The organism is Mycobacterium shunyiense, assembly GCF_058270035.1.
Window position 1 is genome coordinate 57,672 of the sequence record NZ_JBZDPT010000031.1, and the last position, 57,671, is coordinate 115,342.

The following is a 57,671-nucleotide window of genomic DNA, read 5'->3' on the forward strand; positions in this document are numbered from 1 at the left end:
CCGTCGTCGACGCGGTGGGCATGGACGCCTCGATCAACGACGCCATCGACGCCGCTCGGGCCGGTGGCACGGTGTCCGTCGTCGGCGTGCACGATTTGCAGCCCTATCCGATGCCCGCACTGGGCTGCCTGCTGCGCAGCCTGACGATCCGGTTCACCACCGCGCCGGTCCAGCAGACCTGGCCGGAACTGATTCCGCTGCTGCAGGCCGGTCGTCTCGACGTCGACGGGATCTTTACCACCACGATGTCGCTGGACGAGGCCGCCGACGGTTACGCCAAAGCGTTCTCCCGCTCGGGCGAGGACTTGAAGGTGCAGCTCAAGCCGTAACCGACATTCAGTTGCACTGGTAGACAAGGCTTTTGACGCAAAGTCACGGCGCTTTGATCGATTTCACTGTCAATTCGCTGTGAACTTCATGAGCCTTCCCCCTCAGCGCAACCGGCCTTTTTTACAACACATCGTTGTTCTATGCAAATTTACGTGAGACGCTTCACAATCCGGAATTAACTCGCCGACAACGGAATAACAACTGCGGTGTCGACAGTTAAACGGACACGTGCGCCAATCGAACTCGTTAGTTGACTGTCCGAACGCGGCGCCGCAGCGCCAGGCACTGCCAACAGCCCGCACTGGGCGGCGCTGATGCGTCAAGGTCCGCTCGCCGGCCGGTACCCCGCGGTGGCCGCCATGGTCACCCTGGCGTTGATCCCCTACCTGGCGTTGTCTGCCGCGGTCGATCCGCTGGTACCGATCATCTCCGAGCAGCTGAACCTGTCGGCGCAGACCATGAGCCTCGGCTTCGGCCTGGGCAATGCCGCCTATGCGGTGGGCACGGTCCTCGCCGTGCAGTTCGCCCAGCACCTGCCCCAGCGCAGGATGCTGTTGGCCTATGCAGTCGTCCTGGTCCTGGGGTCGGTGATCGCCGCGTCGGCGGTCAACGGGGCGATGTTCATCGGCGGACACATCCTGCAAGGTCTGGCCACCAGCATGCTGCTGATCGCCGCGGCGCCGCCGCTGACCATCGGCTTCCCCAGGGACAAACTGCGGCACACCGCCGTGATCATGAACATGTGCGTGTTCGGGGCCGTCGCGCTCGGCCCGTTCATCGGTGGTGCGCAGGCAGAAGCCCTCGCGTGGCGGCCACTGTTCTGGATCATCGCCGCGATCGCCGTCGGAGCCCTTGTCATGGCGGCCCTGACCTTCGAGGACGCTCCACCTGCCGACCTCGACGCACCGCGTGACCTGCGGGCCATCGGGTTGGCGTCGGTCGGCTGCGCCGCCGCTTTCATCGGTGCCGCACAACTGACCAGCCATGAATTCACCGACCCGGTGGCGATCGTGCCGATGCTCGGCGGCCTGGCCCTGATCGTGCTGCTCATCGTGTATCAGTTCCGGTCCCGCCGGCCGTTGCTAACCGTGCGCACCATGCTGACCAGTGCGATTCCCGTGGCTGGCGTCGGAGTCGCGCTGTTCGCGGCGGCCGCGTCGGTGGCGGCGACCGCGCTGACAGCCCAGGTCTTCATGGAGACCTACAGCCCGGTACAGGTGGGGCTGCTGTACCTGCCGGAACTCGGCGGCGCGATCGTGATGGCGTTCGTGTTCGGTTCGGTCATCTCGAAACGGTCGATGCACTACCTTCCGCTCGTCGGCATGGGCCTGCTCGCCGCCGGGATCTTGCTGTTTCGGCTCGCCATCCCGGCCAATCAACCGCTGGCCCTGCTCGCCTCGGCGCTGACCGGGCTGGCGCTGGGCGCCACGGTGGCCCCCGCATTGTTCGTCGCCGGATTCTCGCTGCAGTCCAACAGCCTTCAGCGCGTGTTCGCGATCATCGAGTTGTTGCGGGCCGTGGCCGCCTTCATGGTGGCGCCGATCTTCGCCCATTTCGCGGCCCGAGCGGCCGGCGGTCTCACCGCGGGCGCCGGCGACGCCCTGTGGATCGGATTCGGACTGGCCGTCGGGGGCGCCGTCTTCGGAGTGGCCGTCTATGCGCTCAGTGGCGCCCGGCCCCAGACACCCGACCTCGACCAGTTCCTCGACGGTGAATCGCCGGCCTGGTACTCGCCGCCGCTGCTGGCGCGGCTCCGTCCCGGCCTGCCCACACCGGTTCCCGCACCAAGCCGTGACCGGCGGGTGACGGCATCCGAGGCGGGCGCGATGCCTGTTGCCGCCACCGGCCCGGTGCTGTTCGCCTATGACGGATCACAACGCGCCGCCGGCGCCATCGAACGCGCCGCGGCCGAACTGCCGGTCGGTCGCGACGCCGTGGTGGTCTGTGTCTGGCAGCCGGTGGATGTCGGATTCACGCCGGTCGAGACGACGCATTTCGACGCCGACCAGGCGACCGAGGTACGACGGGCCGCCGAGCAGACGGCCGCTCACGGCGCATCGCTGGCCACCAGGGCGGGTTTCTCCGCCCGCAGCGTGACGGTCGAAGCGGCGCCCATCTGGAAAGGCATCGTCGAGACGGCTCAGGAACACAACGCCAGCCTGATCGTGGTCGGCCCGCACCGCCGCAGCGGGCTGCTGGGCCACCTGGAAGGCAGCGTGGCCGGCGCCGTCGTCGCGCACTCCACCACTCCGGTCCTGGTCATCCCGGAGGACTGTCGACGTTCATCCCGCGCAGAGGGCGCGGCCCACTCGAACGTTCACGCCCTGGCCGCAGGATCAACGGCGGATCGCGAGTAGTTGCGCAGGTTGTCCCGCAGCGTGGACACGCCGCGTTGCATGGTCGTGAGTTCGTCCAGTGACAGCCCCGTCGCGGCCAGCAGGTCCATCTCCAGGGTCTGCGCACGGAGCGCGCGGCCGGCGTCGGTGAGGCTGACGCGCACCTGACGCTCGTCGTCGGGATCGCGTTGCCGCGTCACGTATCCCAGCGCTTCGAGGCGCTTGAGGATCGGAGTCAGCGTGTTCGACTCCAGGAACAGCTTCTCCCCGAGGCTGCCGACCGTCTGGTGATCCTGTTCCGAGAGCGCGACGAGCGCGATGTACTGCGTGTACGTGATGCCGTGCCGATCCAGGATCGGCTTGTAGGCCTTGCCGTACGCGAGGTTGGCCGAGTAGACGGCAAAGCACAGGAAATCGGAGAGTTGCGGAGCCTTGAGCGCCATGGTCAAAATTATATCGGATCCGATTTAGTCGGACGGGATGAAATACATGACCACCCCGCGTTCATCTCTAACGCGTCCAATTGGAGCCGATCATCCACCCGAAGGAGAACGCCGTGACCACCAGCCAGACCGACAACGTGCTGTACACCGCCCAGACCCACACCACCGGCGGGCGTCAGGGTGAGGCCTACAGCTCCGACGGCAACCTCGACATCCAGCTCACCCCGCCCGGAGGCAACGGCTCCGGCACCAACCCCGAGCAGTTGTTCGCGGCGGGCTGGTCGGCCTGCTTCCTGAGCGCCATGGGCCTGACCGCGGGTAAGCACAACGTGAAGCTGCCCGCCGAGACCGCCGTGGATGCCGAGGTAGACCTGCTCAACACCGACGGGGCATTCTCACTGCGGGCACGGCTGAACGTCACCATCCCGGGTGTCGATCGGGAGACCGCCCAGGCCATCGCCGACGACGCGCACCAGGTCTGCCCGTACTCGAAGGCCACCCGCGGCAACATCGACGTGACCATCAGCGTCGCCTGACGGAGCAGTGGATCGAATGGCCACTTGTCGCACGCCTTTCGCGTAATCGCGTGTCACAAGTGGCCACTCGGCAGGCATTCACAGGCGGTCAGTTACTCCTTCAAGTCCAGTACCGGCGTCGGCCGCTGGAAGCCACGGGTAACTCCGGCCAGCCACACGAATCCCACTGCCAGCCAAGTCAACCCGATCACCAACGTCAGCCCCGATAAGCTGGTCCACAGCCACACGGTCAGCAGGAAGCCGATCATCGGCAGCACGAGATTGCTGATCACCCTGGCACCGTCGCGCTCCTGCCGGTCGACGAAATAGTGCTTGATCACCGACAGGTTCACCACCGAAAACGCCACCAGTGCACCGAAACTGATCACCGAGGCCAGGGTGGTCAGGCTGATCACGGTGGCCAGCAGCGACACGACTGACACCGCCAGGATCGCGTACACCGGAGTGGCGAACCGCGGCGAGACGTGACCGAAGAACGAGCGCGGCAGGATCCCGTCGCGCCCCATGGCATACAGGATCCGGGCCACCGACGCCTGCGACGCGATCGCGGATCCGAGCGCACCGGCGACATACGCCGCGGTGAAGAAGGTCTGAAGGAACTGGCCGCCCGCTGTCAGCATCAGATCCAGCGATCCGGACTCGACATCGGTGAACTGGTTGGAGGGGAACACCAACTGCCCGAGATAGGACAGCACGACGAAGATCACCCCGGCCACCACGGTGGCGATCATGATCGCCTGCGGAACGGACCGCTTGGGATCCTTGGCTTCCTCCGACAGCGTGGACACCGCGTCGAACCCCAGGAACGACAGGCACAGGATGGCCGCGCCGGCCAGCACCGGACTGAATCCCGTTGCGCCGCCGTCACCGTGGAAGGGGGCCATCAGGTCCACCGCGCCCAGGCTGAACACCTTGGAACAGGCCAACACCAAGAAAGTCACGATGAAGATCGCCTGTATCGCGATGATGACGAGATTCGCCCGCGCCACCGACACGATGCCGACGATGTTGAGCACCGTCACCCCCGCGATGGACAGCACGACGAACACCCAACCGGGGATCGCCGGAACCGCGGCGTTGAGATAGATGCCGATCACCAGGTAGTTGATCATCGGCAGGAACAGGTAATCCAGCAGCAGTGACCAGCCGGCGAGGAATCCGATCGGCGCGCCGAACGACTTCTGGGTGTACGTATATGCCGATCCCGCAACTGGATAGGCGACGGCCATCCTGGCGTAGGAACGCGCGGTGAACACCATGGCGGCCAAAGTGACCAGGTATGCGACGGACAACCTGCCGCCGGTGGTCTGGGTGACGATGCCGTAGGTGGTGAACACCGTGAGCGGCACCATGTAGACCAGACCGAACAGCACCAACGACGGCAACCCGAGCGCGCGGCGCAACCGCCCCTCGGTGGCCTCAGCCAAATCGGCCATGACATTTCCTCTCATTCTGCGGCCGAATAGACCTGTGTGCCTTGGAGATAGGTGGCGCGCACTTGCACCTGTGACAGTTCCGACGGGGGGATATACCTCGGATCACGGTCCAGCCAGACCAGATCGGCACTCGCCCCTGGCGCGATGTGGCCCCAATCAGCTTCGGCAAAGGCCTGATACGCTACGGCTCCGGTATAGGAGGCCAGGGCGGGCTCGATCGGGAGCACCTCTTCGGGTGTCCACCCCCCGGCCGGCTCACCGTCGGAGGTGCACCGCGACACCGCGACAGCGATGCCGTCCAACGGCGCACCCGAGGAGACCGGCCAATCCGATCCGAACGCCAATGCCGCACCGGAATTCTCCAGCGTGCGCATCCGGTACTGCCGATCCGCACGCTGGGCTCCCAGTCGCGGGATCGTGAGCACCGTCATCAGGGCATCCATCTGCGCCCACAACGGCTGCATGTTCGGGATCACTCCGAGTTCGGAGAATCGCCCGAGGTCGGCGTCGTCCACGAGCTGAGCGTGCGCGATCACCGGGCGCCGGTCGCGTGGACCATTGTGCCGTGCAACGTATTCGATGGCGTCCAGTGCCTGGCGGACCGCGGCATCGCCGATGGCGTGGATATGGATCTGCAGGCCCAGCTCGTCGACTTTCCTGGCCGCCTCCGCCAGAGCATCGCCTTCCCACAACTGCATACCGTGGGAGTGCAGGCCCGAACAGTAGGGCTCGAGCAGGGCGCCGGTCTCGTTCTCCACCACCCCGTCGGCGAAGAATTTCACGGTCTGCGCGGTCAGCAGCGGCGAACCCATCGCCACAACCCGGTCTCTGGCCGCGGCGTATTGCGTTACCTGCGTGTCGAAGTGACGCGGATCGGCGTAGAACGCCAAGTTGAAGCGCATCCGCAGGGCGCCGTGTCGGGCCGCCGCGAGGTAGGCATCGAGTTCGGCCGGTTCGACCCAGGCATCCTGAACCCACGTCACGCCATGGGCCAGGTAGTAGTCGGCGGCCGTGCCCAGTGCGGCGATCCGCACCGCTTCGTCACGGGGCGGCATGACCGCGGTGATCAGGTCCGTGGCGCCCCATTCCCGCAGCGTGCCCAGCGGGGTGCCGTCCTCGCGACGCGGGATCTCCCCGAGGGCCGGCTCCGGGGTGTCGGCGGTGATGCCGGCCCGCTGCAGTGCGACCGAGTTGACCCACAGGGTGTGATAGTCCCAGGCGCGCAACACCACTGGCCGGTCCGGGACCGCGGCGTCGAGCCAGCGCGCGTCGAACAGTCCGCCGGGAGCGAGACTGCCGTCATACGATGCCCCGACGATCCACTCCTGATCGGGATTCGAATCTGCGAATTCTTTGACCGCCGCTACGATCTGGTCGATCGACTCACATGGCCGCACCGCGGGTCCTGCCGATTCCAGGCCGCCGAACAGCGGGTGGGCGTGACCGTCACCGAACGAAGGCATCAGGAATCCACCTTCGAGGTCCACCGTCCGGTCGGCCGTGGCCGCCAGTGCGTCGGCGCCGACTGCCCGCACCACACCGTCGGCGACGAGCAGTGCGTCGGTGGTGTGGCCGGGCGTCCAGATCACGCCGCCGTGGAACAGGGTGGAGCTCGCACCGAGCTCGGGCGGCGCATTGCGGGCGGTCATGCGACGGCCTCCCTCTGGATCGGGGATGGTTGTTGTTGGGTGATGCAATGGATTCCACCGCCACGCTCGAAGAGTGGGCGGGCGTCGACGGCCACGACCTCGCGGCCGGGATACTGCTCGGCCAGGATCGCCCGCGCCTCCGCGTCGTGCGGATCATCGAATGCGCAGGCGATCACGCCGCCGTTGACAACCAGGTGGTTGATGTAGCTGTAGTCGACGTAACCGTCGGCATCGGTGAGAGTGGCCGGCGCGGGCATCTCGACGATGTCGAACCTGTCTTCGACGGCCGATCGAATCCCTTTGCACACCATGCTGTCCGGATGTGATTCGTCGCGCTGGGTGTGCAGGAGCAGACGCCCCGGAGCGGTGAGGGCCGCGATGATGTCGACGTGACCGCGCGTGCCGTAGCGCTGGCTGTCTCGGGTCAGTCCGTACGGCAGCCACACCACGTCGGTCGCTCCGATGGTCCGCGCCAGTTCGGTCTCCACACCGGCCTTGGTGGCGCCGGGATTTCGGTGCGGGTCGAGTTGCACGGTCTCGGTGACCAGCACCGTGCCGTGCCCGTCGGTCTGGATACCTCCGCCCTCGTTGATGAGCGCGGACGGCACGACGGTGACGCCCGCGAGTTCGCCCACCGTCGCCCCGATCTTGGCGTCGCGGTCCCAACGTGCCCAGTCCTGGGCGCCCCAACCGTTGAACGTCCAGTCGACGGCAGCCACCGACCCGTCGTCGGCGTGCACGAACGTGGGCCCGATATCCCGCATCCAGGCATCGTTCAACGGCGCCTCGATGAGTTCGATGTCTTGAGACACATAGCGTTTCGCGACCGCGAGCTCGGCGGGGTCGACGAGCATCGTGACCGGTTCGAACTGCCCCACGGCATGAGCCACGGCGGCCCAGGTGGACCGGGCCTCATGGCGCGCCTGCTCGGTGTCGCCGAGCGAATAGCCATCCGAAGGAAAGGCCATCCACACCCGATCCTGCGGTGCGCCCTCGGCGGGCATCAGGTATGAGGTCACCAACCGTTCCTATTTCACGACCGGCGTGGCCGCATGGCCATCGCCGTACGGGTGGGCAGGGTCGACCGGAGCGGTCAGCCGGCCGTAGCTGTCAGGGCGCCGGGTGACCAGGAACGGGAACAGCTCCAGCCAGTCACGCCGCTGGTCCAGGTCGAGATCGGCGACCAGCACGGCCTCCTCGTCGCGCGGCGCCTGCACCAGCACGCGACCGTAGGGGTCCGAGATGAACGACGAGCCGTAGAACGAGACGGTGCCCTCGTCCCCGGTTCGGTTGGGCACCACCATGAACAAGCCGCTGCTGATGCCGTTGGCCACGATCACCTGCTGCCACAAGGGCTGGGTGTCGAACGCGGGGAAGACCGGCTCCGATCCGATCGCGGTCGGATAGACCACGATCTCGGCGCCACCGAGCGAATAGTTGCGGGCCACTTCGGGGAACCATTCGTCCCAGCAGGTGGGCAGGCCGACCCGTGCGCCCAGCCCCTCGGGGTCATACACCGGGTACGGATCGTCGTCCGCGGAAGCCGGGCCCGGTCGAAAGTAGGTGTCCTCGTAGTACCCCGCCGAGATCGGGATGTGCATCTTGCGGGTACGCCCGACCAGCTCGCCCGACGGCGACACCAGGATCGCGGTGTTGTAGCCCAGGCCGTCGGCCGCGGGAGCCTTCTCATACAGCGAGGCGTGCACGAAGATCCCGTTGGCCTGCGCCGCCTCGGCCGCGAGTGCAAAGGTCGGGCCGTCGGTCAGGTCCTCGGCCCCCTCCCCCGGGTTGGGCCCGGCCGGGGTGTCGGCCGGGTAGCGCAGCAGCGTGATCTCGGGCAGGAACACCGCGGTGGCGCCGGCACCGGCGGCGCGGTCGATGCCGTCGCGCAACACCTTGGTGAGTTCTGCGGCGTCAGGCCGCCAGCGGTGCTGCACCAACCCCACCCGCAGAGGCGGTCGCTGTGATGCGGTGCTGCGCGACAGCGAGTCGGGGGCGCTCGCAGTGAGCGTGATCATGGGACTCCTAAAACGAATGTGATTCGTTTATTGTGTGAGCCAGGACACCATTTGTAAAGAGTTAAGTTCGATCAGGGGGACAGAACATGGGGCGACCACCATCACCGATCCTGTCAATCGACCGGATCTCCAGTGCGGCAATGGATCTCGTCTGCACAACCGGCGGTTTCACCATGCCCGAACTGGCCCGCAGGCTCAAGGTCAGCCCGTCGTCGCTGTACAACCACGTCTCCGGGCGCGAGCAGATCGTCGAACTGCTCCGTGAACGGGCGATGTCAGAGGTGCACCTGCCCGACCTGCACGCCGAGCGGCCATGGATCGACATCCTGGCCGACATCATGCGCTCGTACCGCAGCAGCTTCGCCCGCTACCCGCAGTTGATTCCCTTGCTCACAGCCCACGCCGTCAACAGCAGCCAGGCACTGACCATGTACAACGCGATCGCCGTAACCCTGACCCGCGGAGGCTTCAATCCGACCGACACATTGCGGATCATCACGTTGGTCGACAACTACGTGCTGGGGTCCGCGCTGGACCTCACCGCACCCGACCGGCCGTGGGAGTCGAGCGCCGAGGTCGGCCCGGAACTGACCGCTGCGCTCGACACCGGTGCGCCCAGGCCCGCGCGCGCCGACGATGCGTTCGAGTTCGGTTTGGCGGTCCTGCTGCGCGGGCTCGTGCAGCAGTGAGTCGCCTACCCGCCGCAGCGGTTACGGAAATCGATCGCCGGTTGCCGGATCCCCGTCAGTTCGGCCCGGATCTGCGGCTTGTCCTGGAGATAGACCTTCACCGATTCGGCCATCTGCTCGTTCGACTGCCCCTTGAGGCTGGTGAAGAACGCGTTGACGTCGGGATGGGTGAACAGATACGCCGAGGTGGACGCGCGGACGCCGGCCATCACACCGGCCAGGTCAGCGGCGGTGCAGTTCGGCTCGTCTGCCGCGGCGACGGGCACACCAACGGCCAAGAGCGACAGGCTGATTGCAGCGGCGGCGATGACACGGGAGAACATCGTGGCTCCTAAGTGGACTCGGGTGAATGGGCTGAGGCTCATGGCCGCCCCGGACGCCAACCGCCACCGCCACCACCACCGTTGTCAGGGCGGCCGGGGTCGAGATTGATCTCCAGACCCCAGTCGCCGCAGTACCAGTCGTTGGCACACGGATACGGGTAGTATGGACCGGCCTTCGGCGGCGTCGGCCCACCGCCACGGACATTGCCCTGCGCGCACACCGTGGAACCTCCGGCGTCGACGCAGTCGGCAACGGCGGCCGGTGCAGCGGCAATGGAGATAGCGATCGGGATGGTCAAACCGGTCAATCCGAGCAATGCCGGATACCACGTGATCCGCATGGCCACTCCTCAGTCGGTCCGCGTTGTGCCGAGAATAGATCTCGGGGGACGCCCAATATGCGGGAACGACAATAGCTGGTCACCGAGCGCAGCGCAGCGCCACTCACGGCGGTCGTAACTGGTTGTATTCGTGAAGATCTCAAGGGTGCCCGCGAAGATGCGCGCTACCTAGCCTGACGCGCGTGAACGAAGACTGGCTGGCCGTGATCGTCGGCCTCATCCTCTTGACCCTCGTCCTCGTCGGTGCCATCCCCGGCGGCGTGATCCCATGACCAGCACCGAGGAACGCTCGCAGCAGCGATCGCCGAAGGCCGGCTACGCCGTCGCCGGTGTGCTCGTGGTCATCGCGTTGGGTGCGGTGACCAGATTCCTGGAAACCGAGGTGCCCCACTGGGCCGCCGGGACACCACTGGCCAAAGTCGCCAAATCAGTCGAATTCCCGGTCTACGCAATCGCTCTCGGGCTCATCGGCAACGCCATCCTGGCCAGGTTCACGCTCCGCGACGTCCTGTCTCAAGGGTTTCGCACCGAGTTCTTCATCAAGACCGGCCTGGTCCTGCTCGGGGCGTCGATCAACCTCAAGGTGCTCGCCACCGCCGCGGGACCGGCGATCATCCAGGCACTCCTTCTGATTTCGATCGTCTTCGGATTCACCTGGTGGCTGGGTGGGCGGCTGGGCCTGGACGACAAACTGCGCGCGCTACTGGCCTCGGCGGTCTCCATCTGCGGGGTGAGTGCGGCCATCGCCGCCGCCGGCGCCGTTCAGGCCCGAAAAGAGCAGCTGGCCTACGCCGCGTCGCTCGTCATCGTGTTCGCGCTACCGTCGATCTTCTTGCTGCCCTGGCTCGCCGACGTGTTCGGGCTGTCCGACGCCGTCGCCGGTGCCTGGATCGGCGGCAATATCGACACCACCGCGGCCGTCGCCGCGGCAGGCACGATCGCCGGTGAGCAGGCACTGCAGATCGCCACGATCGTCAAGACCACTCAGAACGCGCTGATCGGCATCGTCGCCATCGCTCTCACCGCGTACTTCGCCTTGAAGGTCGAACGCCGAACTGACACACCTGACCCAGCAGTGGCACGCCCGTCTCTGCGCGAATTCTGGGACCGCTTCCCGAAATTCGTGCTCGGCTTCATCGCCGCCTCGGTGATCGGCACGCTGTACCTGCAGTTCGCCGCCGACGGTAAATCGGCCATCGCAACGGTCAACGACCTGCGAACCTGGTTCCTGATCTTCGCGTTCGTGGCCATCGGGCTGGAGTTCTCGCTCCGCGGACTGAAGGAAGCCGGCTGGCGACCGATCGTGCTGTTCGCCGCGGCGACCGTCGTGAACATCGTGGTGGCGCTGGGTCTGGCCTCGATCCTGTTCGGCGGATTGTTCGGCACCTTCACCACGGGGTAGCTAAACGGTTACCCTGGCTAAGTGCCGACAACCTGGTCGCGGCGAGGGTTTTTCACGGTCACCGCTGGGATGGCCCTGGTCGCCGCATGCAGCACGCAAAAACCCGGCGAAGTTGCGAAAGACGGTTCGGTGACCGTCCGCCACCTCTTCGGAGACACCAACATCCCGGGTCCACCGCAACGCGTGGTCAGCGCGGGATTCACCGAACAGGACAACCTGCTGGCCCTCGGCGTCGTGCCGGTCGCAACGACCGAGTGGTTCGGTGGTGAGCCGTTCGCGGTGTGGCCCTGGGCGCAACCAAAACTCGGGGCCGCCCAGCCCACCGTGCTGGGCCTGAGCGACGGGATCCAGGTCGACGCGATCGCGGCGCTCAAACCGGACCTGATCGTGGCCACCAATGCCGGACTCGACGCCGACACCTTCGCCAAACTCTCCGAGATCGCCCCGACCATCGCACAGTCCGGACCGGACGCGTTCTTCGAACCCTGGCGCGACCAGGCCACCCTGATCGGCCAGGCCCTGTTCCAGAACGACGCGACGACGGGACTGGTCACCGGCGTGGACGACAAGTTCAAGGCAGTGGCCACCAACAATCCGCGCTTCGCCGGCAAGAAGGCGATGCTGCTCGCCGGCACGCTGTTCCGCGACAGTGTCCAGGCACAGACCGGGTGGCGGACCGAATTCCTCACCCAGATGGGCTTCGCCGTCCCCCCGACACCCGACCTCATCCCGCGCTCAGATTTCTCCTCGGTGCTCGACGCCGCCGATGTATTGATCTGGACCACCGAGAACGACGCAGAGCGCGACGCCCTGCTGGCCGACCCGGGCATCGCCGAGCTCAAAGCCACCACCCGCAAGCGGCACGTGTTCACTCCCAAAGAGCTGTCCGGCGCCATCGCGTTCGCCTCGCCGCTGTCCTACCCGCTGGTCGCCGACCAGCTGCCACCGCTGCTCAACCAGGCACTGACCTGACAAGATGACCGGGTGACAAGCACCCAGGAACACTCCGAACACCGCGGCACCGCCAGCATCGGCTCGGCCTACTATCCGGTGCTCGTCGCGGTTTTCACGGCCCTGGTGATCATCTCCAACGTCACCGCCACCAAAGGAGTCGCCTTCGGACCGATCATCGGCAACTGGTCGATCATCACCGACGGCGGCTTCATCGTCTTCCCGCTCACCTACGTGATCGGCGACGTGCTCTCCGAGGTGTACGGGTTCAAGGCCGCGCGCCGAGCGATCTTCCTGGGTTTCTCGATGAATGCCCTTGCCGCGCTCGCATTCTGGGCCACCATCTATCTGCCCGCTGCGGACTTCTACACCAACCAGGAGCACTTCGAGAACATCGTCCACGCCTACACCCAGTTGATCGTGGCGGGCCTGGCCGGGTTCATCGTCGGGCAGACCATCAACGCCTGGGTCGTCGTCGCCATCAAGGAACGCACCAAGGAAAAGCACCTGTGGGCGCGCCTGGTCGGATCCACCTTCGCCGGCCAGCTCGGCGACACCCTGGTTTTCTGCGGTATCGCGGCCAGCGCGATCGGCATCAGCACCTTCGGCGACTTCGTCACCTACGCCGCGCTGGGCTGGGTCTACAAGACCGCGGTCGAGGTGATCATGCTGCCGATCACCTACCGCGTGATCGCCACCATCAAGCGCCGCGAGCCGACTTATCGGGCCGCCGTGTGAGGCTTCGTTAAGGCACCTCTGGCAAGGTTCACAGAGCCGGAGCTTTCTTAGCTACTCGCGGGTAGCTTCAGGTCATGAGTGTGACATCAGAGGTGATGGACGCGACGGGACCGACCCTGAACCCGGGCACCGCTCGCGACTATGGCGATCAGGCTCTGCTGCTCGAGTTCGACAGCACGGCCGATGTTTTGGCGTGGACCGCCACTCTCACGGCGGCCCAACTACTCGGCGTGGTCGATATCGTGCCTGCGTCACGCACGATCTTGATCAAGCTGGCCGATCCGCGCTACCAGGCGCCCACCCGACAACGGCTGGGCAAGCTGCAGCTACAACCCGGTGCGGCCCCGGTCCGTCCGGTCGGCCAGGCCGACGTGACCATCGACGTGGTCTACGACGGCGCCGACCTGCGCGACGTGGCCACGCTGACCGGGCTGACCCCGGAACAGGTGATCGCGGCGCACACCGGCAGTCAGTGGCAGGTCGGATTCATGGGCTTCGCACCCGGATTCGCCTACCTCGTCGGCGGCGACGAACGACTACAGGTACCGCGCCGAGCCGAGCCCCGCACCAATGTCCCGCCCGGCGCGGTCGCGCTGGCCGGCGAGTTCAGCGGCATCTACCCACGGCAGTCACCCGGCGGCTGGCAGTTGATCGGACGCACCGACGCGGTGTTGTTCGACATTCATCGGGACCAACCCGCACTGCTCACCCCGGGTACGTGGGTGCAGTTCCGGGCCATCGGCTAGTCGGCGAGGAGGACATCATGACCACAACATTGGAAGTGCTGCGGACCGGCCCGCTGGCCCTCGTCGAGGACCTCGGCCGGGCCGGCATGGCCCACCTCGGTGTCACCCGCTCCGGGGCGGCCGACCGACGGTCTCACACGTTGGCCAACCGACTCGTCGCCAACCCCGGTGAGCACGCCACCATCGAGGTGATGTTCGGCGGGTTCTCGGCCCGGGTGCGCGGCGGGGACGTCTCGATCGCGGTGACGGGCGCCGACACGGACCCCGCGGTCAACGGTATTCCGTTCGGCACCAACAGCATTCACCACGTGCACGACGGCGAGGTGATCTCGCTGGGCGCCCCGCACTCGGGGCTGCGCAGCTACCTGGCGGTACGCGGCGGCATCGCCGTCGAACCGGTTCTGGGATCGCGGAGCTACGACGTGATGTCGGCGATCGGGCCGGCGCCGCTACGCCCCGGCGACATTCTGCCGGTCGGTGAGCACACCGCCGACCTGCCCGAGACCGACCAGGCGCCCGTCGCGGCCATCAGCGATGACGTGCTGGAACTCAACGTGGTGCCTGGCCCGCGTGACGACTGGTTCGTCGACCCCGACGTGCTGATCCGGACCAACTGGCTGGTCACCACCCGCAGCGACCGGGTCGGGATGCGCCTGGTCGGCATGCCGCTGGACTACCGCTGGCCCGACCGTCAACTGCCCAGCGAGGGAGCGACCCGCGGAGCTATCCAGATACCGCCCAACGGTTTTCCGGTGATTCTCGGGCCCGACCACCCCGTCACCGGCGGCTACCCGGTGATCGGTGTGGTGACCGACGAAGACATCGACAAACTGAGCCAGGCCAGGCCAGGCCAGACTGTCCGGTTGCACTGGGCGCACCCCCGGCGGCCGTTCCAGGGCTAGCTGTCTAAACGGTTCCCGTCGCCAATTTCTACGTCAGGGTTGCGATCCCGGCGATCAACGACCCAGGTGTAGGAAACGACGCCCAGGGGCTTGGCGCTCGGGAAGCCCGGCGCTCGGGGAGCCCGCGCCCCGGGGAGCTCGGCCGATGCGCTGGACGGCCCGCAAGCTAGAGACACCGGCGCGCGGCGCTGGTAGAACATGGGTGTGCCCACACAGGATGTCAGCTCGCCGTCCGTCCGAGGCGGGATCCTGCACACCGCGCGACTCGTCCACACCTCCGATCTCGACCACGAGACCCGTGAGGGCGCGCGGCGCATGGTCATCGAGGCCTTCGACGGCGATTTCAGTGACGCCGACTGGGAGCACTCGCTCGGCGGGATGCACGCGTTCATCTGCCATCACGGCGCCCTCATCGCCCACGCCGCCGTGGTCCAGCGCCGCCTGATCTACCGCGACACCGCGCTGCGCTGCGGCTACGTGGAAGCCGTGGCGGTACGCGAGGATTGGCGCGGCCAGGGCCTGGCCACCGCCGTCATGGACGCCGTCGAGCAGGTTTTGCGCGGCGCCTACCAACTCGGCGCACTCAGCTCATCGGAGTCCGCACGGGACATGTACCTCTCCCGCGGGTGGGTGCCCTGGCAGGGCACGACCTCGGTGCTGCAGCCGGCCGGTGTGACGCGCACACCCGAGGACGACCGGGGGCTGTTCGTCCTCCCGATCGATCTGCCGGCAGGCTTGGAACTCGACACCACAGCCGAGATCACCTGCGACTGGCGCGACGGGGACGTCTGGTAACCACCGGACGCACAGTCTCACACCCATGTGTGTGAGCGGGTGAGCGGAATTTCACGGCCGGGTCACCGCAGGGCGCATTCGGGCAATAAACGCTTCCTAGCGTTTCCGCCATGCCCACTCTGTTGAAGTCGAATCGCATCACGAACTGGGATCCCGAGGACACTGTGGCCTGGGAAGCCGGCAACAAGTACATCGCGCGACGGAATCTGATCTGGTCGGTTTTCGCCGAACACGTCGGCTTCTCCGTCTGGTCCATCTGGTCGGTCATGGTCCTGTTCATGCCCGAGGCGGTCTACGGCTTCTCGGCCGGGGACAAATTCCTGCTCGGCGCGACCGCCACCCTGGTGGGCGCGTGCCTGCGGATTCCGTACACCTTGGCCACCGCCACGTTCGGCGGCCGCAACTGGACGGTGTTCTCCGCTTTCGTGCTCCTGATCCCCACGGTGGGAACCATGTTGCTGCTGGCCCATCCAGGCCTGCCGCTCTGGCCCTACCTGATCTGTGCGGCCCTCGCCGGGTTCGGCGGCGGCAACTTCGCCTCGTCGATGACCAACATCAACGCCTTCTACCCGCAACGACTCAAGGGCTGGGCACTGGGCCTCAACGCCGGCGGCGGCAACATCGGTGTTCCCATGATCCAGCTGGTCGGCCTGCTGGTGATCGCCACCGCAGGTAACCGCTCCCCGTACTGGGTGTGCGCCATCTACCTCGTCGCATTGGCCGTTGCCGGCATCGGCGCGGCGTTGTGCATGGACAACCTCGAGCAGCACAAGATCGACCTCGGTGCGATGAAATCGATTCTGGCAGTACGCGATACCTGGGTGATCTCGCTGCTCTACATCGGCACCTTCGGATCCTTCATCGGGTTCTCCTTCGCCTTCGGCCAGGTCCTGCAGATCAACTTCGCCGCAGGTGGTCAAACGGCGGCGCAGGCGTCGCTGCATGCCGCACAGATCGCCTTCATCGGCCCGTTGCTCGGTTCGGTCTCGCGGGTGTACGGAGGCAAGTTGGCCGACCGGATCGGCGGCGGCCGGGTGACCCTGGCGGTGTTCGGCGGCATGATCTTGGCGGCCGGGCTGCTGGTCGCGATCAGCATGTTCGACGATCAGACCGCGGGTGCCGCCAACGGTCTGATGATGAGCGGCTACGTCATCGGATTTGTGGCCCTGTTCCTGCTCAGCGGCCTGGGTAACGGATCTGTCTACAAGATGATCCCGTCCATCTTCGAGGCCCGCAGCCACTCGCTGGACATGAGCGAGGAAGACCGGCAGCACTGGTCACGGTCGATGTCCGGCGCACTGATCGGCTTCGCCGGTGCGATCGGGGCCTTGGGTGGATTCGGCATCAACATGGCACTGCGTCAGTCCTACCTGTCCAGCGGATCGGCGACCGCGGCGTTCTGCCTCTTCCTGGCCTTCTACATCCTCGCCTCGGCGTGCACGTGGTTCCGCTACGTCCGCCGGCCTGCTGCGACGGGCGTCACAACGGTCGCCGAAGACCGACACGCCTCGGCAATGGCCGGGTAATCACTTGGAAACACGAGATACCTTCACTGGACACATGACCGAGCCCGACTGGGCACCGCTCACCGGCTTTCGCGTGGCGGTGACCTCCGCCCGACGTTCCGATGAGCTCAGCGCGCTGCTGACCAGGCGCGGCGCGACGGTTACCAGTGCGGCCGCCATCACGATGGTCCCGTTGCCCGACGATGAGGAACTACGCGCGCACACCGAGTCGCTCATCGCCGTGCCCCCGGACATCGTGGTGGCCACCACGGGTATCGGCTTCCGCGGCTGGTTCGCCGCCGCCGACGGGTGGGGCCTGGCCGGCGAACTGACCGACGCGCTGGGCAAGGCCCGCATCGTCTCCCGTGGCCCGAAAGCCACCGGGGCCTTGCGAGCCGCGGGCCTGCCCGAGGAATGGTCACCGGAATCGGAATCCTCCCGGGAAGTGTTGCGCTACCTCATCGAGCAGGGCGTGGCAGGGCAACGAATCGCCGTACAACTGCACGGAGCCACCGACGAATGGGACCCGTTCCCCGAGTTTCTCGACGAGATGCGGGCCGCGGGAGCCGATGTGGTGCCGATCCGGGTGTATCGCTGGCATCCCGCGCCACGGGACGGCGAATTCGACCAGATGGTCGCCGGAATCGCCGAACGACGTTTCGATGCAGTCAGTTTCACCTCGGCCATGGCCGTTGCCTCGGTCCTGATGCGGGCCACCGAGATGGACCTCGCCGACCGGGTGCTGGCCGCACTGCGCACCGACGTCCACGCCATGTGCGTCGGCCCGGTCACCGCGCGGCCACTAGTCCGCCTCGGTGTGCCGACCTCGGCACCGGAGCGAATGCGGTTGGGCGCCTTGGCCCGTCACATCACCGATGAACTGCCCCTGCTCCAGGCGCGGACCGTCCACGTCGCCGGACACTCGCTCGAGATCCGGGGCACGTGTGTCCTTGTCGACGGCGCGGTCAAGTCGCTGTCCCCGGCTTCGATGGCCACCATCCGGGCCCTGTCGCAACGGCCTGGGGCGGTGGTGTCGCGGTTCGATCTGCTCAGCGCACTGCCGGGCACCGGCACCGATACCCACGCCGTGGAGACCGCGGTGCTGCGGCTTCGTACTGCGTTGGGAGACAAGAACATCGTGTCGACAGTGGTCAAGCGGGGTTACCGGCTGGCCGTCGACGACGCCGAGATGGCCCGGATCCGATGAGCCTGGTCCTGGTGGCGCACGGCACCCGCAAGCCGGGCGGCGTGGCGATGGTCGGCGATCTCGCCGCGCGGGTATCCGACCTACTGGGCCGGCCTGTGCACGTGTCGTTTGTCGACGTGGTCGGACCGACCCCCAGTGAGGTTCTCGCGTCGCTGCCGACGGATGCCCCCGCAGTGGTGGTACCGGCATTCCTGGCTGCCGGATATCACGTCCGGGTCGACGTTCCCGCCCACGTGTCCGCCAGTGAGCACCCGGCCGTCACCGTCACCAAGCCGCTGGGCCCCTGCCCGGGAACGGTCCGGGTTCTCGCCGATCGGCTCATCGAATCCGGATGGCGGCCAGGCGATTCGGTAGTCCTGGCGGCCGCGGGGACCTCGGACAGAAATGCCCAATCTGACCTTCGCCGTACCGCTGCGCTGCTGTCAGCGATGACCGGCGATCGCGTAGAACTGGCCTTCGCCGCCACCGGCGCGCCGAGTGTTGCCGAAGCCGTCTCCGCGCAACGCGGCCGCGGCCATCGCCGCATAGCTGTGGCGTCCTACCTGCTCGCCGACGGGCTTTTCCAGGACCGGCTGCGTGAATCCGGCGCCGACCTCGTCAGTGAACCACTGGGCACCCACCCCGGCATGGTTCGACTGATCGCGAACCGCTTCCGGCGCGCCGGAGTACTGAGCCTGCCTGCCGCGGCGTAGCCGGATCGAGTGCGCGACGAGCGGCCCGGCCCAGCCCACGATCATCAGTGCGCCGCCGGCACCCGCGACTGACAAGGCCGCAGATCGTCGCGCACCGACCATCTCGGAACATTGCTCGACGTAATCGCTGGCCATGTATCCCGGCCCGGCGAGCGTGTGTTGATCCAGGTTCAGGCGGTCCTGCTGGGCGGCAACTTGGTAGTTCGGATGCGCTCCGTTACCGCACGGAATTGGTTCGCCGGCACGATCCACGGCATTCAAACCCAGAGGCACCAACGCTGCCCCGAGTGCGCCCAGCATCGCTGCCGCCCCCACCAGATTCAAAACCGAACGCGCAAACATCCCTTGTCAGCCCCTCTGACGCCGCTTCCTTGAGAGGGAGTCTAAACACACCCAGCGAACAATTCTAGTTAGCCAGCGAGAGGTACGCCACGCCATTGATGACATTCACCGATGGTGCAATTCTGGCAAATTTCCCAGGGAAACAGCCGTTGTACAGGTAGTTGACGCGGTAACAAATTTCCCGATCGTTTGCCGGCGGCTCACCGTGGCAGATCGGACCCGAGAACTCAGCTATCGTTATCGCGATCATCGGACAGCGTGACGGGAGTGCAGGTAAAGGTGCAGGTGACAACACCGGTGGGCGCTGCCCGCCACGGCGGCGTACTCGGCCGTGCGGCCCGGTAACCGGGTCCCGGCCGAACGTCTGCGTGAACACCTGCTGAACACTCTGGAACGCACGTCTCGGCCGATGACGACCTCACAGCTACGCGACGACATGCACGAGCATTTCCGTGCACCCGTCGTCATCGAGTCCGTGTACCGCAATCTGACGGTGCTCGAACGACGCGGCGCCGTCGAACGCCGCAAACTCCAGGGGCGGGACGCGCACTGGAGCAAAGCGCCCGATCAGGCCGCGAGCTGAACGAACCCTCCCGGGGTGACCCGCGTGCGGTAGACCGGGATCGCCACGGCGGTGTCGTCGAGGCAACGACCGTCATCGAGTGCGAAGGCCTGCTTCTTGATCGGCGACTGCACCGTTGCGCGTCCACCACGATCTCCCACGATCCCGCGCGAGAGCACCGCGGCTCCGGAGAACGGGTCGATGTTTCCCACCGCGTGCAACGTGCCGTCGTCGAGACGGAACAGTGCCGCCTGCGAGCCGTCGGGCAGCAGTACCGCGACGCCACGGCAGGGCATCAGATAGTCATAGCGGCAGGCCGTCGTCCACCCTGAAACCGAAGGGGTGTACACGTCGTTGCCATCGTCGAGCAGGGTCATTTCGCCTCCTGGATAATTGACGGCATACCGAGATTCGTTTTGCTCGTCGCGTCCACGAAATCCGTAGCGCCCGGCACCTTCCGGCCGGCCCGCTCGGTGAAGGTGATGGTCGGATCGTCCACATCGGGTGCATTGACGAACGACACGAAGCGCGAGAGCTTCTCCGGATCCTCGAGCACGCCCTTCCATTCGCAGGCGTAGCCGGCAACGTGACGTTCCATGGCCGCCTCGAATTCGGCCGCCAGGCCGAGGGAGTCCCCACACACGACCTCGCGCAGGTGGTCCAGGCCGCCATCAAGAGCTTCCAACCAGGGGGCCGTCCTTTGCAGCCGATCCGCGGTGCGGATGTAGAACATCAGGAAACGGTCGATGTAGCGGACCAGCGTCTCGTCATCGAGATCCCCGGCCAGCAGCTGGGCGTGCCGCGGTGACATGCCGCCATTGCCGCACACGTAGAGGTTCCAGCCCTGTTCGGTGGCGATGATGCCGACGTCCTTGCTCTGCGCCTCCGCGCACTCACGCGCACATCCCGAGACGGCCATCTTGATCTTGTGCGGCGCGCGCAGGCCCCGGTAACGCTTCTCGATCTCGACGGCCATGTTCACCGAATCCTGCTGCCCGTACCGGCACCAGGTGCTGCCCACGCAGCTCTTCACCGTGCGCAGCGACTTGCCGTAGGCGTGCCCGGACTCCATGCCCCCCTCGACCAGACGCGCCCAGATCTGCGGCAACTGCTCCACGCGGGCACCGAACATGTCGATCCGCTGGCCGCCGGTGATCTTGGTGTAGAGATCGAAATCCCTTGCGATCTCACCGATCAGGATCAGCTGCTCCGGGGTGATCTCCCCGCCGGGCGACCGCGGCACCACCGAGTAACTGCCGTTCTTCTGGATGTTGGCCAGGAAGTGGTCGTTCGAATCCTGCAGTGAGGCCTGCTCACCGGAGAGCACGTGGTCGGAACTGGTGGAGGCCAGGATCGACGCGACGGTGGGTTTGCAGATGTCGCAACCCTTTCCGGTACCGAACTTCTCGATCAGACCGGAGAAGGTACGGATCTCGGTGGCACCGATGATCTCGAAGAGTTCGGCCCGCGACTGGCTGAAGTGCTCGCACAGCGCCTTGGACTGCTCGACCCCCTCGGCCTCCAGCAGCTGCTTGAGGAGCGGGACGCAGGATCCACACGAGGTGCCGGCCAGCGTGCACTTCTTCAGGCTGGGCACATCGTCGCAGCCACCGCAGATGGCTTCCTTGAGATCGCCCTTGGTCACGTTGTTGCACGAGCAGATCTGGGCGATGTCGGGCAGCGCACCGACACCGAGAGCCGAAGCCCCGGAGGCGCCTTCAGCGGCCGGTGCGATCAACGACAGCGGGTCACCCGGCAGTTCGCTGGCCACCATCGGACGCAGCACCCCGTAGGCCGACGCGTCACCGACCAGGATGCCGCCGAGCAGCGTCTTGGCGTCGTCGGAGAGGACCAGCTTGGCGTAGGTCTGCTTCACCGGATCGTTGACGACGACATCCAGGCAGTTCGGCGTCCGACCCTGGGCATCACCGAAGCTGGCCACGTCCACGCCGAGCAGTTTGAGTTTGGTGGACATGTCGGCTTCGGGGAACTCGGCCGCGCCGCCGAGCAGCCGATCGGCGACCACCTCGGCGCTGGTGTAGCCGGGGCCCACCAAGCCGTAGCAGCGCCCCTCGATCGCGGCCACCTCACCGATCGCAAAGATGCTGGGATCACTGGTGACACAGGACAAATCAGTCATCACACCGCCGCGCTGCGCGATGTCGAGACCCGCTTGACGGGCCAGCTCGTCACGCGGACGCACCCCGGCCGCGAACACGATCACACTGGCATCGACACTGCTGCCGTCATTGAGCGACACCCGCACCGAATCGTCGATCCGAGATTTCTTCAGCGGCTTGTGCCGCTGCACCGGCTGAATGCTCTCGGTGCTGACGCCGGTGTGCACCTCGATACCGAGGCCCCTGATCATCCGGTTCAGCAGGGCACCGCCGGCCGGATCGAGCTGTGCCGCCATCAGATGCGGCGACATCTCCAGGACGTGGGTCGCCAACCCGAACGCGCGCAACGCATTCGCGGCCTCCAGGCCGAGCAGGCCGCCACCGATCACCACGCCGACCGGCGTCTTCGAATCGCGCGCGGCCAGTGCGCCGGCCCGGATGGCGTCGAGGTCATCCAGCGTGCGGTAGACGTGGCAGTGCGGCAGGTCGTGGCCGGGCACCGGCGGCACGAAGGCATACGAACCGGTGGCCAGCACCAGCGCGTCGTACCCGATGCTCTCACCCTCGGCGGTGCGGACGGTCTTGGCATCCCGGTCGATCTCGGCGACCGCGCAGCCCAACCGCAGGTCGACCCGGTCGTCGCCGGAGTAGGCATTACCGGGCAGCGCCAGCCGGGACCGGTCCCAGTGCTCGGTGTAACCGGTCAGGCCGACCCGGTCATAGGCGGCGTCAGCTTCCTCGGACAAGACGGTGACCCGCCAGGTTCCCGCGGCGTCACGGGACCGCAACGCCTCGACGAAGCGGTGTCCCACCATGCCGTGTCCGATGACCACGACGTTCTGTGTTGACGACATACGGCGAGGTTAGAAACCCGACGTTGCCGAAATGTCGCCCTGTGTGAATCGCCCGTCACGGTGTGCTCACGGTCCGCGCGCCGCAGATGTGAGATTGCCGGGCGGTGTGCCGGTCAGCCCGCTTGACGCTCCAGCGCCCGGCCGATGACCCGGGCCGCCTCGTCGAAACGCTGCGGATCGGGCCCGGAATAGTTGAGTCGCAGGTAAGGCCCGGACGGCTCGGCGGGAAACCACTCATTGCCTGCCGCGACCAGCACCGACTCGGCCTCGCACTCACGCACCAGGCGCGCCAGGTTGATCGCATCGGGCAGCCGCAGCCACAGGTGAAGCCCGCCGCGGGGCACCTGCTCCAACTGCGCCCCGGATGCGTGCTCGGCGAGCGCGGTGATCAACTGATCACGTCGGGCCCGTAATTGCCGACGCACGTCGCGCAGGTGGGTTCGCCAGGCCGGCTGGGTCACCACATCCAGCGCGGCGGCCTGCAACAGCCCACTGACATACATCGACTCCGCTCCACGATCGGCGAGAATCCGGTCGCGCGCAGGACCTCTGGCCACCATCGCGGCCACCCGGACCGACGGCGACACACTCTTGGTCAGCGACCTCAGATAGATGACGTGGCCCGCGTCGTCGGATGCCGCCACCGGCCGGGACGTGCTGTCGATACCGAAATCGTGTGCCCAGTCATCCTCGACCAGGAAGGCGCCGTGACTGCGGACCACCTCGAGCACCTGGCCGGCCAGGTCCGGATCCCATTGCCCACCGGTCGGATTGGCGAAGTTGGGCTGAGCGTAGAACACCCGGGCGCCACTTTGGGCGAACGCACGCGAAAGTTCCTCGGGGTCAGGGCCTCTCGGCCCGCTCGGTACCGGCACCAACCGCACACCGCTCTGAGCCGCCGCCAGGATGGCGCCCCAGTAACTGGGTGACTCGATCAACATCGGCTGCCCGAATCCGACCAGGGCGCGAAAGATGGAGCTCAGGCCACTCTGGCTCCCGGGCAACACGATCACCTCACGTGCCGTCGGCGCGGTCACGCCGGCCCCGAACGACTCGGCCAGTTCCTGGGCGAACCACGCTTGCAGATCGGGGCGGCCGGGCGCAGGCGCCGGGCTCAGCGCAGCGTCCCCGCGGGCAGCTCGGGCGAATGCGGTGCGGACCAACCGCTGAGGAAGCAATTCGTGAACGGGATAGCCGGAGTGCAACGCGATCAGGTCGGGCGCGACGCTCCGCAGCGGAGTCGACAGCGCCGGGATCCGCGCTTGCGGGGATCCCAGGGCGGCCGTCTGCCAGCCGTAGTCGGGAAGGCGCGCGCTGCGCACCGCGCGCACGAACGTTCCGACACCCGGCCGGCTCTCCACCAGGCCCTGACTCCGCAGCGTGCGCATGGCCTTGGCCACCGTCACCGGACTGGCAGCGTATTCCGCCACCAGAGCGCGGTTGGACGGTAGCTGCGCGCCCGGCGGCGCGGTGGCGACCCACTTTCGCAGACCGGACACGATGCGGTCAGTGCTATCGTTATCCATGTTGAAACAGAGTAGCGCTACTCCCCATAGTTCGTCAGCGCTATCCCACCCCGGGTTGTGGTGGGGATTGTTGGGCGTGACGGCCTTCTCGTTCACCATCGTGTTCACCAAGGTCGCCATCGGCGGACTGTCTCCCCTGTTCATCGGCGCCGGGCGCGCCGTCGTCGCCGCCGCCATCGCGGTCGCCGCCCTGGCCCTGACCCGACAGGCGCTGCCCACGGGCCGGCAATGGGCACGGTTGGCCGTGGTGGCCGCCGGGGTCGTGGCCGGGTTTCCGCTACTGACCTCTTATGCGCTGACGGTCGTCCCGGCCAGTCACGGCGCCATCGTGGTGGCGCTACTTCCGGCCGCCACCGCGGTGTGCGCGGTGCTGCGCGGCCACGAGCGTCCGCCGGGCACCTTCTGGGCGTTGGCCGCCGCCGGGGCGCTGGCGGCGGTGGTGTTCGCCATGGTGCACGGCGCCGGCCTCGGTCATCTGAGCTGGCCGGACCTCCTGCTGTTCGGCGCGGTGCTCGCCGCGGCGATCGGGTACGCCGAGGGCGGTTTGCTGGCCAGGGAACTGGGCGCGTGGCAGACCGTGTCGTGGGCCCTGGTGGTCGCGGCGCCGGTGATGCTGGCCTTGACGACGCTGGCCGTGATGCAGCAACCGCCGCATGCGACGCCGGTGCAGTGGACGGCATTCGGGTATCTCGCAGCCGTCAGCATGTACCTGGGCTTCTTCGCCTGGTACCGCGGCCTGGCCATCGGACCCATGACACAGGTGAGCCAGGTGCAGTTGATCCAACCGGTTCTCACCCTCGGCTGGGCCGCGCTGCTGCTGCACGAACGGCTGACCTGGTCGACAGTGCTCGGCGGCGCGGTGGTCATCGGATGTGCGGCGCTGGCCGTTCGCGTCCGCCTGCGGTGATTCTTCGGACCGACGCCGAAAGCCGGTGGAACCCTTGGGTTCCACCGGCTTTCGCATGGGTCAGATGTTTACCGGGAAATCCGAGCTGTAGACGTCACCGCGAATGCGTCCCGGTAACGGTGGCCCCTCGACGACCACCCACGCCTGCGTGGCATCCGCAGCCAATTGGCCGGCGACCGTCACGGTCGCCGTCCCACTCGCATCGGTGTGCAGCGTTGCACCCGCCACCCCGGGATCCCCGACGTTGCACGTAGCCACCGACGGCCGCGGCAGTTGGATGAGCCTGACCCGGTAGTCGGTGTCGGGCGTGGCCGACTGCAGCGACACCTCGGCACCTACGTGCGAGCCGTCGGCACCGATGCTGGCCCGGCCGGAGCCGGAACCCGAGCCCATCCCGCCGAGAAACAACGCCTTCGTGAAATCACATCCGCGGATGGAGTTCGACAACGGCACCGTCGTCGCCGCTCCGGCCGGTGCCGCACCGACCCCACTGAGCACCAGCCCACCGGCCGCAGCCAGTGTCACCACACTTCTCATGCGCCAACCCATCGCCGCATCCCACCTGCTCGACGTATCAGTGCGTCATTATTGGCACAGATCGCACACCGAGAAGCGGAAGTTCGCGCAAAAAGACGGGTCGGCCGCGAACGGCTAGCGCCAGCGCCTCAGCACGTCTTTGGCCCGCGCACTCAGCACGGCCTGCAGGAACGGCCCGAAGGTAATCCGCCCCACTCCGATGGCCGCCAACGCGGCGAAGTCGGCGGAATCCGCCGGAACTGTCACGCTGACCGGCAGCGGCACGGCAGAAACGAAGCGCCCCAGTCCTTCCGGGTCGGCCAGGCCGGCCGGGAACAGCGAATCGGCACCGGCGGCCGCCGCCTCGGACAGGCGAGCGATCCCCCGATCCACCCGATCGGCGGCATCCCCGTCCTTGCGCAGGAACAGGTCCGTGCGCGCATTGATCACCACGTGCACACCCGCGGCGTCGGCGGCCGCGCGCAACTGCCCGACCAACTCGGCGTGCTCGGCCGGACTGCGCAGTCGCTTGTCCTCCTTGTGCACGGTGTCCTCAAGGTTGAAGCCGACCGCTCCGACGTCGAGCAGGCCCTCGATCAGCCGCTCCGGCCGCTCGCCATAGCCGGATTCGATGTCCACCGACACCGGCACATCCACCGCCTCGGTGATCTGCCGTACCCGGGTCAGCACGTCGTCGAATGACATTCCCTCTCCGTCGGACTTGCCGATGGACTCGGCCAGCGGGTGGCTACCCACCGTGAGTGCCGAAAACCCCTCGCCGACTGCCAACCGGGCCGACCAGGCGTCCCAGACCGTGGGCAGCACAACGGGGTTGCCGGGCCGGTGCAGCGCCAGCAGCGCCGCAGCCCGGTCCTGCAACGTGGTCTCACTCATACGTCCTCCAGATGCTCAGATGTGCTGCTCAGATGTCATACGGCCGACCGCGAAGCCGCCGAAACCAACACTACGACCTGGGTTCCCGGAGCTCATCCGGTGCGCCGACCGACGACCCTCCGGACGTGATGCGCATCACGTCCCGATCGTGATGTGGCTAGCATTGGTTGTCGTACTGTGAGCCCCGACACCTTCAGCCCGAGGAGGTCACTTGTCCACCACCACTGAGTTCTCCGAACTGCACAACCTGATCGGCGACATGCGTCGTTGCGTCACCACGTTGGCGGCGAAGTACGGGGATTCCCCCGCCATGCGCCGCGTCGTGAACGACGCCGAGCGGATCCTCAACGACATCGAGCGGTTGGACATCGACGCCGAAGAGTTGGAGATGCGTCACGGCGTGACTCGCCAAAAACAAGGCCGCGAAAAGATCGGCATCCCCGACACCCAATACGGAAGCGAGTTCTGGCAGGACGTCGCCGACGAGGGTCTCGGCGGATACCGCTGAGCACGCGGGCGCCTGCGCCCGCCGGACAACTGAACTGAAGAAAGGGAACCGTGAGCGCACCCACTGCTGACCGTCGCGCGACCGGGGTCTTCTCGTCAACACGAGCGCAGATCCCCGAGCGCACCCTCCGGACCGATCGGTGGTGGCAGTCGCCCCTGGTCGTCGATCTCGGCTTCGCCGCCTTCGTCGTCTATGCGACTGTGCGCGCTTTCCTGCAGAGCAATTACTACGTACCGCAGTACAACTATCTGACGCCGTTCTACTCACCGTGCGTCAGCCAGGGCTGCACCCCGGAGGCCAGCCACTTCTGGCCACAGTTCCTGCCCGACGTGTGGTGGCTGCCGTACGCGGCCTTGTCACTGCCGTTCCTGCTGCTGTTCCGCCTGACCTGCTACTACTATCGCGGCGCGTACTACCGCTCGGTCTGGCAGTCGCCCACCGCATGCGCGGTCGCCGAGCCGCACGCGAAGTACACGGGCGAGAGCCGGCTGCCGCTGATCATCCAGAACACCCACCGGTACTTCTTCTACATCGCCGGCATCATCTCGCTGATCAACTCCTATGACGCGATCGTCGCGTTCCACTCGGACAAGACCGCCAGCGGCTTCGGCTTCGGCCTCGGCAACCTCATCCTGCTGGGCAACGTCATCATGCTGTGGGTCTACACCCTGTCCTGCCATTCGTGCCGCCACGTCGCGGGCGGACGCCTCAAGCATTTCTCCAAACACCCTGTGCGGTACTGGATGTGGACGCAGATCAGCAAGCTCAACGTCCGCCACAAGCAGTACGCGTGGATCACGCTCGGCACCCTGATGCTGACGGACTTCTACATCATGCTGGTAGCCAGTGGCACCATCTCTGACCTGAGATTCATTGGTTAGCAACCGTTTACACAAATTAGGGATAAAGACTGCATGACATCGGAATTGGAACGGCACTCCTACGACGTAGTCGTGATCGGTGCCGGTGGGGCTGGACTACGCGCCGTGATCGAGGCACGCGAACGCGGCCTGCGCGTGGCGGTGGTGACCAAGTCGTTGTTCGGCAAGGCCCACACCGTGATGGCCGAGGGCGGGTGCGCCGCGGCGATGCGCAACGTCAACACCAAGGATTCCTGGCAGGTCCACTTCGGTGACACCATGCGCGGCGGCAAGTTCCTCAACAACTGGCGGATGGCCGAGCTGCACGCGCAGGAAGCCCCCGACCGGGTGTGGGAGCTGGAAACCTATGGCGCGCTGTTCGACCGGACCAAGGACGGCAAGATCAGCCAGCGCAACTTCGGCGGACACACCTACCCAAGGCTGGCCCACGTCGGCGACCGCACCGGCCTGGAGATCATCCGCACGCTGCAGCAGAAGATCGTCTCGCTGCAGCAGGAGGACAAGGCCGAGCTCGGCGACTACGAAGCCCGGATCAAGGTCTTCCACGAGTGCTCGATCACCGAACTGATCAAAGACGGCGACCGGATCGCGGGCGCCTTCGGTTACTACCGCGAGACCGGAAACTTCGTGCTGTTCGAGGCTCCCGCGATCGTGCTGGCCACCGGCGGTATCGGCAAGTCGTTCAAGGTGTCGTCGAACTCCTGGGAGTACACCGGTGACGGCCACGCCCTGGCGCTGCGCGCCGGGTCCGGTCTGATCAACATGGAGTTCATCCAGTTCCACCCGACCGGCATGGTGTGGCCGCTGTCGGTGAAGGGCATCCTGGTCACCGAAGGTGTCCGCGGTGACGGCGGAGTGCTGAAGAACTCCGAGGGCAAGCGGTTCATGTTCGACTACATCCCCTCGGTGTTCAAGGGCCAGTACGCCGAGACCGAGGAAGAAGCCGACCAGTGGCTCAAGGACAACGATTCGGCGCGCCGCACCCCTGACCTGCTCCCCCGCGACGAGGTGGCCCGCGCCATCAACTCCGAGGTCAAGGCGGGCCGCGGTTCGCCGCATGGCGGTGTCTACCTCGACATCGCCTCGCGCATGCCCACCGAGGAGATCAAGCGCCGGTTGCCCTCGATGTACCACCAGTTCATGGAGCTGGCCGAAGTCGACATCACCAAGGACGAGATGGAAGTCGGCCCGACCTGTCACTACGTGATGGGCGGTATCGAGGTCGATCCGGACACCGGAGGCGCCGCCACCCTCGGGCTGTTCGCAGCAGGAGAGTGCTCGGGCGGTATGCACGGCTCGAATCGCCTTGGTGGCAACTCACTTTCGGATCTGCTGGTGTTCGGGCGGCGCGCCGGACTGGGTGCAGCCGACTATGTGCAGGCGCTGCCGGAGCGGCCCAAGGTGTCGGAGGCCGCACTCATCGAGGCCACCGAACTAGCGCTGGCGCCGTTCGAAACTCACACGAACCCGGAGAATCCGTACACGCTGCACGCCGAATTGCAGCAGTGCATGAACGACCTGGTCGGCATCATCCGCAAGGCCGACGAGATCGAGGAAGCGCTGACCAAGCTCGCCGAGCTGCGCACCCGCGTGCACAACGTCAGCGTCGAGGGCGGCCGCGTCTTCAATCCGGGCTGGCACCTGGCCATCGACATGCGCAACATGCTGCTCGTCAGCGAGTGCGTCGCCAAGGCCGCGCTGGCCCGCACCGAAAGCCGTGGCGGACACACCCGCGACGACCATCCGGAGATGGACGCCAACTGGCGCAACACTCTGCTGGTGTGCCGCGCGTCCGGCGATGACCAGGTGGTGCCGGACGTGACCGTGACGCCCGAGTCGCAGCTGCCCATGCGGGAGGACCTGCTGGCGACGTTCGAACTGTCCGAACTCGAAAAGTATTACACCGAGCAAGAACTGGCCGAACACCCCGATAGGAAGGGCTGAGCATGAGTGCGTATGACGCGAACCTGCGGGTGTGGCGCGGCGACGAAACCGGAGGCGAGCTGCACGACTACACCGTCGAGGTGAACGACGGTGAGGTGGTACTCGACATCATCCACCGGCTGCAGGCCACCCAGGCCGGCGATCTGGCGGTGCGGTGGAACTGCAAGGCCGGCAAGTGCGGATCGTGCTCGGCCGAGATCAACGGCCGCCCGAGGCTGATGTGCATGACCCGGATGTCGACCTTCGACCCGGACGAAACTGTCACTGTGACGCCGATGCGGACGTTCCCGGTGATGCGCGACCTGGTGACCGATGTGTCCTTCAACTACGAGAAGGCTCGCCAGATCCCGTCGTTCACCCCACCGAAGGACCTGCAGCCGGGCGAATACCGGATGCAGCAAGAGGACGTCGAGCGCAGCCAGGAATTCCGCAAGTGCATCGAGTGCTTCCTGTGCCAGAACGTGTGCCACGTCGTGCGTGATCACGAGGAGAACAAAGAGGCGTTCGCCGGCCCGCGGTTCCACATGCGGATCGCGGAGTTGGACATGCACCCACTCGACGTCATGGACCGCAAGGACATGGCTCAGGATGACTTCGGCCTCGGCTACTGCAACATCACCAAGTGCTGCACCGAGGTGTGCCCGGAGAACATCAAGATCACCGACAACGCGCTGATCCCGATGAAGGAACGGGTTGCCGACCGCAAGTACGACCCGATTGTGTGGTTGGGCAACAAGCTGTTCAGGCGCTAGCTTCTTCCGCCGAGTGTGCGCTCAGATCGCGATTCAAAGAAGCGATTACGCGATCTGAGCGCACACTCGGCGTTTGGTCGACGGCGTAGGCTCGAGAAAGCAGCCAATCAGCGTCGAAAGGCAGCTCTATGAGCATGGGACAGACTCACAGCGTCAACGAGATCCGGACCGCGATCCGCGAACTGTCGGTCAGGGCCGACCTGGCCCGTAAAGAGGGCCGTCCGGACGATGCCAGCGAGATCGAACAGCGCATCGCCAAATACCGCGACGAACTGGCTGCACGTCCCTGAGACGGGCCCAAGGCCCCCGGGTCGTCAGGCGCCGAGCTTGCGGAACGTGCTGCGGTGGAACACGATCGGCGCGACATCGGCGTTGACGGTGATGTCGCTGACCCGCAGCACCACGATGGTGTGATCGCCGGCCTCCACCAACTGCTCGATGGCGCTCTCCAGCCACACGCTGGTTCCGTGGATGAACACCGCGCCGGATTCGCGTGACTCGGTCTCCAGCCCGGCGAACCGGTCCCCGGTCTTGGCGGCGAGCGTGCGGGCCGCTTCGTCGTGGGATTCGCCCAACACACTGATCCCCAGCGAGGGAAGGTTCTTGAGCTTGGGCCAGGTGGTCGAAGAGTTCTGCACGCAGAACGACACCAGCGGCGGGTCGAGCGACACCGGCACGAACGTGCTGGCCGCCAAGCCGACCAGAGTGCCCTCTACCTCGGCAGCGATCGCGATGACACCGGACGGAAAGTGGCCGAACGCCTCACGCAGGGACGTCGGGCTCAGTTCTGTTGCGCTCATAACACCTCCATCTTCACACAGCACCCCTCCACCCGGATCCGCCCGCCCGCAGCCATCATCGTCGCGTCCGGCATCGGTGGCCAGGTCCGCAATCGCAGTGATCGGAACCGCACGCGCCCCAGCAGTGAAGACGCCGGTGCATCCGTAGCACGAATCGATTTCGACCATCACGAAATCCGCAGCGGGGCAACGACATACGCTGCTATGACTGCAATATCGCGCAGCGGGTGCCTGCTCAGGCGTCCAGGCGGGCGAATTCGTCCTGGCGATACTGTTCCGCGCAGGCGGCGCGGCGGATCTTGCCGCTCGTCGTGGTGGGTATCGACCCCGGGGGTACCAGAACCAGATCCCCCACGTTCAGGCCATGCGCGTTGGATATCGCGGAGGTGACATCGCTCTTGATCGCGGTGAGCCAGTGCCCTGCCTCCACCGGGGACTCGCCGCGCTTCTTGAGCTCGATGACAGTGACCAGCTTCTCGGTGCTGTTCACCGGAACCGAGATGGCCGCGACCCGGCCGCCGGTGATCTGTTGGACCGTCGCCTCGATGTCCTCGGGGTAGTGGTTGCGCCCGCGAATGATCAGCAGATCCTTGATGCGACCGACGATGAAAAGCTCTCCGCCGGAGACGAAGCCCAGGTCACCGGTTTTCAGCCATGGGGCGCGGACCGTGCCGTGAGACGGGTCGACCAGCGTGGCGCCGAAACACTGTTGTTCCTCCGGTGGCCTGCTCCAGTAGCCGGCCGCGACGTTGTCGCCATGCACCCAGATCTCGCCGACTGCGTCCGGCGGGCATTCCCGGTTGGTGTCGACGTCGACGATCCGCACCATCGGAGACTGCGGGAGCTTGTACTGCACCAGCGCGGTGCCGGATCTGGCCGCGCAGCGCTTGGCGCGGCCTGCCGCCAACTCGTCGACATCGAAATACACGTCGTCCGCCGACTCGGACCACGAGCCGGTGGCCACGAAGACGGTGGCCTCCGCCATCCCGTACGACGGGCGCAGCATGTGGTCGGCGAAGTTGAAGTGGGCGAACCGGTCGGCGAAGCGCTCCAAGGTGGCCGGCTCCACGCGCTCGGCGCCATTGATGATGCCCACCACCCCGCCGAGGTCGAGCCCGGCAAGGTCGGCGTCCTTCGTCTTGCGCGCAGCAAGGTCGAAGGCGAAGTTGGGTGCGGCCGAGAACGAATTGGGATTCTCGGCCAGCGCCCGGATCCAGCGGGACGGGCGCTCCAGGAACGCAACCGGGCTGGTCAACGCGGCGCGATAGCCGCTCAGGATGGGTGCACAGACACCCAGTACCAGCCCCATGTCGTGATAGAAGGGCAGCCACGACACGATCGTGGCTTTCGGTATCGATTTTTGGTCGGTATCCGTGAAGAAGCAGCGCATCAACTGCTCGAAATTCGACTGCAGGTTGCGGTGCGAGATCATCACACCGGTCGGCAGTCGGGTGGAACCCGAGCTGTACTGCAGATATGCCGTTTCCGGGTAGTCGGACGTGTCGAAGCTCGGCACGTCCGACCCGTCCTGAACATCCACGTCCAGGGACTCGATCTGAAGGATCTTCGGTGCGGTGTCCAGGCGCGACTGATCCACGTAATCGCCGACATCCTGCGCGACCGAGGAGGTCGTGAGGACGACCGACGGCGCGGTATCGACGAAGACCGCACTCACCCGGTCGTGATTGGAGCCGCGATGGGGCAATGGAAGCGGAACCGCGATCAACCCGGCCTGCATGGAACCGAGGAAGGCCAGGATGTACTCCAAGCCCTGCGGAGCGAGGATCACCGCCCGGTCACCGACCGATCCGCTCAGGCGGATCTGTCGTGCGACGTTCATCGTCCGGCGGGACAGCTGCGACCACGTCACAGTCTCGGCAACCCCGGCCGGGTCTGCGGTGTAATCGGTGAACGTGAAAGCCACGTCGTCCGGACGCAGGCTGGCACGTCCGTGCAGCATCGAAAGAATGGTTGATTGAGGCGAAGGCGTCGTCAGCGTCATTTCACGTCCGTACTAACTCGTCGAATTCGTCGGCTCGGGCGCCGCTGTCAATGTCCGCCGGACAACAGGGACAACGCACCGTTGGCGATCTCCGACATGGGATCGGTGCCGCCACCGAACGTCGCGTCGTTGGCCGGTGCGGTGACCTCCGCAGGGTCGAAGCCATGCACCGGATCCACGGTGATCGGCGCGGTCGCCGGGTCGTCGTTGCGCGAATAACCCGCGTCAACCCGGGGCTTCAGTATCGCGTCCAGCTGATTCAGTGTCCCCTGGTCGTACCCGAGGTACTTGAAGGGCAGCACCAGGGGCAAGTGCTCTTCGGGCACCAGGTACGTCGTCGTCGTCGCACCCTTGGAGTTGACCGTCGTCCGGATGTTCTGCGCCGGAACATTGCTGGGATTGGTGAACGCGATCGCGGTGTGACCGGTGGCAAGGCCGGCGACGGCGTTGAGGACGCTCATCCAGTTGTCGGGCCGGTCCGGCCAGTCGGCGATGCTGTCGTAGGCCGAGATGAACTGGTCGGTGTGGTACTGGCTCTCCACCGGAGCCGGCACCCGGTAATCCATGAACGGCACGACGCTGCCGACCGGAAAGTTCTGGGTCAGGAAACTCTCACCGAAGGGACTCTTGGCGATCGGGTCGCCGAAGGTCGCGAAGCTCAGTTGGTCCGGCGGCGGGGCGGTCGGATCGTTGGCCAGCCGCGCCTTCACGGCGTTGAGCACGAGCGCTCCCTCGGACAACCCCATCGCCCGTCCCTTGCCGCCCTTGCGGATGGCGGCGTCGAGGTTGCCTTCACCCTCGTCGACCGACTCGCCGATGCTGGGACCGTCGAGGCCGAGGCCCGGGTAGATCTGCTCGCCGATCGGGCCGATCCCGGGGAAGAGACGTTCCAGGGTGTGGCCCTGAACCTGCCCCGCCGGGTAGTCGACCTTCACCCGCTTCATCCCGGGGAACCACTGCTCACCCGTCATGCGGATGTACTCGTCGTAAGGGATACCGAGAACGTGAGCTCCGCCAAGGGCGTACGCGGTCCCGGGGTCTGCCGGCGCGGGGGGCGGCGTACCGCCATTCGATACGCCGGGGGCGGCAGTGTCATCGGCGGCCGCCGATCCGACGCCGAAACACCCTGTGACACCGGCAGTTACCAGCACCGTCAGTCCTGCGAGTAGCTTCTTCATCTCTGCACCTGCCCGCTTTGCTTCGTTTCGAGTTTTCCATACATCACGTATGCGCGCTTCCCGCCGTGGTCACGCGCTGGTCGCTGGTGTGCGTAGCGATTTCTGATCGCTCATTCGTGACGGCCACCAGTTGGCCTTGCCGAGGAGCGCAGCGATGGCAGGCACCGTGATGGTGCGCACCACGAAGGTGTCCAGCAAGATGCCGATTCCGATCACGAAGCCGCCCTGCACCACCATGCCGATGCTGGAGAACATCAGTCCGGCAACCGAGGCGGCGAAGATGAGGCCCGCTGCGGTGATCACCCCTCCGGTCGAACTCAGTGTGCGAATGATGCCGTACCGGATGCTGTGCGGAGACTCGTCGCGCATTCGCGACACCAGGAGCATGTTGTAGTCGGCTCCGACCGCGACCAGCACAACGAAGGCCAATGGTGGCACGCTCCAATGCAATTGCTGGCCGAGTAGCGATTGGAACACCACAACACTGATACCCAGTGCGGCCAAGTAGGAGATCACCACCGACGCGACGAGGTAGATCGGCGCGACGAGCGAACGCAGCAACAACATCAGGATCAGCATCACGACGACGAGAGTGCCGATGATGATGAACCGGATGTCCTGCTGGTAGTAATCACGCGTATCCCGCAGTCCGGCCGGGAAACCACCCATCGATATCGAGGCGTCGGCCAACGTGGTGTTGGGCTGCGCGCCCCGGGCGATGTTCTGGATCTCGTTGACCTGATCCATGGCCTCGGGACTGAACGGGTTGAGCTTCGTCTGCACCAGATACCGCACCGACTTGCCGTCCGGCGAGACGTACGCCGCGGAGGCCTTCTTGAACTCCTCCATGTTCAGCACCTCGGGCGGGATGTTGAACCCCGCCTGTGCCGGATCCGCGGCGTCGTTGCGCATCGTCAGTAGGAACGCCGAGGCCTGGTCCAACCCGGCCGAGATCACCTTGACCTGCTTGACGAGTTCGTCCACGCCACCGGCCACTTCGCGACTTCCACCGGCCAGGCGGTTGGCACCGCTCTGCAAGTCCTTCAATCCCGACTGCGGACCGCCGGGCTTGTTCATCCCCATGGCATTGGCCGCCTTGGTGACGCTGGCCAGCGCCGCGTTCAGCTTCTTGACCGTGGCGTTGAGAGTCTGTCCGCCGCCGACGCCGTTGAGCTGGTGCGCCAGATCGTTGATGTTGTCGAGACTGCCGTCCTGGTTGGCGTCCATGAGCCGTTGCATCTGAAGGCGGCTGTCACTGCACGAGGGGTTGGCATCGCAAACCGCATTGCCGTTCAGCGCCATCAGCACCGGCCCGATCCAGGCGAACACGTTCTTGACGGCGGAGAAGTTGTACCCCATGGAGTTGGACAACGCGTTGATGCTGTCGATCAGCTTGGCCGCGGTGTCGACATCCTTCACCAGCTTGTCGCCACCGTATTCCGTACGCACGGAGGAAACCGCGTCGACTGCGCCTTGGAGACTGGGCGCGATCTGGTTGATCTGGGTGCGCACCTGGGCGAGGCTGTCGGCCAACGTATCGGCCCCGGCCGTCAGTCGGTTGAGATCACTCGAACGCTGGTCGATCTGGGTCGAACCGTCAGCCAGCCGGTCGCCGACGATGCCGGCCTGGAAGGTCGCCCGGAATTCCGCGGGTACCTCACCGAGGGGCCGGGTGATGCCGCTGACCAGACCGACGTCCGGTAGCTGGGCGACACGTGAAGCCAGCTGCTCCAGGTCCGCCAGACCACGCGGTGAGCGCAGGTCGTGCGGTGACTGGATGAGGATGTACTCGGGAATCGACTGGGCGATGGGGAAATGGCGCTCCACCGCGGCGTATCCGATCGAACTCGGCGCGGACGCCGCCACCACTTTGCGATCGTCGTAGTTGTACCGGGCGAAGATCGCGGCGCCGGCCAGCAGGGCCAACACCACAAGGCTGGCGACGAGATGCGGAACCGGACGACGAACGATGCGGATGCCCGAACGCCGCCAGAACCGGGCGGTCAGCTCGCGCCGGGGTTTGACCCAGCCGCGGGGCCCGACCAGGGCCAGGATGGCAGGCAACAGGGTCATTCCCGCCAGATACGCCACGCCGATACCGATCGCGGCCGACACCCCGACCGTTTTGAACACACCCATTTTCGTGAAGCTCAGCAGCAGGAACGTCAGCCCCACGGTCGCGGCAGATGCCGAGATCACCTTCCCGATCGACATCATCGCGGCCCGGACGGCCTGGTCGAAATCGTTGTCCGACCGCAGATAGTCGTGATAGCGGCTGATCAGGAAGACCGCGTAATCGGTGCCGGCACCGGCCATGATCGCACTCAGAAATACGACGGACTGGTTCGAGACACCCGCGCCGGTCAGCTGCGAAAAACCCGCCACCAGTGCCTGCGCGATCAGCAGGGACGACCCGATCGTGATCAACGGCAGCAGCATCGTGACAGCGCTGCGGTAGACCAACAACAACACGGCCAGGACCAGTACGGCGATCGCGATCTCGATCGGGAGTCGATCCTTCTCCCCCGCCACGGTGAGATCAGCTGCCGTGGCCGCCGGACCGGTGAGGTGCACGGCCAGCGGGCTGCCTGCCGTGCTGAGTCTGACGACTTCGGAAACCCGGTTGAACGAGTCCATCGCCCGCGGTGTGCCCAACTCACCCACCAGGCCCACCGGAAGCACCCAGGTGGTCTTGTCCTTGCTGGTCAGGAACTGTCGCAGCTGTGGGGTACCGATGAAATCCTGAACGCTCTCGACATCTGTCACGTCGTCGTGCAGCGCGTCCACCAGCTTGCGGTAGGTCGCCTCGTCCGAGGAATTCAGCCCGTTCTCGTTGATCAGGGCCACCAACAAGAGATCGTTGTTGCCCGATTCGTGGAACGCCTCGGTCATCTTCTTGGCGGCGACGCTCGACGGCGCATCGTTGGGCAGGATTGCCAGCGGGTGCTTCTCGGCCATCGCGCCGAGGGAGGGGAACGTTAGCGGTAGCGCGATCAGCAATGCGGCCCAGGCCCCGATCACTACCCAGGGCCACCGCACCACGAAATCGGCTAACCGTCGCATGTTGCCCCCACCTTCACCTCGAAGGCGGCGCAAAGCGGAAAATCCATGACCATTTGTTTGCTCTCCGCTACGCGACCCGGCCCCAGTGCCCGCTGTCAGCAACGCGTGACGACACCGACTTCATCGCCTCCAGGTAGCGGGTGACCGACTTCTCGGCGACCGGGTTGTCGGGGTGCATGATCGCCATGACCGTGCCCTCCCCGTACCGGAAGATGTATATCGTCAGCTGGTAGGAGAACCGGTTGTCCGGATACATTCCGATGTTGTTCGCCAACCCCATGTCGCCCGCCGCGAGGATGGCGTTGAGCGGCGCCGCTCCGCCGTGCAGAAAGTTCGATACCGGGAAGTTCGGTTGTGGCCAGTTCAACCACGGCGCCAACTCCAACACGCGGTAATACGGAACTCTCGCCATGTCCAGGCCGGAATCGAAAGACTGCTGTGCCGCCCAGGCAGCGTCACTGAAAGAGGTGGCCGCAACCGGGACGGTGATCGGAATCAGACCGGTGAACCAGCCCTGTGTCATGAAATTGTCGCCGGCTGTACGCGAATCCCTCGGCGTGAGGCCGTAATACGTAAGCGCACCGGTGAACTCATGTTCCACCAGGCCCAGGCATGCGAACAGGCCACCGACGAAACGGGCGCCGGCCGCCGAGCAGGCCGCGTCGAAGCGTTCCGTCTGTGCCGGGCTCAACAGGACTTCCGAGGACCAGGCGCTGCTGGTCGATTCGTTCGGATTCCCCAGCGGCAGCGGGAATTCCGGAAATCCATCCTGGTTGTTCTCAGCGAAGTCGATCCAGGCGCGCACTCCAGGTGATTCCAAGGTCAGCGTGGACGTGTACTCACGCTCGCGGACACAGAAGTCATCGAAGCTGCCGGCGTCAGGAAGTGTGAGGGCCTGACCACTGCCGCTCATCGCCGAATACATTCCGTTGGCTTCCATCATTGTGGTGCCGATCAAGGTCGCGTCGCCATGAACGTGATCCATGGCAGCGAAGAAAGTGAAGTGACCGTCGTTCTGGATGATGCCGAACGTAAAGCAGCCCCATTCCAGGGGATTCGGTATGCCCACGACGTGGGCGTGAATTTCTTCGACCGTCAAGTTGCCCTGGTCGACCGGCACGAATTCGATATCATCCGGGTTTTCGATTGCATGCCTGACGAATTGGCCGTCGTCGCCTTCTTTGAACCAACTCCGGAATGTGTCGTGCCTGCGCAGGTAGGTATTCACGGCGTGGTCCATCGCCGAGATATCACATTGCCCAGCAACCTCACAGCTAGCGATGATCTGCCGTGAAAAATTCAAACCCGCAGCTTTACGCTGGGTGTAATTACGCAGATGTTGGCCTTGCATGTAGCTAACCGGCACCGAGCTCACCGGTGCGTTTCTTGCGGTTTCCTGAGCTGCAGGCGTCGGATGCCACGAGGTCACCGAGCCAGGACTCAGCGACCATTCATCAAGTGCGCCAACAGTTATCTTACCGATCCGCAAAGCTCAGGCCCTCCCAGTAGTGCTCAATGCTCGGCCGCTCTCCGGACCGGCAGGACCCCCCGGGGCATCAACATACCCGTCGTTCCGCCGTGACGGTTGAGGGAGCTTGACGAGGGAAGTTTGACCGGGCAAGGGGAGTAGCGCGCGCCACAGGTTCGCATGCAATAGTGGTTCGGGTTGATCTTCAAGCGCTTTCGGGGGGTGCGCGGAGGTGTAGTTTTGCACGCCGATGCGAGGAGGACAACGGGATGAAATCCGTTGAACGTCCAGATGAACAGACCGCACGCTTTGCCATCGTCGGCTACGCTGCGCGCTTTCCAGGAGCCCCGGACGCCGATGGCTTCTGGGACCTGCTGAGAGCAGGTCGCGAAGCCATCTCAGAGGTACCCGAAGACCGCTGGGACGTCGAGGAATTCTTCGATCCAGAGCCCGGCACACCAGGCAAGGTGGTGACCCGGCGCGCCGGTTTCGTCGATGACGTAACCGGATTCGACGCCCCGTTCTTCGGTATGTCAACACGCGAGGTCAGGCTGATGGATCCGCAGCATCGGATCCTGTTGGAAACAGCCTGGCGCGCGGTGGAACACTCGGGTACCGCGCCAACGGCATTGGCTGACACCAACACTGGCGTGTTCGTCGGACTGGCCACCCACGACTACCTCGGAATGGCCTCTGACGAGCTGACTTACCCGGAGATCGAGGCCTACATGGCCATCGGTACTTCGAATGCCGCGGCGGCCGGCCGGATCAGCTATCGATTAGGTCTGCAGGGCCCCTCGGTCGCGGTCGATACCGCGTGCAGTTCGTCGCTGGTGGCGATCCATCAAGCGTGCCAAGCACTTCGCTTAGGAGAGTGCGATCTGGCGCTGGCCGGCGGGGCGAACGTCCTGCTCACGCCCGCCACCATGATCACCTTCTCGAGTGCGCATATGCTGGCACCCGACGGTCGCTGCAAGACGTTCGACGCGGCCGCGGACGGCTATGTCCGCGGCGAAGGCTGCGGCGTCATCGTCATCAAGCGCCTCGAAGACGCCATCCGCGACGGTGACCACATCCGGGCCGTGATCCGCGGCAGCGCGATCAACCAGGACGGCGCATCGGGCGGTTTGACGGTGCCCAACGGCGTCGCTCAGCAGCGTGTCATCGCCGATGCCCTACAGCGCGCCGGCCTCGAACCCAAGGACGTCGGCTACCTCGAAGCGCACGGCACCGGGACCTCGCTCGGCGACCCGATCGAGGCCCAGGCCGCAGGTGCGGTGCTCGGCGCCGGACGCGAACCCGACCGGCCGTTGTTGATGGGCTCGGCGAAGACGAACATCGGGCACCTGGAAGCCGCCGCAGGCATCGCGGGCGTCATCAAGGTGGTTCTGTCGCTCGAGAACGAGCTGCTGCCCCAGCACCTGCACTTTCAGAACCCGTCGCCGCACATCCCGTGGGACCGGCTCGCGGTGGAAGTGGTCAAGGAGGCCACCCCGTGGGAACGCAACGGCGCGCCACGCATCGCCGGTGTCAGTTCGTTCGGGTTCGCCGGAACCAACGCGCACGTCATCCTGGAGGAAGCGCCCGAACCGGCGGCGCCGCAGTTGGACGTCGCCGGACACGCTGAGCGATTCGGCATCCTCCCGCTCTCGGCGCACACGCCTGCCGCACTGGTGCAGGTCGCGGAGCAATATCGCGATTGGATGAGCGCCCACCCCGAGGCCACCCTTGCCGACGTGTGCTTCACCGCTGGGGTCGGCCGGGCACACCTTGAGCACCGCGCCGCGCTGGTGGTCGACTCGAGGGAATCCGCCATCGAACTGCTCGGCGCCCTCGCCGACGACCGTCCGGCACCGGGACTGATCCGGGGTGAATCCCACGACAAGCCCAAGACCGCGTGGCTGTTCACCGGCCAGGGCAGCCAATACGCGGGGATGGCCCGCGAGCTGTTCGACTCCGAGCCGGTGTTCGCCGAGACGGTGAACCGCTGCGCGGCGGCCGTCGCCGACCAGCTCGACCAGCCTCTGCTGGACGTGATCTTCGACCTGGATGGCGAGCAGACGCTGCGCCAGACCTCCTACGCGCAGCCCGCCCTGTTCGCCGTCGAGATGGGTCTGGCCCGGCTCTGGCAGTCGTGGGGCTTCGAGCCCGACGTGGTGCTGGGCCACAGCGTCGGCCAGTACTCGGCGGCGTGCGTCGCGGGCGTGTTCAGTCTGGAGGACGGCGCCCAGTTGATGGCCGAACGAGGACGCCTCTTCGGCAGCCTGCCGGCCGGTGGCCGCATGGTCGCAGTGTTCACCTCCGCAGAGCGGGTGGAGAACCTGACCGACGAGTTCCCCGCCCTGTCGGTTGCCGCCTACAACGGCACCAACACCGTGCTGTCAGGACCTGCGGAGGACCTGGAGCGGGCCGTCGCCGGACTTACCGCCGACGGTGTGCGGTGCGACTGGCTCGAAACCAGCCATGCGTTCCACTCGTCGCTGCTGGATCCGATCCTCGACGAATTCGAGTCGTACGCAAACCGTTTCACTTTCAAGGCACCGCAACGAATTCTGATCGACAACCGCACCGGCGCCGCGCTGGGCCGGAGCGTGAAGCTCGACGGCGCCTACTGGCGTCGGCACGCCCGCCAACCGGTGGAGTTCGCCAAGAGCGTGCGCACCCTGGCCGACATGAACTGCAAGTTGCTGGTCGAGATCGGGCCGCGGCCGGTGCTCACCGCGACGGCACTGGGTGCCTGGCCCGACCCGGCCGGCGCCCCGCGGGTGATCGCGTCGCTGCGCCGCAACACCGCCGACCAGCGGCAGATCACCGAAGCCGTCGCCGACGCGTACGTCCTGGGCCACCTGCCCGAGTTCGCCGCGTTCCGGCAGCCGCAGGCACGGAAGCTCGATCTGCCCACCTACCCGTTCGAGCATCGCCAGTACTGGTACCGGGACAATCGGGAACAACCCAACCAGCAGCAGCACGTCGCCGGTCCGCGCACGCAGGCCGTTCGACTTCTCGAAGACGGCCGTCTCGAGGAGCTCGCGACCCTGCTCGGCGGCACGGACGGCGACGGTCAGACCCTGGACGTGCTGACCAAGCTTGCAGCGCAACACAACCGCCAGCGGTCGACTCAGTCCATCGCCGATGACCGCTACGAGTTCCGCTGGGAGAAAGCGGTCACTCCGCTGTCGGGCGCCGACTCCGCAGAGACGTCCACATGGCTGCTCGTCGGTGAACAGTCCCCGGCGGTCCAGCCATTGGTCGACGCGCTGACCTCGCGCGGGCAGCAGTACCGGTTCCTCGGGCTGCCGACGTCGGATGCCGAGACCGCTCAACTCGCCGAGGCGTTGCGCGCCGCGGCCGCCGACGGTTCGACACTGCGCATCCTTCACGTGGCAGCGCTGGACGGGGAACCGGAAGCCAAGGCCGTGCCCTCGATGCGGTCACTGCTTCGGATGCAACACCACGTCCTGGCCGGAACGCGGCGTCTCTTCCGCGCCGCGGCCGAGGCCGGTCTGAAGGTTCCGATCTGGTTGGTCACCCGCGGCGCGCAGCACGTCGCCGATGCGGACACCGTGGCTCCCGAACAGACTGCCCTGTGGGGATTCGGTCGCGCGGCAGCACTGGAGCTCCCGCAGTTGTGGGGCGGACTGGCTGATCTGTCCGAGGGCAGTGCCGGTGAATGGACCACACTGCTCAACCGGATCGCAATATCGACCGACGCGAACCGGCGGGAAGACCAGATCGCGGTACGCGATCACGCGGTCCATGTCCCCCGGCTGGTCCGCCGGGAGGACCTGCCGAGCGGTACACCGCTGGAACTACGCAGCGACGCAACGTATCTGGTGACCGGCGGTCTGGGGTCGATCGGCCTGGAGATCGCCGGATACCTGGCCGCCCACGGCGCCAAGCACCTGGTGCTGACCAGCCGTCGCGCACCCGGCGAAGCCGCCGAGCAACGCATCACCAAACTCGGCGACCAGCACGGATGTGACATCCGCGCCGTGACCGCCGACGTCGCCGATGCGCACGACGTCGCACGCCTGTTGAAGACGATCGCCGCCGAGATGCCACCGCTGGCGGGCATCGTGCATGCTGCCGGCGAACTCGGAACCACTCCGCTGGGCGAACTGGACGACACCGAGGTGGATCGCGTCTTCGCCGGAAAGGTCTGGGGTGCCTGGCATTTGAGCGAAGCCGCGGCAGACGCGAAGCTCGACTTCTTCATCAGCACCTCGTCGATCGCCTCGGTGTGGGGCGGATACGGTCAGACCGCCTACGGCGCGGCGAACGCGTTCCTCGACGGCCTGGCCTGGCGACTTCGCGAACAGAACATCCCCGGCACCAGCGTCAACTTCGGTCCGTGGGCCGCAGGCATGGCCGACGCAGAGTCTCGTGCCCGGCTGGATCAGCGTGGTGTCCGGACGCTGCCACCCGCCGATGCACTGGCCGGACTGGCCGACGCCGTCGCGATCGCCTCCGCTGGAGGCCCGACACAAGGAGTCGTGGCCCGCATCGACTGGTCCCGGTTCCTGCCGCTGTACCAGCAGGCGGGCCGGCGGGCATTCCTGGCAGAGCTGGAACGCGAAGTACCGGCGCAACTTTCCAACGCGGCGCCCACCACCGCCTCCGGCAAGACACAGCTGGTCGAGCGCCTGACGAATGCTCCGGTGCAGCAGCGCAAGAAGCTGCTGACCGATCACCTGCGCGACGCCGTCGCGGAGGTGACCCGGGTGGACTCCTCGGAGATTCGCGAGGACGCAGGGTTCTTCGACCTCGGCATGGATTCGCTGATGGCCGTCGAATTGCGCCGCCGCATCGAGCAGGGAGTGGGTGCGGAGATCCCCATCACGCTGGTGATGGATCACCCCCGGATCTCCGACGTAGCCGAATATCTGCTCGGCGATGTACTCGGACTCAACGAGCAGGACAAGCCGGCGTCGCAACCGGCAGCGGTGACCGCGCGGACAGATGAACCCATCGCGATCGTCGCCGTGTCGTGCCGCTTCCCCGGCGCGCCCGACCCGGAAGCGTTCTGGGAATTGCTGTCCGGCGGCGTCGACGCCATCCGGGAAGTTCCCGAAGACCGATTCGACATCGACGAGTTCTACGATCCGGATCCCGAGACAGCGGGCAAGACCTACACGCGTTTCGGCGGATTCCTCGAGGGGATCGACGGATTCGACCCCGAGTTCTTCGGTATCTCCCCGCGTGAGGCCGTGTGGATCGAGCCGCAGCAGCGGCTGATGCTCGAAACGGTCTGGGAAGGCCTCGAACGGGCCGGGTACGCACCGGCCTCGTTGCGCGGCAGCCGGACCGGCGTTTTCGCCGGGGTGGCTGCCAACGAGTACGCGCACCTGCTGTCGTCGGAGTCGATCGACAAGATCGAGCCGTACTTCATCACCGGCAATGCCCTCAACGCCATCTCCGGCCGGGTTGCCTTCGCGCTCGGATTCGAAGGCCCGGCAATGGCAGTCGACACCGCCTGCAGCTCGGCCCTGGTGGCGATTCATCAGGCCTGCCAGGCACTGCACTCCGGCGATTGCGACCTGGCGTTGGCCGGTGGCGTCAACGTCCTGCTCTCCCCGGTGACGGTGGTCGCCGCATCCCGCGCACGCATGCTCTCCCCTGTCGGGCGGTGCAAGACCTTCGACGCCTCCGCGGACGGCTACGTACGCAGCGAGGGCTGTGGGATTCTGGTGCTCAAGCGGCTGAGCGACGCAGAGCGCGACGGCGACCGGATCTGCGCGGTCATCCCCAGCAGCGCGGTCAACCAGGACGGCGCGTCCAGCGGTCTGACCGTGCCCAATGGCGGTGCGCAGCAACGCCTCATCGGAACGGCGCTGGCCCGCGCCGGGTGGACCGGTGGCGACGTCGACTACCTCGAGGCGCACGGGACCGGTACTCCGCTCGGCGATCCGATCGAGGTCCAGGCGGCTGCCGCCGCCTACGGCAGCGCGCGCGACTCCGACCGTCCGTTGCTGATGGGTTCGGTCAAAACCAACATCGGCCACACCGAATCTGCCTCGGGCGCAGCAGGTCTGATCAAGGTCGTGTTGTCGTTGCAGCACGAGGTCCTGCCGCAGAGCCTGCACTTCGACAACCCGTCGCCGCACATTCCGTGGGATTCGCTGCCGGTGCAGGTCGTCGACAAGGCGACCCCCTGGCAGACCAACGGCCGGCCCCGCCGCGCCGGTGTGAGCTCGTTCGGGTTCACCGGCACCAACGCGCACGTGCTGATCGAGGAGGCGCCGGCGCGACCCGCCGCCGCCCCCGATGACCAGCCCGCCGACGAGGTGTCGGCGGAGACGCAGGCTCCTGCCGAGCAGGTGAGCGTGCTGGCATTGTCCGCGCGGTCACCCGAAGCTCTCGTGGCACTGGCACAGCGGTACGAGACGTGGCTGAGCGCCCACCCGGACGCCGATCTGGCTGGTGTGTGCCTGACCGCCGGAACCGGACGGTCGCACTTCGAGCATCGGGCCGCGCTGGTCGTGGATTCGATCGAGGAAGCACGCCTGGCTCTGGCCGACCTGGCCGAGAACCGGACCCGGCCCGGTGTGGTGCGCGGTGAGCACACGAACCACCCGACCACCGCATGGCTGTTCACCGGACAGGGCAGCCAGTACCCGGGCATGGCGCGTGAGTTGTTCGACACGGAGCCGGTTTTCGCCGAGACCGTGACGCGGTGCGCCGACGCGGTCAAGGGCATGCTGCCGCTTCCGCTCCTGGACGTGATGTTCGCCCAGGATGCCGAGGCCGGACAGACGCTGCGACACACGTCGTATGCGCAACCGGCGCTCTTCGCCGTCGAGATGGGCCTGGCGCGGCTGTGGCAGTCATGGGGCATCGCACCTGACGTCGTACTGGGCCACAGCGTCGGCCAGTACGCCGCGGCATGCGTCGCCGGCGTCTTCAGCCTGGAGGACGGTGCCCGGCTGATGGCCGAGCGCGGCCGGTTGTTCGGCAGCCTGCCCGAAGGCGGTCGCATGGTGGCGGTGTTCGCCGACCCCAAGCACGTCGAGGAGATCGCAAGCAAGTTCCCGCGGGTGTCGGTCGGCGCCTACAACGGACCCAACACCGTGCTCTCCGGCCCGGGCGACGATCTCGAGGAGATCGTCAACCAGTTCGGGAACGAGGGGACGCGCTGCACCTGGCTGCAGACCAGCCACGCATTCCACTCGGAACTGCTGGACCCGGTGCTCGACGAATTCGAGGCGTACGCGGCGCAGGTGCAGTTCGCAGCGCCGACACTCCCCCTGGTCTGCAACCGCACCGGAGCAATCCTGACGGCCCAGACCCCACTCGATGCTCAGTACTGGCGCCGCCATTCACGTCAGCCGGTGCAGTTCTCCGAAAGCGTGCGGACCGTCGCGGCGCTGGGCTGCTCGGTCCTGATGGAGATCGGTCCGCAACCGGTGCTCACCAGCGCAGCGGTTCAGGTATGGCCGGAACACCTGGCCGCACCGCGGGCAATCGTCTCGCTGCGCAAGGGCATCAGCGATCGGCGTCAGATCGCCGACGCGCTGGCAGCGGCCTACGTCGGTGGGCACCGACCCGACTTCGCTGCAGTGCAGCGGCAGCCCGGTCACAAGGTCGAGTTGCCGACATATCCGTTCCAGCACCGCCGCTTCTGGCCCAAGACCTCGGCGATCACGAGCTCCGGCTTCGACGGCAGCGCAGGGACTGGAATCCTCGGCGCGGCCAAGGACCTGGCTTCCGGGGACTCCATCTACACGAGCCGGATCTCGGTCAAGACGCAGCCGTGGCTTTCCGACCACGTCATCTACGGCACCGTCGTCGTCCCCGGCGCGACGTACGCCGCGATGGCGCTGGCCGCGGTCGGAACCCCGGCCCACGCCAAGGACGTCTTCTTTTTCGAGCCGATCATCCTGCCCGAGAAGAGCTCTCGCGAAGTGCAGTTGACATTGCACCCGTTGGAGACAGGCGGAGAGTGGAAGTTCCAGGTTCACAGCCGTCCCTACGGAGAACGCGACGTCGACTGGTCGCTGAACGCCGAAGGAACAGTGGTAAGCGGTCTCGCCGACTCGTCCGAGGAGCCGACCGCCGAAACCGATCCGGTCGACGAGGCCATCGAACGGCTGGAACGCATGCGTCCGCAAGAGCTGTTCGAGACCTTCGCCGACCTGGAATTGGCCTGGGGCCCAAACTGGTCCGGATCCCTGAAGTCCTTGTGGCTCGGTGAGGGCGAGGCGATCGGCGACATCCTGGTCGGAGCGGAACTCGCCGAACAACTGGGCACCGAGCCGATGCACCCGGTCCTGATGGACCTGTGCACGGGCGTCGCCTTCCCGGCGTTCCCGGCTCTTCTCGCGGCCGAGCAGGGCGTCAACGACCTGTTCCTGCCGTTGCGCTACGGGCAGGTGACGTTGAAGGAGAAGATGCCCCGCCGGTTCTACTGCCGCGCGAAGTGGCACGAGGCCGAGCTCAACAACGAAACCCAGGTGTTCGACCTCGAGTACATCGACCGGGACGGCCACTACCTCGGCGGCGTTCGCGAGTTCACCGTCAAGCGCGCACCCCGCGAAGCATTGCTTCGTGGCCTCGGCGGCGACGCCACCCGGCTGCTGTACACGCTGGGCTGGCACGAAGTGCCGGTGCCGCCGTCCGACGGTGCGGCCGAAAGCCCGAGCGGCACTTGGCTGGTCGCCGGGTTCGACGAACTCGCTGCGAAGGTGCCGGGCTGCATCCCGCTCGATCGCCAGACCGGTCAGCAGCTGGGAGAGGTGCTGGCAGAGGCCAAGGAGCGCGGTCTGCCGTTCTCCGGTGTCATCTGGCGAGCCGGTACGCCGGGCACGGAAGAAACCGGTGCCGATAGCCAGACGCGACTCGAAGCCGAGATCACCAACCTGCTCGGTGCGGTACACACCGTGCAGGGCGGTGAGGTGAAACTTCCGAATGGTCTGTGGATCGTCACCGAGCGGGCCGTCGCCACTGAATCCGGTGAGCCGGTCGATCCGGCGCAGGCGGCACTGTGGGGCTTCGGGCGCACCACGATCAACGAGGAACCGGCGTTGCACGCCAAACTCATCGATTGCGACGGGTCACCGGAGGCCGTGCAGGCACTGGCCGATCTGATCGCCACCCCGGTCGAGGAACCGGAAATCGCTGTGCGGCAAGGCAAACTGCTCGCATCTCGGTTGCTGCCATGGTCGCGAAGCGGGAACCTCACGGTGCCGCGCGGCAGCGACTACGTCCTGGCACCCACCGAACGCGGCGCGATCGACAACCTCCGCATCACCGAGAAGGAGGTGCCGGCGCCGGACGAGGGTTATGTGCAGGTCCGGGTGGAGGCCGCAGGTCTCAACTTCCGGGATGTGCTCAACGTGCTGGGCCTGTACCCCGGCGATCCGGGACCGATCGGCGGTGACTTCGCCGGCATCGTCACGCAATTGGGTGAGGGCGTCACCGGAGTCGAGGTGGGCCAGCGGGTCTACGGCTCCATGCAGGGTGCGTTCTCCAGCCGGTTCAACGTGCCTGCCCAGTTCCTGGCGCCGATCCCGGACGGGGTCAGCGCGGTCGAGGCCGCGACGATTCCGGCCGCGGCGCTGACCGTCCGGCTGTCGTTCGACTGGGCGAAGCTCAAGCCGGGCGACAAGGTGCTGATCCACGCCGCCAGCGGTGGCGTGGGCCTGGCCGCAATCCAGATGGCACAGCAGTGCGGTGCTGAGGTCTACGCCACGGCGAGCACCTTCAAGCGGGCCACGTTGCGCAAGCTGGGTGTCAAGTACGTCTATGACTCGCGGACAACGGACTTCGCCGATCAGATCCTGGCGGACACCGACGGTGCGGGCGTGGACGTGGTGCTCAACTCCCTGACGAGCGAAGGGTTCATCGAGGCGACGCTGAAGGCCACCGGCAAGAACGGCCGCTTCGCCGAGATCGCCAAGCGCGACATCTGGTCACCTGAGCAGATGGCCGAGGCCCGTCCCGACATCGCCTACGAGATCGTGGCGTTGGACACGGTGATGTTCACCGAGCCCGATCGCATTCGCGACCTGCTCGTTGAAATTTCGGAAGGCCTGGCTGCAGCTGTCGACTCCTCGCGCGAGCGCTCGTCGGTGGCCGAGTGGACTCCGCTGCCCGCGGAGATCTACCCGCTGACGGAGGCCAGGACGGCGTTCCGGCGTATGCAGCAAGCCCGGCACATCGGCAAGATCGTGTGCCAGCTGCCGAATCCGCTTGCACCTCGGCCGGATCGGACCTACCTGATCACAGGTGGGCTCGGGGCGATCGGTCTACACACCGCGTCGTATCTGGCTCAGCTGGGTGCCGGCGACATCGTGCTGACCAGCCGCCGCGCACCGGATACGGACGCGCAGAAGCTGATCGAGGAGATCACCGAGCGCAACAAGACCCGCATCCATGTGTTCACCGCCGATGTGGGCGAGGAGTCCGAAGTGTCGAACCTCCTGGAGCGGATCCGTGCGGAGCTCCCTCCGCTTGCGGGCGTCGCCCACCTGGCGGGTGTGCTCGACGATGCGCTGCTGGGTCAGCAGAGCACGGAGCGGTTCCATAAGGTGTTGGCACCCAAGGCCTTCGGCGCCGAGTATCTGGACAGGTTGACCAAGGACGACCAGCTGGACTTCTTCATCGTGTCCTCCTCGGTGTCCAGCCTGTTCGGTTCCCCGGGGCAGTCCAACTACGCGACGGCCAATGCGCTGCTCGACGGTCTGATCGCACAGCGCAGGGCGCAGGGCCTGCCGGCCACCGGCATCAACTTCGGCCCGTGGGGTCAGGGTGGCATGGCCTCCTCGGAGGCGGCGACAGCCAATATCAGTGCGCAAGGCCTGATTCCGCTGGATCCCTCGGCCGCGCTCGCCGCGCTCGCCGAGGTCGTCGCCAACGGGACCGGCCAGGCGGCCGTCATCAAGGCCAACTGGCAGCGGGCCGCGAAGGTGCTGGGCAGTCAGCGGCCTCCGATCCTCGACCTGGTGTTGCCGAGTGCCGTCGGTGAGGTCGTCGGTGACAGTGAGGTTCTCAAGCAGCTGCTCGAGATCCCCGTGCCGCAGCGTGCCGGGTTCGTGACCGAGTTCCTGCAGAAGGAGGTGCAGAACTTCCTGCGGCTCGCCTCACCGCCGGCCGCGACCAGCCGCTTCCTGGATCTCGGCACCGACTCGCTGATGGCGATCGAACTGCGCAACCGACTGCACACTCAGTTCGGTGGCAAGTTCACGCTCAACGCGACGGCGGTCTTCGACTACCCGACCATCGGTGGGCTGGCCGAGTATCTGGTGGCCCAGCTGCCCGATGCGGAGTCCGCGGATTCGGCCGAGTCGTCGGAGCCGTCGGAATCCTCGGAGACTTCAGAGTCTTCGGAGACTTCAGAGTCTCCGGCGTCGGAGCAGCCACCTGCGGAGGCAGCACCCAAGGACTAACCCGTCGAGTGGCCAGTTGTCACACGCCTTTTCGTGTTTCGCGTGTGCTAACTGGCCACTCGGCATTCTTGGGCGAAGAAAGTCAGATCCAGCGGGTCGCTTCGACCTCGGCAGGCAGCGGCGGGTGCAACGGCACGTCAAGTCCGTCGTAGATACCGGGCTTCTGGGTAGCCAGCCAATCGATCGCGCCGAGCAGACGGTTGGCCGCCGTGGTGTTGCCGCCGTCGGCGCGGGTGCCACCCGGCACATCGGCGCGCACGACGATGCTCAACTGCGGATCGCCGTCGACGATCACCCGGTGATCGCCGACCCCTTCGTCGGGCTGCGGCCAGTCCGGCGCGCAGGCCGGGTCGATGCGGGTGATGTGCTCGATGACGACCCGCTCGACCCCGTTGGCCCACCCGATGACCTGCAGGCGGAATGCGCCCTGGGTGCCTGCCTCGAACCGGCCCATGACGTTGTCGACGGCCTCGGTCAGCGGCAGCCGTTCGACCGTCTCGGTGATCTCGTCGATCTCCAGGCCGAGCCCGCGGCCGATCAAGCGGACATTGCCGCCCCACACCATGGTGGGGATGGACGGCAGCAACATCATCGGCGTCTCGTCCATCGACCCACCGAAACCGCAGAGCACCCGGACCGAGTGCGGCTGGTTGTAGGTGGAGTAGTCGAAGATCTCCTGGCACCGGATGGTGCGGATCCGGGTGCACAACCCCGCCGCGATCACGGCCAGGGCATCGTTACCCCAGCCCGGGTCCACGCCACTGACCAGAAGCGCGGAGTTGCCGGCCACCGCGGCGTCGGTGAGCCGCTCGACCCATTCGGCGGGAGCCGAGGCCGGGTCGTAGAGCGAGTACAGCGACGGCGTCACCACTTGCTTACCTGCGCGGAGGCACCGCTCGATCTCGGCAAGGGCCTCCTCGGGACGGATGTCGCCGGAAGACATATAGGCGACCGCATCGCACTGGGCGAGTGCCGCGTCCACATCGGTGGTGGCCTCGACTCCGGTGGGCGCGTCGAGCTTGGCGAACGTCGCCGCGTCGCGACCGGCTTTCTCGGGCGAGGACGTGATCACCGCTGCCAGTTCGAGGCCCGGAAATCCCGTGGCCGACCTGATCGCCGTCGCACCCATGTTGCCCGTACCCCACACCGCAATTCGACGCATCGGGCCACCTTAGTAGACCATTGGTGACTATCCTCACATTATCCGAAAACAGCTGGTCAAGCCCGTTTACGGAAAGGGGTACAAGGCTCGATCAACCACTGGGTTGGTTAGCTTTCAGAAATTGCTCAGAGTCTCTTTGCGTTGAAGTTACTGAACGGTATAGTTAGCCGCAGTTACTGGTGGGTAACTTATCCAAAGTACCCAACCTCAGGTGGCATTCCACAAGGAGGAAAAGTGAGCCACTACAAGAGCAATGTCCGTGACCAGGTCTTTAACCTGTTCGACGTGTTCGGCATCGACAAGGTGTTCGGCACCGGCAAGTTTGCGGATCTCGATCAGGATTCGGCTCGCGAGATGCTCGCGGAGATCGCACGACTGGCCGAGGGACCCATCGCCGAGTCGTTCGCCGACGGCGACCGCAACCCTCCCGTCTTCGATCCCAAGACCCATAGCGTCACGCTGCCGGAGTCGTTCAAGAAGTCGATGCGCGCCCTCCTCGAGGGTGGCTGGGACAAGGTCGGCCTCTCCGAGGAACTCGGCGGTATGCCGGTGCCGCGTGCCCTGCAGTGGGCGCTGATCGAGCACATCCTCGGCGCCAACCCCGCGGCCTACATGTACGCGATGGGCGCGGGCATGTGCGAGATCTTCTATAACAACGCCACTGAAGAGCAGAAGAAGTGGGCAGTCCTGGGCGCCGAGCGCGGCTGGGGCGCCACCATGGTGCTCACCGAGCCCGACGCCGGTTCCGACGTGGGCGCCGGCCGCACCAAGGCCGTCCAGCAGGAGGATGGCTCCTGGCACATCGACGGCGTGAAGCGGTTCATCACGTCCGCCGACTCCGACGATCTGTTCGAGAACATCATGCACCTGGTGCTGGCCCGCCCCGAGGGCGCCGGCCCGGGCACCAAGGGTCTGTCGCTGTTCTTCGTACCCAAGTTCCTCTTCGACTTCGAGACCGGTGAGCTGGGCGAGCGCAACGGCGCCTTCGTCACCAACGTCGAGCACAAGATGGGCCTGAAGGTCTCCACCACCTGTGAGCTGACCTTCGGTCAGCACGGCGTTCCCGCCAAGGGCTGGCTGGTCGGCGAGGTGCACAACGGCATCGCGCAGATGTTCGACGTCATCGAGCAGGCCCGAATGATGGTGGGCACCAAGGCCATCGCAACCCTGTCGACCGGTTACCTGAACGCCCTCGAGTACGCCAAGGAACGCGTCCAGGGTGCCGACCTGACCCAGATGATGGACAAGGCCGCCCCGCGCGTCACCATCACCCATCACCCCGACGTGCGCCGGTCCCTGATGACCCAGAAGGCCTACGCCGAGGGCATGCGCGCCGTCTACCTCTACACCGCGACCTTCCAGGACGAGGACGTTGCCAAGGCCGTCCACGGGGTGGAGCCCGAGCTGGCCCACAAGGTCAACGACCTGCTGCTTCCGATCGTCAAGGGCTGCGGCTCCGAACGGGCCTTCGTCCTGCTGGGCCAGGAGTCGCTGCAGACCTTCGGTGGCTCCGGCTTCCTGCAGGACTACCCGCTCGAGCAGTACGTCCGCGACTCGAAGATCGACTCGCTCTACGAGGGCACCACCGCCATCCAGGCGCAGGACTTCTTCTTCCGCAAGATCGTCCGCGACAAGGGCCAGGCGCTGGCATTCGTGGCCGGCGAGATCGAGCAGTTCATCAAGAACGAGACCGGCAACGGCCGCCTCAAGACCGAGCGTGCCCTCCTGGCCACCGCGCTGGAGGACGTGCAGGGCATGGCCGCCACCCTCACCGGGTACCTGATGGCCGCCCAGGAAGATGCCGCAAGCATCTACAAGGTGGGTCTGGGTTCGGTCCGCTTCCTGATGTCGGTCGGCGACCTGCTGCTCGGCTGGCTGCTGGCCCGCCAGGCCGCAGTGGCCATCGAGAAGCTCGACGCCGGGGCCACCGGCGAGGAGCGCACCTACCTCGACGGCAAGATCGCCGCCGCATCGTTCTTCGCCAAGAACATGCTGCCGCTGCTGACCAGCACCCGTCAGGTCATCGAGACCCTCGACAACGAGGTGATGGAGCTCGACGAGGCTGCGTTCTAAGAAGTTCGAAGTCGAACGCCCCCGGGTTACCCGGGGGCGTTTGTCTTTGATGCACCCGGGTGCAGACACGGCCGCCAACGGGTATCTCCGGACAGTGCCCATGGAGTTGACGAATTGGTTCCTCACGACAGAGGAACGCGGCAATCCGGACACCTTGTTGCCTGACTGGTGTGCCGGCAACCGGGTCGAACCGCTGATCCATGGCGCGACCTACTTCGATCGGCTGGCCGCCGAGGTGAGCGAGATGCGCCGAGGCGACCATCTGTTCTTCACCGACTGGCGCGGCGACCCCGACGAACGGATGCGCGTTGACGGACCTACCATCGCCCAGCTGTTCTGCCAGGCTGCCGAGCGTGGCGTTGTCGTCAAGGGCTTGATGTGGCGCTCGCACCTGGACCGATTCGCCTACAGCGAGGAGGAGAACCGGCATCTCGGTGACGTGATCGAGGCAGCGGGTGGGGAGGTGCTGCTCGACCAACGGGTGCGCATCGGCGGTTCCCATCACCAAAAGCTCGTCGTACTGCGCCATCCCGGCGCGCCCGAACGCGACGTCGCCTTCGCCGGCGGTATCGACCTGTGCCACTCGCGCCGCGACGACGCCGACCATCATGGGGATCCGCAGTCGATGCGGATGGCTCGCCAGTACGGCGAACACCCGCCGTGGCACGACGTCCAGCTACGCATCCAGGGACCGGCGGTCGGCTCGCTGGACTTCACGTTCCGGGAGCGTTGGACCGACCCGGCACCGTTGGACATGCTGTCGCCGATCGCCTGGATCGCCGATAAACTTCGCCGCTCCGACCTGAGCGCCGGCACATTGCCGCCGCAGCCACCCGATCCCCCACCCTGCGGCCGACAGGCCGTGCAAGTTCTGCGGACCTATCCCGATGCCCACTTCGAGTACGCGTTTGCCCCGCACGGCGAGCGCAGCGTGGCACGTGGGTACACGAAAGCCGTGCAGCGGGCCAGGAGCCTGATCTATCTCGAAGACCAGTACCTGTGGTCCAAGCAGGTTTCGCAGTTGTTCGCCGACGCGTTGGCGAACAACCCTGACCTACACCTGATCGCGGTGGTGCCGCGACACCCCGATGTCGATGGCCGCTGGGCCCTGCCACCCAACCAGGTGGGCCGCCAGCAGGCGATCGAGACGTGCCGCGCCGCCGACCCGCGGCGTGTACATATCTTCGACATCGAAAACCATATGGGGACACCGGTTTACGTACACGCAAAAGTGTGTGTGATCGACGATGTCTGGGCCTGCGTGGGCAGCGACAACTTCAACCGGCGGTCCTGGACGCACGACAGCGAGTTGTCGTGCGCAGTACTCGACGACACCCGCGACCAACGTGAACCCCGTGACCCAGCGGGCCACGGCGATGGTGCCCGGGTGTTCGCCCGCAACCTCCGGCTGCGGCTACTCGCCGAACATCTCGACCTCGCCCCCCACGACGATGTCGACCTGATCGATCCGGCGGCTGCGGTCGAGGCCGTCACGGCGTCGGCGCAGGCGCTGCAGGACTGGCATGACGGCGGGCGGACCGGCCCGCGCCCGCCCGGCCGGCTCCGGCCGCATCAACCCGAGCGTCTCGGCCGGCTCACCCAGGCGTGGGCAAAACCGGTGTACCGCGCCGTCTACGACCCCGACGGGCGGTCTTACCGCGACCGGCTGTACCGGCGCTGGTAGTGCGGTGACCAAGCCCAACGTTGGCTTGTGTCTCAAATTCGGCCGAAATATGGGACACAAGCCAACATTCGGCGGATGACAAACTGGTCGCATGACTGAAGCCCGCGGCATCTTGCTCGTCATGTCGTTGATGGCGACGACCGCGCTCACCCTGGCCCTCGGGATCACCGATCCGGCGGCGCCGATGTCCTACCCGACCAAGTTCCTGGTGTGGAACCTGGTGCTCGCCTGGATCCCGATGGTCTTCGCGATCGCTTTCGATCTGGTCGAGCGACGACTGTGGCTGTTGCCGCTGGGACTGGGTTGGTTGGCGTTCCTGCCGAACGCTCCCTATCTGGTGACCGATCTGGTCCACCTCGGCGAGGGCTACGAGCTGTGGCGTCACGTGCTGCAGTACGGATTCGCCGCGTGGACCGGGATGCTGCTGGGCGTGGTCTCGCTGTTGCTGGTGCATCAGCGCCTTGACGACGAATTCGGCTCGTTCTGGGGCTGGCTGGCCGTCGTGCTGTCCGTGGCGGGGTGCGCCGTCGGCGTGGTCATCGGCCGGTTCCAGCGCTGGAACTCCTGGGACCTGGTGACCCGGCCCGATGCGGTGGTCGCGGCGACGTTCGACTGGATGCGCGCACCGCTGTCCTATGTGCAGTCGACCGGCGTGGCGATAGCTGTTGCAGCGTTCTTCGGGTTGGCGTATCTGACGATCTGGGCACTCAACGGACTGAATGTGCGCAGATAGTGTCCTGATCGTTATCGCGGTTTATCCCATTTGCCACATGGGTAACTTCTGTATCAGCGGCGCGAGTCCGCGACCGCACTAAATCAGAAAGAGGCGAATGGATCACCACCATGAACACCGTCCTATATTTCAGCGTCTATGGCGCCGTCTATGAAACCCGGGCCTACACCACCGCCGATATCAACCAACTCGTCCACGACCACGGGCTGCACTGCCTGACCTCCGCGGATCGGCAGTTCGACTTCTGGTTCAGCCCGTCAACACACTCATGCCAGCGTCACGTGAACCGGAAGGCAACCGAACTCCTGCTGGCCACAACAGCTTTCACCCCCAAGACGGTTCCGCTGCTGCGCGGATGCGTCGTCGTCGCCACGCACGACACCGACGGTGAACTCGACGGGCTGAGCTGGCAGCAACTGGAGCTGCTGGCCCGCCGCGACCGCTCGCTGACCACGTCGCAAAAGCGTGCGCTCGGTCGACACATCAACCGCGCCGACACCCGCCGAATCGACCCGCTCATCCCCGCCGCGCACTGCGACGGGTCGCATCACATCGCGGTCAGCCGCGTCCGCGCAACCAGTCGAAGGGCCTGGGCCGATTGATCGGCGATGCCGGAATGGCCCGTGGCGGCGGAACGCTACACGGGCGATTCATGGGCCAGCGCCCGGTAGCCCTTGGCTCCCGCCCGGTCGACGGCGGCGCGGACCAAGCCGAACACCAAGCCCTGCAGGGCTGCAGCCGTCAGCGCTTTGGCGGTGGACCTTTCGAGATCTTTGGGGTCGGGCGGTTCCAGATTCGGCTCATCGATGCGCTTCCAGATCTGGGTGAACAACGCGCCGGCCAACAGTCCCCCGCCCACACTCGTCGCCATCGACAGCGGCAGGTACAGCGTTTTCGAGAGTCGGCTCACGGGTTCTCCTCGCATCGTCCAGGCCCCGAAAGAACGGCTTTCGGGCTGACAGTGCGGATACCCCGAACCGACCGGTTCTAACGGGTTCCGGGCGGTACGAGGTTTTGCCGGGCCCTGCGTCGGGCACAGCTGTGTGAGAAGTAGTACGCATGGGGAAAGGCCCACCGATGACTACCGAACCCAAAACCATCAACGAAGCGTCCACGGCCGAGCTCCTCGGCCAACTACAGCAGCAGACCACACGGCTGGTACGCGACGAGCTGCGATTGGCGCAACGCGAATTCCAGGAGTCGGCGCGCCACGCCGGACTCGGCGCCGGGCTGATCAGCGCTGCCGGCCTGCTGGCGGTGCTGGGCCTGATGACGGTCG

At 66.1% G+C, this 57,671-nt stretch carries 45 protein-coding genes (2 of these 45 cut by a window edge); 26 read left to right on the plus strand and 19 right to left on the minus strand.

All coding sequences use genetic code 11. From position 1 onward, the window contains the following. Both AC4ELS_RS17515 and AC4ELS_RS17520 read left to right on the plus strand, forming a co-directional pair. Nucleotides 1-329, plus strand: partial view of an alcohol dehydrogenase catalytic domain-containing protein gene (locus AC4ELS_RS17515; protein WP_498883129.1) — the final stretch only. The gene continues 697 nt to the left of window position 1, outside the view; the window shows 329 of its 1,026 coding nt (coding positions 698-1,026); its start codon lies off the left edge, out of view; its stop codon occupies nt 327-329. Between the two features lie 315 nt (nt 330-644). Continuing rightward, nucleotides 645-2,687, plus strand: a complete 2,043-nt coding sequence (locus AC4ELS_RS17520; protein ID WP_499048410.1) for an MFS transporter — start codon at nt 645-647, stop codon at nt 2,685-2,687. On the opposite strand, the gene AC4ELS_RS17525 is transcribed toward AC4ELS_RS17520, so the two are convergent. Further along, nucleotides 2,648-3,109, minus strand: coding sequence for a MarR family winged helix-turn-helix transcriptional regulator (locus AC4ELS_RS17525; protein ID WP_448444890.1), 462 nt, complete (start codon nt 3,107-3,109; stop codon nt 2,648-2,650). The genes AC4ELS_RS17520 and AC4ELS_RS17525 overlap by 40 nt on opposite strands. Before the next feature lie 113 nt (nt 3,110-3,222). On the opposite strand from AC4ELS_RS17525, the gene AC4ELS_RS17530 reads away from it, so the two are divergent. Continuing rightward, nucleotides 3,223-3,645, plus strand: a complete 423-nt coding sequence (locus AC4ELS_RS17530) for an organic hydroperoxide resistance protein (protein ID WP_064933946.1) — start codon at nt 3,223-3,225, stop codon at nt 3,643-3,645. Nucleotides 3,646-3,737: 92 nt separating this feature from the next. Here the strand turns inward: AC4ELS_RS17530 and AC4ELS_RS17535 are convergent, their stop codons facing one another. The 4 genes from AC4ELS_RS17535 to AC4ELS_RS17550 are packed head-to-tail and all read right to left on the minus strand — an operon-like array spanning nt 3,738 to nt 8,748. Further along, entirely contained in the window at nt 3,738-5,081 is a 1,344-nt protein-coding gene (locus AC4ELS_RS17535) for an APC family permease (protein ID WP_448444888.1), read from the minus strand. A gap of 11 nt (nt 5,082-5,092) precedes the next feature. Then, nucleotides 5,093-6,730, minus strand: a complete 1,638-nt coding sequence (locus AC4ELS_RS17540; protein WP_448444886.1) for an amidohydrolase — start codon at nt 6,728-6,730, stop codon at nt 5,093-5,095. Continuing rightward, on the minus strand, nt 6,727-7,734 hold the full coding sequence (locus AC4ELS_RS17545; RefSeq protein ID WP_448445236.1) for an agmatine deiminase family protein: 1,008 nt from the start codon (nt 7,732-7,734) through the stop codon (nt 6,727-6,729). The genes AC4ELS_RS17540 and AC4ELS_RS17545 overlap by 4 nt, the downstream gene beginning before the upstream one ends. A 24-nt stretch (nt 7,735-7,758) precedes the next feature. Then, nucleotides 7,759-8,748 (minus strand): nitrilase-related carbon-nitrogen hydrolase, encoded by a 990-nt coding sequence (locus tag AC4ELS_RS17550; protein WP_448444884.1) that lies wholly within the window; start codon nt 8,746-8,748, stop codon nt 7,759-7,761. A gap of 86 nt (nt 8,749-8,834) precedes the next feature. On the opposite strand from AC4ELS_RS17550, the gene AC4ELS_RS17555 reads away from it, so the two are divergent. After that, entirely contained in the window at nt 8,835-9,437 is a 603-nt protein-coding gene (locus AC4ELS_RS17555; RefSeq protein ID WP_064885942.1) for a TetR/AcrR family transcriptional regulator, read from the plus strand. 5 nt (nt 9,438-9,442) lie between these two features. On the opposite strand, the gene AC4ELS_RS17560 is transcribed toward AC4ELS_RS17555, so the two are convergent. Both AC4ELS_RS17560 and AC4ELS_RS17565 read right to left on the minus strand, forming a co-directional pair. Further along, nucleotides 9,443-9,760 carry a heme-binding protein gene (locus tag AC4ELS_RS17560; RefSeq protein WP_499048416.1) on the minus strand — a complete coding sequence of 106 codons (318 nt, stop codon included), beginning with the start codon at nt 9,758-9,760 and terminating at the stop codon, nt 9,443-9,445. A 38-nt stretch (nt 9,761-9,798) separates the two neighbouring features. Beyond that, nucleotides 9,799-10,101 (minus strand): hypothetical protein, encoded by a 303-nt coding sequence (locus tag AC4ELS_RS17565; RefSeq protein ID WP_499048419.1) that lies wholly within the window; start codon nt 10,099-10,101, stop codon nt 9,799-9,801. A 268-nt stretch (nt 10,102-10,369) separates the two neighbouring features. Here AC4ELS_RS17565 and AC4ELS_RS17570 point away from each other — a divergent pair, with 268 nt between their 5' ends. The 10 genes from AC4ELS_RS17570 (at nt 10,370) to AC4ELS_RS17615 (ending at nt 19,964) form a co-directional block, all read left to right on the plus strand. Next, nucleotides 10,370-11,503, plus strand: a complete 1,134-nt coding sequence (locus tag AC4ELS_RS17570; protein ID WP_499048422.1) for a YeiH family protein — start codon at nt 10,370-10,372, stop codon at nt 11,501-11,503. Nucleotides 11,504-11,524: 21 nt separating this feature from the next. Next, entirely contained in the window at nt 11,525-12,475 is a 951-nt protein-coding gene (locus tag AC4ELS_RS17575) for an ABC transporter substrate-binding protein (protein WP_064885934.1), read from the plus strand. Nucleotides 12,476-12,487: 12 nt separating this feature from the next. After that, nucleotides 12,488-13,192, plus strand: a complete 705-nt coding sequence (locus AC4ELS_RS17580) for a queuosine precursor transporter (RefSeq protein ID WP_448444878.1) — start codon at nt 12,488-12,490, stop codon at nt 13,190-13,192. 74 nt (nt 13,193-13,266) lie between these two features. Further along, on the plus strand, nt 13,267-13,938 hold the full coding sequence (locus AC4ELS_RS17585; protein WP_254358675.1) for a 5-oxoprolinase subunit B family protein: 672 nt from the start codon (nt 13,267-13,269) through the stop codon (nt 13,936-13,938). A gap of 17 nt (nt 13,939-13,955) precedes the next feature. Then, nucleotides 13,956-14,840: a 5-oxoprolinase/urea amidolyase family protein gene (locus AC4ELS_RS17590; RefSeq protein WP_064885930.1), complete on the plus strand. Its 885-nt coding sequence runs from the start codon at nt 13,956-13,958 to the stop codon at nt 14,838-14,840. Between the two features lie 204 nt (nt 14,841-15,044). Next, entirely contained in the window at nt 15,045-15,635 is a 591-nt protein-coding gene (aac(2')-Ib, locus tag AC4ELS_RS17595) for an aminoglycoside N-acetyltransferase AAC(2')-Ib (protein ID WP_064885980.1), read from the plus strand. Between the two features lie 110 nt (nt 15,636-15,745). After that, nucleotides 15,746-17,161 (plus strand): nitrate/nitrite transporter, encoded by a 1,416-nt coding sequence (locus AC4ELS_RS17600; RefSeq protein WP_064957902.1) that lies wholly within the window; start codon nt 15,746-15,748, stop codon nt 17,159-17,161. Between the two features lie 34 nt (nt 17,162-17,195). Beyond that, on the plus strand, nt 17,196-18,347 hold the full coding sequence (locus AC4ELS_RS17605; protein ID WP_064885926.1) for a uroporphyrinogen-III synthase: 1,152 nt from the start codon (nt 17,196-17,198) through the stop codon (nt 18,345-18,347). Continuing rightward, nucleotides 18,344-19,039: a sirohydrochlorin chelatase gene (locus tag AC4ELS_RS17610; protein WP_499048427.1), complete on the plus strand. Its 696-nt coding sequence runs from the start codon at nt 18,344-18,346 to the stop codon at nt 19,037-19,039. Before AC4ELS_RS17605 ends, AC4ELS_RS17610 begins: the two co-directional genes overlap by 4 nt. A gap of 751 nt (nt 19,040-19,790) precedes the next feature. After that, complete coding sequence (locus AC4ELS_RS17615) at nt 19,791-19,964, plus strand: hypothetical protein (protein WP_236734856.1); 174 nt, start codon at nt 19,791-19,793, stop codon at nt 19,962-19,964. On the opposite strand, the gene nirD is transcribed toward AC4ELS_RS17615, so the two are convergent. From nirD to AC4ELS_RS17630, 3 genes are all read right to left on the minus strand, one after another. Next, nucleotides 19,949-20,320 (minus strand): nitrite reductase small subunit NirD, encoded by a 372-nt coding sequence (nirD, locus tag AC4ELS_RS17620; protein WP_055119723.1) that lies wholly within the window; start codon nt 20,318-20,320, stop codon nt 19,949-19,951. The two genes, AC4ELS_RS17615 and nirD, sit on opposite strands and share 16 nt — an antisense overlap. Continuing rightward, complete coding sequence (gene nirB / locus AC4ELS_RS17625) at nt 20,317-22,917, minus strand: nitrite reductase large subunit NirB (protein WP_499048429.1); 2,601 nt, start codon at nt 22,915-22,917, stop codon at nt 20,317-20,319. The genes nirD and nirB overlap by 4 nt, the downstream gene beginning before the upstream one ends. 113 nt (nt 22,918-23,030) lie before the next feature. After that, nucleotides 23,031-24,443 carry an aminotransferase-like domain-containing protein gene (locus AC4ELS_RS17630; protein WP_498883125.1) on the minus strand — a complete coding sequence of 471 codons (1,413 nt, stop codon included), beginning with the start codon at nt 24,441-24,443 and terminating at the stop codon, nt 23,031-23,033. On the opposite strand from AC4ELS_RS17630, the gene AC4ELS_RS17635 reads away from it, so the two are divergent. After that, on the plus strand, nt 24,442-25,350 hold the full coding sequence (locus AC4ELS_RS17635) for a DMT family transporter (RefSeq protein ID WP_499048432.1): 909 nt from the start codon (nt 24,442-24,444) through the stop codon (nt 25,348-25,350). The genes AC4ELS_RS17630 and AC4ELS_RS17635 overlap by 2 nt on opposite strands. 60 nt (nt 25,351-25,410) lie before the next feature. On the opposite strand, the gene AC4ELS_RS17640 is transcribed toward AC4ELS_RS17635, so the two are convergent. Together AC4ELS_RS17640 and AC4ELS_RS17645 are read right to left on the minus strand one after the other, a co-directional pair. After that, nucleotides 25,411-25,887, minus strand: a complete 477-nt coding sequence (locus tag AC4ELS_RS17640; protein ID WP_498883127.1) for a hypothetical protein — start codon at nt 25,885-25,887, stop codon at nt 25,411-25,413. Nucleotides 25,888-26,001: 114 nt separating this feature from the next. Then, nucleotides 26,002-26,760 carry an isocitrate lyase/PEP mutase family protein gene (locus AC4ELS_RS17645; RefSeq protein ID WP_498883128.1) on the minus strand — a complete coding sequence of 253 codons (759 nt, stop codon included), beginning with the start codon at nt 26,758-26,760 and terminating at the stop codon, nt 26,002-26,004. Between the two features lie 211 nt (nt 26,761-26,971). Here AC4ELS_RS17645 and AC4ELS_RS17650 point away from each other — a divergent pair, with 211 nt between their 5' ends. The 5 genes from AC4ELS_RS17650 (at nt 26,972) to AC4ELS_RS17670 (ending at nt 31,135) form a co-directional block, all read left to right on the plus strand. Next, complete coding sequence (locus AC4ELS_RS17650) at nt 26,972-27,268, plus strand: Rv0250c family protein (RefSeq protein WP_055119715.1); 297 nt, start codon at nt 26,972-26,974, stop codon at nt 27,266-27,268. Nucleotides 27,269-27,318: 50 nt separating this feature from the next. Then, on the plus strand, nt 27,319-28,149 hold the full coding sequence (gene sdhC, locus AC4ELS_RS17655; protein WP_055119713.1) for a succinate dehydrogenase subunit SdhC: 831 nt from the start codon (nt 27,319-27,321) through the stop codon (nt 28,147-28,149). A 33-nt stretch (nt 28,150-28,182) separates the two neighbouring features. Continuing rightward, entirely contained in the window at nt 28,183-30,093 is a 1,911-nt protein-coding gene (locus AC4ELS_RS17660; protein ID WP_064885915.1) for a fumarate reductase/succinate dehydrogenase flavoprotein subunit, read from the plus strand. 2 nt (nt 30,094-30,095) lie between these two features. After that, nucleotides 30,096-30,845 (plus strand): succinate dehydrogenase/fumarate reductase iron-sulfur subunit, encoded by a 750-nt coding sequence (locus tag AC4ELS_RS17665; RefSeq protein WP_055119709.1) that lies wholly within the window; start codon nt 30,096-30,098, stop codon nt 30,843-30,845. Nucleotides 30,846-30,979: 134 nt separating this feature from the next. Beyond that, nucleotides 30,980-31,135 (plus strand): hypothetical protein, encoded by a 156-nt coding sequence (locus tag AC4ELS_RS17670; RefSeq protein ID WP_448445260.1) that lies wholly within the window; start codon nt 30,980-30,982, stop codon nt 31,133-31,135. A 24-nt stretch (nt 31,136-31,159) separates the two neighbouring features. Here the strand turns inward: AC4ELS_RS17670 and AC4ELS_RS17675 are convergent, their stop codons facing one another. From AC4ELS_RS17675 to AC4ELS_RS17695, 5 genes are all read right to left on the minus strand, one after another. Beyond that, nucleotides 31,160-31,645 (minus strand): flavin reductase family protein, encoded by a 486-nt coding sequence (locus AC4ELS_RS17675; RefSeq protein WP_448444863.1) that lies wholly within the window; start codon nt 31,643-31,645, stop codon nt 31,160-31,162. Nucleotides 31,646-31,880: 235 nt separating this feature from the next. Further along, nucleotides 31,881-33,647, minus strand: a complete 1,767-nt coding sequence (locus AC4ELS_RS17680) for an AMP-binding protein (RefSeq protein WP_448444861.1) — start codon at nt 33,645-33,647, stop codon at nt 31,881-31,883. A gap of 47 nt (nt 33,648-33,694) precedes the next feature. Beyond that, nucleotides 33,695-34,825, minus strand: a complete 1,131-nt coding sequence (gene pe, locus AC4ELS_RS17685) for an acyltransferase PE (RefSeq protein WP_064886262.1) — start codon at nt 34,823-34,825, stop codon at nt 33,695-33,697. A gap of 69 nt (nt 34,826-34,894) precedes the next feature. Then, nucleotides 34,895-37,888 carry an MMPL/RND family transporter gene (locus AC4ELS_RS17690; protein ID WP_448444859.1) on the minus strand — a complete coding sequence of 998 codons (2,994 nt, stop codon included), beginning with the start codon at nt 37,886-37,888 and terminating at the stop codon, nt 34,895-34,897. A gap of 67 nt (nt 37,889-37,955) precedes the next feature. Continuing rightward, the gene (locus tag AC4ELS_RS17695; RefSeq protein ID WP_064957893.1) at nt 37,956-39,377 is read right to left on the minus strand and encodes a condensation domain-containing protein; all 1,422 of its coding nucleotides are present in this window, start codon (nt 39,375-39,377) and stop codon (nt 37,956-37,958) included. Between the two features lie 248 nt (nt 39,378-39,625). On the opposite strand from AC4ELS_RS17695, the gene AC4ELS_RS17700 reads away from it, so the two are divergent. Beyond that, nucleotides 39,626-50,740, plus strand: a complete 11,115-nt coding sequence (locus tag AC4ELS_RS17700) for a type I polyketide synthase (RefSeq protein ID WP_499048436.1) — start codon at nt 39,626-39,628, stop codon at nt 50,738-50,740. Between the two features lie 82 nt (nt 50,741-50,822). Here the strand turns inward: AC4ELS_RS17700 and AC4ELS_RS17705 are convergent, their stop codons facing one another. After that, nucleotides 50,823-51,902: an NAD(P)H-dependent amine dehydrogenase family protein gene (locus AC4ELS_RS17705; protein ID WP_463806652.1), complete on the minus strand. Its 1,080-nt coding sequence runs from the start codon at nt 51,900-51,902 to the stop codon at nt 50,823-50,825. Nucleotides 51,903-52,136: 234 nt separating this feature from the next. On the opposite strand from AC4ELS_RS17705, the gene AC4ELS_RS17710 reads away from it, so the two are divergent. From AC4ELS_RS17710 to AC4ELS_RS17725, 4 genes are all read left to right on the plus strand, one after another. Next, complete coding sequence (locus AC4ELS_RS17710) at nt 52,137-53,975, plus strand: acyl-CoA dehydrogenase (protein ID WP_499048441.1); 1,839 nt, start codon at nt 52,137-52,139, stop codon at nt 53,973-53,975. Nucleotides 53,976-54,075: 100 nt separating this feature from the next. Continuing rightward, nucleotides 54,076-55,659, plus strand: a complete 1,584-nt coding sequence (locus tag AC4ELS_RS17715; protein ID WP_499048444.1) for a phospholipase D family protein — start codon at nt 54,076-54,078, stop codon at nt 55,657-55,659. Between the two features lie 91 nt (nt 55,660-55,750). Beyond that, nucleotides 55,751-56,392 carry a DUF1361 domain-containing protein gene (locus tag AC4ELS_RS17720; RefSeq protein WP_055119693.1) on the plus strand — a complete coding sequence of 214 codons (642 nt, stop codon included), beginning with the start codon at nt 55,751-55,753 and terminating at the stop codon, nt 56,390-56,392. A 110-nt stretch (nt 56,393-56,502) separates the two neighbouring features. Then, nucleotides 56,503-56,994, plus strand: a complete 492-nt coding sequence (locus tag AC4ELS_RS17725) for a hypothetical protein (RefSeq protein WP_499048447.1) — start codon at nt 56,503-56,505, stop codon at nt 56,992-56,994. Between the two features lie 35 nt (nt 56,995-57,029). Here AC4ELS_RS17725 and AC4ELS_RS17730 read toward each other — a convergent pair whose 3' ends face one another. After that, nucleotides 57,030-57,302 carry a DUF4235 domain-containing protein gene (locus AC4ELS_RS17730; protein WP_064882153.1) on the minus strand — a complete coding sequence of 91 codons (273 nt, stop codon included), beginning with the start codon at nt 57,300-57,302 and terminating at the stop codon, nt 57,030-57,032. A gap of 167 nt (nt 57,303-57,469) precedes the next feature. On the opposite strand from AC4ELS_RS17730, the gene AC4ELS_RS17735 reads away from it, so the two are divergent. Continuing rightward, on the plus strand, nt 57,470-57,671 hold the 5' portion of the coding sequence (locus AC4ELS_RS17735) for a phage holin family protein (RefSeq protein WP_064882151.1). 209 nt of this gene lie beyond the right edge of the window; 202 of the gene's 411 nt are visible here — the first part of the coding sequence; its start codon is at nt 57,470-57,472; the stop codon falls past the right edge of the window.

Coding starts and splice junctions, on each gene's coding strand:
- AC4ELS_RS17600 (WP_064957902.1), top strand. CDS start 15,746: ATGCCCACTCTGTTGAAGTCGAATCGCATCACGAACTGGGATCCCGAG.
- AC4ELS_RS17520 (WP_499048410.1), top strand. CDS start 645: ATGCGTCAAGGTCCGCTCGCCGGCCGGTACCCCGCGGTGGCCGCCATG.
- AC4ELS_RS17550 (WP_448444884.1), bottom strand. CDS start 8,748: ATGATCACGCTCACTGCGAGCGCCCCCGACTCGCTGTCGCGCAGCACC.
- AC4ELS_RS17630 (WP_498883125.1), bottom strand. CDS start 24,443: ATGGATAACGATAGCACTGACCGCATCGTGTCCGGTCTGCGAAAGTGG.
- AC4ELS_RS17635 (WP_499048432.1), top strand. CDS start 24,442: ATGTTGAAACAGAGTAGCGCTACTCCCCATAGTTCGTCAGCGCTATCC.
- AC4ELS_RS17665 (WP_055119709.1), top strand. CDS start 30,096: ATGAGTGCGTATGACGCGAACCTGCGGGTGTGGCGCGGCGACGAAACC.
- nirD (WP_055119723.1), bottom strand. CDS start 20,320: ATGACCCTGCTCGACGATGGCAACGACGTGTACACCCCTTCGGTTTCA.
- AC4ELS_RS17705 (WP_463806652.1), bottom strand. CDS start 51,902: ATGCGTCGAATTGCGGTGTGGGGTACGGGCAACATGGGTGCGACGGCG.
- AC4ELS_RS17700 (WP_499048436.1), top strand. CDS start 39,626: ATGAAATCCGTTGAACGTCCAGATGAACAGACCGCACGCTTTGCCATC.
- AC4ELS_RS17645 (WP_498883128.1), bottom strand. CDS start 26,760: ATGAGTGAGACCACGTTGCAGGACCGGGCTGCGGCGCTGCTGGCGCTG.
- AC4ELS_RS17565 (WP_499048419.1), bottom strand. CDS start 10,101: ATGCGGATCACGTGGTATCCGGCATTGCTCGGATTGACCGGTTTGACC.
- AC4ELS_RS17680 (WP_448444861.1), bottom strand. CDS start 33,647: ATGACGCTGACGACGCCTTCGCCTCAATCAACCATTCTTTCGATGCTG.
- nirB (WP_499048429.1), bottom strand. CDS start 22,917: ATGTCGTCAACACAGAACGTCGTGGTCATCGGACACGGCATGGTGGGA.
- AC4ELS_RS17585 (WP_254358675.1), top strand. CDS start 13,267: ATGAGTGTGACATCAGAGGTGATGGACGCGACGGGACCGACCCTGAAC.
- AC4ELS_RS17540 (WP_448444886.1), bottom strand. CDS start 6,730: ATGACCGCCCGCAATGCGCCGCCCGAGCTCGGTGCGAGCTCCACCCTG.
- AC4ELS_RS17725 (WP_499048447.1), top strand. CDS start 56,503: ATGAACACCGTCCTATATTTCAGCGTCTATGGCGCCGTCTATGAAACC.
- AC4ELS_RS17545 (WP_448445236.1), bottom strand. CDS start 7,734: ATGCCCGCCGAGGGCGCACCGCAGGATCGGGTGTGGATGGCCTTTCCT.
- AC4ELS_RS17605 (WP_064885926.1), top strand. CDS start 17,196: ATGACCGAGCCCGACTGGGCACCGCTCACCGGCTTTCGCGTGGCGGTG.
- AC4ELS_RS17660 (WP_064885915.1), top strand. CDS start 28,183: ATGACATCGGAATTGGAACGGCACTCCTACGACGTAGTCGTGATCGGT.
- AC4ELS_RS17590 (WP_064885930.1), top strand. CDS start 13,956: ATGACCACAACATTGGAAGTGCTGCGGACCGGCCCGCTGGCCCTCGTC.
- AC4ELS_RS17570 (WP_499048422.1), top strand. CDS start 10,370: ATGACCAGCACCGAGGAACGCTCGCAGCAGCGATCGCCGAAGGCCGGC.
- AC4ELS_RS17720 (WP_055119693.1), top strand. CDS start 55,751: ATGACTGAAGCCCGCGGCATCTTGCTCGTCATGTCGTTGATGGCGACG.
- AC4ELS_RS17615 (WP_236734856.1), top strand. CDS start 19,791: ATGACGACCTCACAGCTACGCGACGACATGCACGAGCATTTCCGTGCA.
- AC4ELS_RS17640 (WP_498883127.1), bottom strand. CDS start 25,887: ATGAGAAGTGTGGTGACACTGGCTGCGGCCGGTGGGCTGGTGCTCAGT.
- AC4ELS_RS17670 (WP_448445260.1), top strand. CDS start 30,980: ATGGGACAGACTCACAGCGTCAACGAGATCCGGACCGCGATCCGCGAA.
- AC4ELS_RS17715 (WP_499048444.1), top strand. CDS start 54,076: ATGGAGTTGACGAATTGGTTCCTCACGACAGAGGAACGCGGCAATCCG.
- AC4ELS_RS17555 (WP_064885942.1), top strand. CDS start 8,835: ATGGGGCGACCACCATCACCGATCCTGTCAATCGACCGGATCTCCAGT.
- AC4ELS_RS17535 (WP_448444888.1), bottom strand. CDS start 5,081: ATGGCCGATTTGGCTGAGGCCACCGAGGGGCGGTTGCGCCGCGCGCTC.
- pe (WP_064886262.1), bottom strand. CDS start 34,825: ATGAAGAAGCTACTCGCAGGACTGACGGTGCTGGTAACTGCCGGTGTC.
- AC4ELS_RS17690 (WP_448444859.1), bottom strand. CDS start 37,888: ATGCGACGGTTAGCCGATTTCGTGGTGCGGTGGCCCTGGGTAGTGATC.
- AC4ELS_RS17610 (WP_499048427.1), top strand. CDS start 18,344: ATGAGCCTGGTCCTGGTGGCGCACGGCACCCGCAAGCCGGGCGGCGTG.
- AC4ELS_RS17560 (WP_499048416.1), bottom strand. CDS start 9,760: ATGTTCTCCCGTGTCATCGCCGCCGCTGCAATCAGCCTGTCGCTCTTG.
- AC4ELS_RS17525 (WP_448444890.1), bottom strand. CDS start 3,109: ATGGCGCTCAAGGCTCCGCAACTCTCCGATTTCCTGTGCTTTGCCGTC.
- AC4ELS_RS17675 (WP_448444863.1), bottom strand. CDS start 31,645: ATGAGCGCAACAGAACTGAGCCCGACGTCCCTGCGTGAGGCGTTCGGC.